General features: G+C 70.6%; 49 protein-coding genes. 37 read left to right on the top strand and 12 right to left on the bottom strand.

From position 1 onward, the window contains the following. Nucleotides 1-1173, bottom strand: a 1173-nt coding sequence (locus tag ACTOWL_RS28470; protein ID WP_441324657.1) for a calcium-binding protein, incomplete at its 3' end; no start/stop codon positions are given. 228 nt (nt 1174-1401) lie between these two features. Between ACTOWL_RS28470 and ACTOWL_RS28465 the strand changes: the two genes are divergently transcribed. From ACTOWL_RS28465 to ACTOWL_RS28455, 3 genes are all read left to right on the top strand, one after another. After that, nucleotides 1402-3165 (top strand): calcium-binding protein, encoded by a 1764-nt coding sequence (locus ACTOWL_RS28465; protein WP_441324656.1) that lies wholly within the window; start codon nt 1402-1404, stop codon nt 3163-3165. A 193-nt stretch (nt 3166-3358) separates the two neighbouring features. Then, nucleotides 3359-3595, top strand: a complete 237-nt coding sequence (locus ACTOWL_RS28460; RefSeq protein WP_441324655.1) for a ribbon-helix-helix domain-containing protein — start codon at nt 3359-3361, stop codon at nt 3593-3595. Further along, nucleotides 3595-3909: a type II toxin-antitoxin system RelE/ParE family toxin gene (locus tag ACTOWL_RS28455; protein ID WP_441324654.1), complete on the top strand. Its 315-nt coding sequence runs from the start codon at nt 3595-3597 to the stop codon at nt 3907-3909. Before ACTOWL_RS28460 ends, ACTOWL_RS28455 begins: the two co-directional genes overlap by 1 nt. Before the next feature lie 31 nt (nt 3910-3940). On the opposite strand, the gene ACTOWL_RS28450 is transcribed toward ACTOWL_RS28455, so the two are convergent. After that, complete coding sequence (locus ACTOWL_RS28450; protein WP_441324653.1) at nt 3941-5140, bottom strand: amidohydrolase family protein; 1200 nt, start codon at nt 5138-5140, stop codon at nt 3941-3943. Nucleotides 5141-5359: 219 nt separating this feature from the next. Here ACTOWL_RS28450 and ACTOWL_RS28445 point away from each other — a divergent pair, with 219 nt between their 5' ends. The 5 genes from ACTOWL_RS28445 to ACTOWL_RS28425 all read left to right on the top strand — a co-directional run bounded on the left by ACTOWL_RS28445 (nt 5360) and on the right by ACTOWL_RS28425 (nt 9253). After that, nucleotides 5360-6133, top strand: a complete 774-nt coding sequence (locus ACTOWL_RS28445; RefSeq protein ID WP_441324652.1) for a ferredoxin--NADP reductase — start codon at nt 5360-5362, stop codon at nt 6131-6133. Between the two features lie 214 nt (nt 6134-6347). Then, on the top strand, nt 6348-7469 hold the full coding sequence (gene hppD, locus ACTOWL_RS28440; protein WP_441324651.1) for a 4-hydroxyphenylpyruvate dioxygenase: 1122 nt from the start codon (nt 6348-6350) through the stop codon (nt 7467-7469). Further along, complete coding sequence (locus ACTOWL_RS28435; RefSeq protein WP_441324650.1) at nt 7466-7861, top strand: Rieske (2Fe-2S) protein; 396 nt, start codon at nt 7466-7468, stop codon at nt 7859-7861. Before hppD ends, ACTOWL_RS28435 begins: the two co-directional genes overlap by 4 nt. A gap of 37 nt (nt 7862-7898) precedes the next feature. Next, nucleotides 7899-8480, top strand: a complete 582-nt coding sequence (locus ACTOWL_RS28430; protein WP_441324649.1) for a histidine phosphatase family protein — start codon at nt 7899-7901, stop codon at nt 8478-8480. Beyond that, the gene (locus tag ACTOWL_RS28425; protein WP_441324648.1) at nt 8480-9253 is read left to right on the top strand and encodes a coniferyl-alcohol dehydrogenase; all 774 of its coding nucleotides are present in this window, start codon (nt 8480-8482) and stop codon (nt 9251-9253) included. The genes ACTOWL_RS28430 and ACTOWL_RS28425 overlap by 1 nt, the downstream gene beginning before the upstream one ends. Here ACTOWL_RS28425 and ACTOWL_RS28420 read toward each other — a convergent pair. After that, the gene (locus ACTOWL_RS28420) at nt 9250-9969 is read right to left on the bottom strand and encodes an IclR family transcriptional regulator domain-containing protein (protein ID WP_441324658.1); all 720 of its coding nucleotides are present in this window, start codon (nt 9967-9969) and stop codon (nt 9250-9252) included. The genes ACTOWL_RS28425 and ACTOWL_RS28420 overlap by 4 nt on opposite strands. A gap of 437 nt (nt 9970-10406) precedes the next feature. Between ACTOWL_RS28420 and ACTOWL_RS28415 the strand changes: the two genes are divergently transcribed. The 11 genes from ACTOWL_RS28415 (at nt 10407) to ACTOWL_RS28365 (ending at nt 20812) form a co-directional block, all read left to right on the top strand. After that, nucleotides 10407-11462: an aromatic ring-hydroxylating dioxygenase subunit alpha gene (locus ACTOWL_RS28415; protein ID WP_441324647.1), complete on the top strand. Its 1056-nt coding sequence runs from the start codon at nt 10407-10409 to the stop codon at nt 11460-11462. After that, nucleotides 11459-12232 carry a GntR family transcriptional regulator gene (locus tag ACTOWL_RS28410; RefSeq protein WP_441324646.1) on the top strand — a complete coding sequence of 258 codons (774 nt, stop codon included), beginning with the start codon at nt 11459-11461 and terminating at the stop codon, nt 12230-12232. Before ACTOWL_RS28415 ends, ACTOWL_RS28410 begins: the two co-directional genes overlap by 4 nt. Before the next feature lie 14 nt (nt 12233-12246). Continuing rightward, on the top strand, nt 12247-13218 hold the full coding sequence (locus tag ACTOWL_RS28405) for a PDR/VanB family oxidoreductase (protein ID WP_441324645.1): 972 nt from the start codon (nt 12247-12249) through the stop codon (nt 13216-13218). A gap of 46 nt (nt 13219-13264) precedes the next feature. After that, nucleotides 13265-14434: an ABC transporter substrate-binding protein gene (locus ACTOWL_RS28400; protein WP_441324644.1), complete on the top strand. Its 1170-nt coding sequence runs from the start codon at nt 13265-13267 to the stop codon at nt 14432-14434. A 4-nt stretch (nt 14435-14438) separates the two neighbouring features. Beyond that, nucleotides 14439-15299 carry a branched-chain amino acid ABC transporter permease gene (locus ACTOWL_RS28395; RefSeq protein ID WP_441324643.1) on the top strand — a complete coding sequence of 287 codons (861 nt, stop codon included), beginning with the start codon at nt 14439-14441 and terminating at the stop codon, nt 15297-15299. Further along, nucleotides 15296-16285, top strand: coding sequence for a branched-chain amino acid ABC transporter permease (locus ACTOWL_RS28390; RefSeq protein ID WP_441324642.1), 990 nt, complete (start codon nt 15296-15298; stop codon nt 16283-16285). The genes ACTOWL_RS28395 and ACTOWL_RS28390 overlap by 4 nt, the downstream gene beginning before the upstream one ends. Then, nucleotides 16282-17034, top strand: a complete 753-nt coding sequence (locus ACTOWL_RS28385; protein ID WP_441324641.1) for an ABC transporter ATP-binding protein — start codon at nt 16282-16284, stop codon at nt 17032-17034. The genes ACTOWL_RS28390 and ACTOWL_RS28385 overlap by 4 nt, the downstream gene beginning before the upstream one ends. Beyond that, nucleotides 17027-17746, top strand: coding sequence for an ABC transporter ATP-binding protein (locus ACTOWL_RS28380; protein ID WP_441324640.1), 720 nt, complete (start codon nt 17027-17029; stop codon nt 17744-17746). The genes ACTOWL_RS28385 and ACTOWL_RS28380 overlap by 8 nt, the downstream gene beginning before the upstream one ends. A gap of 16 nt (nt 17747-17762) precedes the next feature. Further along, entirely contained in the window at nt 17763-18863 is a 1101-nt protein-coding gene (locus ACTOWL_RS28375; RefSeq protein WP_441324639.1) for a 5-methyltetrahydropteroyltriglutamate--homocysteine S-methyltransferase, read from the top strand. 108 nt (nt 18864-18971) lie between these two features. After that, entirely contained in the window at nt 18972-19691 is a 720-nt protein-coding gene (locus ACTOWL_RS28370) for an SDR family NAD(P)-dependent oxidoreductase (protein ID WP_441324638.1), read from the top strand. Continuing rightward, nucleotides 19688-20812: an S-adenosylmethionine:tRNA ribosyltransferase-isomerase gene (locus ACTOWL_RS28365; protein WP_441324637.1), complete on the top strand. Its 1125-nt coding sequence runs from the start codon at nt 19688-19690 to the stop codon at nt 20810-20812. The genes ACTOWL_RS28370 and ACTOWL_RS28365 overlap by 4 nt, the downstream gene beginning before the upstream one ends. Here ACTOWL_RS28365 and ACTOWL_RS28360 read toward each other — a convergent pair. Further along, complete coding sequence (locus ACTOWL_RS28360) at nt 20710-22035, bottom strand: dihydrolipoamide acetyltransferase family protein (protein WP_441324636.1); 1326 nt, start codon at nt 22033-22035, stop codon at nt 20710-20712. The genes ACTOWL_RS28365 and ACTOWL_RS28360 overlap by 103 nt on opposite strands. Before the next feature lies 1 nt (nt 22036). Further along, entirely contained in the window at nt 22037-24127 is a 2091-nt protein-coding gene (locus tag ACTOWL_RS28355) for an alpha-ketoacid dehydrogenase subunit alpha/beta (protein ID WP_441324635.1), read from the bottom strand. Between the two features lie 158 nt (nt 24128-24285). Here ACTOWL_RS28355 and ACTOWL_RS28350 point away from each other — a divergent pair, with 158 nt between their 5' ends. Both ACTOWL_RS28350 and ACTOWL_RS28345 read left to right on the top strand, forming a co-directional pair. After that, nucleotides 24286-24759, top strand: a complete 474-nt coding sequence (locus ACTOWL_RS28350) for an Lrp/AsnC family transcriptional regulator (RefSeq protein ID WP_441324634.1) — start codon at nt 24286-24288, stop codon at nt 24757-24759. Nucleotides 24760-24827: 68 nt separating this feature from the next. Continuing rightward, the gene (locus tag ACTOWL_RS28345) at nt 24828-25439 is read left to right on the top strand and encodes a LysE family translocator (protein WP_441324633.1); all 612 of its coding nucleotides are present in this window, start codon (nt 24828-24830) and stop codon (nt 25437-25439) included. On the opposite strand, the gene ACTOWL_RS28340 is transcribed toward ACTOWL_RS28345, so the two are convergent. From ACTOWL_RS28340 to ACTOWL_RS28330, 3 genes are read right to left on the bottom strand one after another with little or no spacing between them, the layout of a single operon-like run. Next, a complete protein-coding gene (locus tag ACTOWL_RS28340; protein ID WP_441324632.1) occupies nt 25436-26173 on the bottom strand; it encodes a class II aldolase/adducin family protein in 738 nt (245 codons plus the stop codon). The two genes, ACTOWL_RS28345 and ACTOWL_RS28340, sit on opposite strands and share 4 nt — an antisense overlap. Before the next feature lie 17 nt (nt 26174-26190). After that, entirely contained in the window at nt 26191-27846 is a 1656-nt protein-coding gene (locus ACTOWL_RS28335; RefSeq protein WP_441324631.1) for a choline dehydrogenase, read from the bottom strand. A 6-nt stretch (nt 27847-27852) separates the two neighbouring features. Then, nucleotides 27853-28995 (bottom strand): aromatic ring-hydroxylating oxygenase subunit alpha, encoded by a 1143-nt coding sequence (locus ACTOWL_RS28330; RefSeq protein WP_441324630.1) that lies wholly within the window; start codon nt 28993-28995, stop codon nt 27853-27855. A gap of 146 nt (nt 28996-29141) precedes the next feature. On the opposite strand from ACTOWL_RS28330, the gene ACTOWL_RS28325 reads away from it, so the two are divergent. The 9 genes from ACTOWL_RS28325 to ACTOWL_RS28285 all read left to right on the top strand — a co-directional run bounded on the left by ACTOWL_RS28325 (nt 29142) and on the right by ACTOWL_RS28285 (nt 35975). Next, complete coding sequence (locus tag ACTOWL_RS28325) at nt 29142-30158, top strand: GlxA family transcriptional regulator (protein ID WP_441324629.1); 1017 nt, start codon at nt 29142-29144, stop codon at nt 30156-30158. An 84-nt stretch (nt 30159-30242) separates the two neighbouring features. Further along, on the top strand, nt 30243-30890 hold the full coding sequence (locus tag ACTOWL_RS28320; protein ID WP_441324628.1) for a TetR/AcrR family transcriptional regulator: 648 nt from the start codon (nt 30243-30245) through the stop codon (nt 30888-30890). A 5-nt stretch (nt 30891-30895) separates the two neighbouring features. After that, on the top strand, nt 30896-31762 hold the full coding sequence (gene paaX / locus ACTOWL_RS28315; protein WP_441324627.1) for a phenylacetic acid degradation operon negative regulatory protein PaaX: 867 nt from the start codon (nt 30896-30898) through the stop codon (nt 31760-31762). Between the two features lie 115 nt (nt 31763-31877). Continuing rightward, on the top strand, nt 31878-32861 hold the full coding sequence (gene paaA, locus ACTOWL_RS28310) for a 1,2-phenylacetyl-CoA epoxidase subunit PaaA (RefSeq protein ID WP_441324626.1): 984 nt from the start codon (nt 31878-31880) through the stop codon (nt 32859-32861). Between the two features lie 13 nt (nt 32862-32874). Then, a complete protein-coding gene (paaB, locus tag ACTOWL_RS28305) occupies nt 32875-33162 on the top strand; it encodes a 1,2-phenylacetyl-CoA epoxidase subunit PaaB (RefSeq protein WP_441324625.1) in 288 nt (95 codons plus the stop codon). Beyond that, nucleotides 33162-33938 (top strand): 1,2-phenylacetyl-CoA epoxidase subunit PaaC, encoded by a 777-nt coding sequence (gene paaC, locus ACTOWL_RS28300; RefSeq protein WP_441324624.1) that lies wholly within the window; start codon nt 33162-33164, stop codon nt 33936-33938. The genes paaB and paaC overlap by 1 nt, the downstream gene beginning before the upstream one ends. Next, nucleotides 33938-34435 carry a 1,2-phenylacetyl-CoA epoxidase subunit PaaD gene (gene paaD, locus ACTOWL_RS28295; protein ID WP_441324623.1) on the top strand — a complete coding sequence of 166 codons (498 nt, stop codon included), beginning with the start codon at nt 33938-33940 and terminating at the stop codon, nt 34433-34435. Before paaC ends, paaD begins: the two co-directional genes overlap by 1 nt. Nucleotides 34436-34451: 16 nt before the next feature. Beyond that, the gene (gene paaE / locus ACTOWL_RS28290; protein WP_441324622.1) at nt 34452-35558 is read left to right on the top strand and encodes a 1,2-phenylacetyl-CoA epoxidase subunit PaaE; all 1107 of its coding nucleotides are present in this window, start codon (nt 34452-34454) and stop codon (nt 35556-35558) included. A gap of 201 nt (nt 35559-35759) precedes the next feature. Continuing rightward, nucleotides 35760-35975: a hypothetical protein gene (locus ACTOWL_RS28285; protein ID WP_441324621.1), complete on the top strand. Its 216-nt coding sequence runs from the start codon at nt 35760-35762 to the stop codon at nt 35973-35975. A 15-nt stretch (nt 35976-35990) separates the two neighbouring features. Here ACTOWL_RS28285 and paaK read toward each other — a convergent pair whose 3' ends face one another. Genes paaK through paaG form a run of 3 tightly spaced genes read right to left on the bottom strand, consistent with a single transcriptional unit; the run spans nt 35991 to nt 38530 of the window. Continuing rightward, complete coding sequence (paaK, locus tag ACTOWL_RS28280; protein ID WP_441324620.1) at nt 35991-37292, bottom strand: phenylacetate--CoA ligase PaaK; 1302 nt, start codon at nt 37290-37292, stop codon at nt 35991-35993. Further along, nucleotides 37293-37745, bottom strand: a complete 453-nt coding sequence (gene paaI / locus ACTOWL_RS28275; RefSeq protein WP_441324619.1) for a hydroxyphenylacetyl-CoA thioesterase PaaI — start codon at nt 37743-37745, stop codon at nt 37293-37295. It abuts the gene before it with no gap. Then, nucleotides 37742-38530, bottom strand: coding sequence for a 2-(1,2-epoxy-1,2-dihydrophenyl)acetyl-CoA isomerase PaaG (gene paaG / locus ACTOWL_RS28270; protein ID WP_441324618.1), 789 nt, complete (start codon nt 38528-38530; stop codon nt 37742-37744). The genes paaI and paaG overlap by 4 nt, the downstream gene beginning before the upstream one ends. 137 nt (nt 38531-38667) lie before the next feature. Between paaG and paaZ the strand changes: the two genes are divergently transcribed. The 7 genes from paaZ to ACTOWL_RS28235 all read left to right on the top strand — a co-directional run bounded on the left by paaZ (nt 38668) and on the right by ACTOWL_RS28235 (nt 45012). Continuing rightward, nucleotides 38668-40695, top strand: a complete 2028-nt coding sequence (gene paaZ / locus ACTOWL_RS28265; protein WP_441324617.1) for a phenylacetic acid degradation bifunctional protein PaaZ — start codon at nt 38668-38670, stop codon at nt 40693-40695. A gap of 153 nt (nt 40696-40848) precedes the next feature. Continuing rightward, nucleotides 40849-40929: a pyrroloquinoline quinone precursor peptide PqqA gene (gene pqqA, locus ACTOWL_RS28260; RefSeq protein ID WP_034852526.1), complete on the top strand. Its 81-nt coding sequence runs from the start codon at nt 40849-40851 to the stop codon at nt 40927-40929. A gap of 58 nt (nt 40930-40987) precedes the next feature. Beyond that, nucleotides 40988-41905 (top strand): pyrroloquinoline quinone biosynthesis protein PqqB, encoded by a 918-nt coding sequence (pqqB, locus tag ACTOWL_RS28255; protein ID WP_441324616.1) that lies wholly within the window; start codon nt 40988-40990, stop codon nt 41903-41905. A gap of 13 nt (nt 41906-41918) precedes the next feature. Then, complete coding sequence (gene pqqC / locus ACTOWL_RS28250; protein WP_441324615.1) at nt 41919-42656, top strand: pyrroloquinoline-quinone synthase PqqC; 738 nt, start codon at nt 41919-41921, stop codon at nt 42654-42656. After that, on the top strand, nt 42653-42937 hold the full coding sequence (pqqD, locus tag ACTOWL_RS28245) for a pyrroloquinoline quinone biosynthesis peptide chaperone PqqD (RefSeq protein WP_441324614.1): 285 nt from the start codon (nt 42653-42655) through the stop codon (nt 42935-42937). The genes pqqC and pqqD overlap by 4 nt, the downstream gene beginning before the upstream one ends. Further along, on the top strand, nt 42934-44061 hold the full coding sequence (gene pqqE / locus ACTOWL_RS28240; protein ID WP_441324613.1) for a pyrroloquinoline quinone biosynthesis protein PqqE: 1128 nt from the start codon (nt 42934-42936) through the stop codon (nt 44059-44061). The genes pqqD and pqqE overlap by 4 nt, the downstream gene beginning before the upstream one ends. A gap of 330 nt (nt 44062-44391) precedes the next feature. Next, nucleotides 44392-45012, top strand: coding sequence for a glutathione S-transferase family protein (locus tag ACTOWL_RS28235; RefSeq protein ID WP_441324612.1), 621 nt, complete (start codon nt 44392-44394; stop codon nt 45010-45012). A gap of 269 nt (nt 45013-45281) precedes the next feature. Here the strand turns inward: ACTOWL_RS28235 and ACTOWL_RS28230 are convergent. Further along, a partial coding sequence (locus tag ACTOWL_RS28230) for a hypothetical protein (RefSeq protein WP_441324611.1) occupies nt 45282-45562 on the bottom strand: 281 nt, incomplete at its 5' end.

The following is a 45562-nucleotide window of genomic DNA, read 5'->3' as shown; positions in this document are numbered from 1 at the left end:
CCGCCCGCCCGCCCCGACGAGCGCATCGTTGCCGGCCCAGCCCTGCAGCACATTGGCGCCGGTGTTGCCGACGAGGCTGTCATTGCCCTGGCTGCCGGACAGGTTCTCAATCTCGGCCAGAATGTCGCCCTGGGCCTCGCCGCCGCTGCCGGTGCCGCTGACGAGGTTGACCGTGACCCCGGCCGAGCTGGTGTAGTAGCTGGCGGTGTCGGTGTCTCTGCCGCCGTCGAGACGGTCGGCTCCGGCGCCGCCGTAGAGGAGATCGTTGCCTAGATTGCCGCGAAGCGTGTCGTTTCCGCCGAGCCCGGAGAGCCTGTCATCGCCGCCCGTGTAGGGGGAGATGCCGACGCCGCCGCCGTCCAGCACATTGTCCGCGGCAGAGCCGGTGAGCACATCCGCGTAGTAGGTGCCTTCGATGTTCTCGACATCCGGCGCGACGAGATCCCCCTCCGCCTCGCCGCCGAGCCCATAGTCGCCGATCGTCACGGTCACGCCGGCGGAGCTCACCAGATAGCTGGCGGTATCGAGGCCGGCGCCGCCCAGCAGGATGTCGGCGCCGTCCCCACCACCCAACCGATCATCGCCGTCGTCGCCGCGCAGAACATCCTCGCCCTCTTCACCGAACAGGATATCGGCGCCGGCACTGCCGTAGAGCCTGTCGTCTTCGGCGCCGGCATAGACAACATCGGCGCCGGCTCCGCCATCGAGCTTGTCGTCGCCCCGGAAGCCATAAAGCACGTCGTTGCCGCCCTCGCCGGAGAGATCGTCACCCGAACCCGAGCTTGCGAAACCGGGGTCCCCCAGGAGGACGTTGTCGGCATCGGATCCGGACAGGTCGTCGCTGAACTGCGTCCCGGTGAGATTCTCGACATCCGCTCCGATCGTGTCGCCGTAGGCGGGCCCGCCGCCGGAGAGGTGCATGCCGATCGCGGCACGGACGCCTCCCTCGATAATAGGGGCATGGCTGTAGTCGACGGTATCATTGCCATCCCCGCCATACAGCTCGTTGAAGCCGTCGCGACTGAACAGGACGTCGTTGCCGGCCTCGCCGTAAAGCTTGTTGAAGCTGCCGAGCGCTGACAGCCTGTCATCGCCACCCCGGCCGTAGAGGGAGTCGCCGGCGAACGTGCTGTGCAGGGTGTTAGGGTTGTCGTCGCCGTAGATGTCGGTCATGGGAGCCGCCTCACACTGGTCGCCGACGCCTCCAGGCATCCTCGGCCGGACCCTACCCTCCGGAAGCCACGGCCACATCATCCGAACGGACTATGCGGGCGGTTCTGCCGCGGGGTCGGCAGAAGAAGATTTCACACGAGGGCCATAGACTCCATCCCGTCGAAATCTTTAAGCTTCCCGACGGAATAAGATTTCATGCGGCATAGTCCAACGCATTGGGAGGGGGAGATGACCATCCTGATCGGAACCGAGGGCGACGACCGGCTGTTCGGCGCGGACCCGGACGACAGCCTCTACGGCCTCGGCGGCGGCGACCTGCTGCGCGGCCTGGGCGACGACGATTGGCTCGAGGGCGGCGACGGCGACGACAATCTCTATGGCGGCGCCGGCGCCGACACCCTGACCGGCGGGGCGGGCATCGACATCCTGAACTACGGCGACAGCGCCGCCGGCGTCTCGGTCAACCTGACCACCGGCGCCACCCATGGCGGCGACGCCGAGGGGGACGTCCTGCTCGACAGCTTCGAGATCGTCCGCGGCAGCCTGTTCGACGACACTCTCATCGGCGATGCCGGCGGCAACGCCCTGCGCGGCCTGGCCGGCGCCGACGTCCTGCGCGGCCTGGCCGGCGACGACATCCTCAACGGCGGCGACGGCGCCGACCTGCTGGACGGCGGCGACGGCGACGACGCCCTGCGCGGCGGCCGCGGCGGCGACAGCCTGATCGGCGGCGTTGGCCACGACCGAGTCAGCTACGCCTATAGCGATGCCGGGGTGACCATCGATCTGACCGCGGGCACGGCCCATGGCGGCTTCGCCGAGGGCGACCGGTTCCTCGACCGGGTCGAGATCCTGGACGGCAGCCTGTTCGCCGACAGCCTGGCCGGCAGTGCCGAGGCCGATGCGCTGAACGGCCTGGACGGCGACGACGCCCTCGACGGCGCCGCCGGGGACGACGTGCTGGACGGCGGCGCCGGCGCCGACCAGCTCACCGGCGGGGTCGGCACCGACACGGTCGACTACGCCCGCAGCCAGGGCGGGATCGCGATCGATCTCGCGGCCGGTGCGGCCCATGGCGGCGACGCCGAGGGCGACAGCTTCGGCGACGCCGTCGAGATCCTCCGCGGCAGCCGCTTCGCCGACACCCTGGCCGGCGACGCCGCCGACAACACGTTCTTCGGGGCGGCCGGCGCCGACATCCTGGATGGGGGTGACGGCGACGACCTGCTCGATGGCGGCGCCGGGGCCGACCACCTCATCGGCGGCGCGGGCATCGACACGGTCAGCTATGCCGACAGCCCGGTCGGCCCGACCATCAACCTGACCACCGGAATCAGCACGGGCGGCGATGCCGAGGGCGACGTGCTGACCGGGATCGAGATCATCGAGGGCAGCCGGCTGCGCGGGATCAGCGTGACCGGCGACGACGGCGTCAACATCCTGCGCGGCCTGGGCGCGATCAACAGCTTCCACGGCATGGGCGGCGACGACATCGCCACCGGGGCGGACTATGCCGACTACTTCTACGGCGGGGACGGCAACGATCACCTGGACGGTGCGGCCTACCATGACGGGCTGCAGGGCGGGGCCGGCGACGACACGCTGATCGGCGGCGCCGGCAATGACGATCTCTACGGCGACGATCTCTACGACGCGACCGGGGCCGACCGCTTTGTCTACACGTCGCTGGCCGACACCACGGTCACCTCGAACGCCAATGCGCGGGAACGGATCCTCGACTTCTCCCATGCCGAGGGCGACATCGTCGATCTCGGCGCCATCGACGCCGATGGCGATGCCGCGAATGGCGACACCGCCTTCGCCATCGTCACCGGCGCCTTCACCGGCGCGGGAGCCGAGTTGCTGATCACGCCGGTCGGGACCGGGCGCAGCGCCCTGGTCCGGGCGGATGTGGACGGCGACACGCGCACGGACTTCCTGGTGCAGATCTTCGTCGATGTCCCGCTGACCGCGGCCGATTTCGTGCTGTAGCCCTACCCCTTGACCACCACCGGGACCCGGGTCGCCGGCGGGGTGTTGCGGCTGCGCTGGCTGCGCACCACGCCGTCGATCACGGTCATGCCGACGCAGGCTTCACTCGGCGCGCCCGGCTGACATCGTATTCATTTATGGTTATATTGAAGACGCACACCATGAGAGAATACGTATGTCCCGAACCACGACGATGACGGTCCGCCTCAGCGGTGCGCTGAGCGACTTCGTGGCTGCGAATGTGGGCGAAGACGGATCCTATGAGAACGTCAGCGAGTACATCCGGGACCTGATCCGTCGCGACAAGGAGCGTACGGAGAAGGAAGCGTTCGACCGGCTGAAGACCGAGCTTCGCCACGCCTTCGCGGCGCCGGAGTCTTCCTACAAGCCGCTGACCGCGGCCGAGGTCATCGCGCGCAACCGGACCTGATGGCGGCCGTCCGCGTCCAGGAGGCGGCCTCGCACCGTCTCGACGAGATTTATCGGTACACGCGAGACCGCTGGGGAACCGAACAGGCGGATCGCTACATCACCGGCTTGTTCGAAGCCTTCGATGCGATCGAGACCCATGGGGTGATGTCGAGACCGGTCCCGGCCGCATTCGGCGTCGAGGGCTACGTCTTCCGGTACGAACGGCATTTTGTCTATTGGCGAAGGCTGTCGAACGGAGACATCGGGATCGTGACGATCCTGCACGAGCGGATGCACCAGATCGACCGCTTCCGCGAGGATTTCGGGCTGTGAGACCGGCGGGACTCTAAGCTCGCTGCCCGCTCTATCCCCTCACCACCACCGGCACCCGGGTGGCCGGCGGGGTGTTGCGGCTGCGCTGGCTGCGCACCACGCCGTCGATCACGGTCATGCCGACGCCCGGCAGGTCGCCGAGCTGCACGCTCTCCAGCAGCGACGCGCCGGCGGAGTGCTGGGCGGTGTCGAGGAAGACGAAATCGGCCGACCAGCCGGGCTCGATGATGCCGGCGTCGAGCTTGCGCATCCGCGCGGTGTTGCCGGTGGCGAAGCAGAAGGCGGTCTCGGCCGCCACGTCGCCCAGAGAGGACAGCATCGCCACCATGCGCAGGATGCCGAGCGGCTGCACGCCCGAGCCGGCCGGTGCGTCGGTGCCCAGGATCACGCGCTCCAGCTGCCCCATCTCGCGCGCCGTTCGCAGGGTGAACAGGGCCGCCCGTTCATTGCCGTTGTGCACCAGCTCCAGCCCGCGCTTGCAGCCCTCGCAGATGCAGCGGATCTGGCCGTCCGGCAAGGCGGTGTGGCCGCCATTGATGTGGCCGACCACGTCGGCGTCGGTCTCCAGAACCACATCCTTGTCGATCAGGCCCGAGCCGGGGATCGACGGGCCGCCGGTGTGGATCGTGCTCTGGATGCCGTATTTGCGGGCCCATTGCACCATGCGGTTGGCGGTCGGCCCGTCCTTGACCCCGCCGAGGCCGATCTCGCCGAGCAGGGTGACGCCGGCATCGGCCAGATCCTTGAAGTCCTGCTCCTCCATCTCGTGCTCGATCACCGGCGCGCCGGCATGGACCTTCACGCCGGAGGGGCGGAAGGCGGAGAAGCTGCGCTGCGCCGTGACCGCCAGGGCCTTCAGCCCGATCACGTCGCGCGGCCGGCCGGGCAGATGCACCTCGCCGGCCGAGATCATGGTGGTGACGCCGCCATGCAGGCTGGAATCGATCCAGCCGATCTGGTTCTGCCGCGGCGTCCAGTCGCCGATCACCGGATGGACATGGCTGTCGATCAGCCCGGGCGCCAGCGTCGTGCCATGGGCGTCGATCAGGATGGTGGCGCCTTCGGTGTCGACATCCTTCTCGCGCCCGACCGCGGTGATGCGGCCGTCGACCGCGACCACGGTGTCGGCGTCGAGGATCGGCGCCTCCAGCTTGCCGCTGAGCAGCAGCCCGATGTTGCGGATCACCAGCTTGGCCGGGCCGGCCGGCTTCTGCGGCTCGTCATGCGCCATGGAGACGTTCCTTCGTCACTGCCCCGCTGCCGGGGCGCCTCGCCTGTCGCGGGCGGTTGACAGCGCAGCCGTCCGCATTTATTGTTAGTATACAAACAAATTATGCCGCAGCAAGGCCGCCTTGCAAATTTCGCCGGAAGAATCTACATGCATCGGCTCGACAGCGGCGAGGCTATTTCCCACATTCTGCGCGTACTCGCGAGCGAAGGGTGACGAGGCATGAGCAACTTCAATGAGGAGCGCGTTGTCAGCGTCCATCACTGGACCGACACGCTCTTCAGCTTCAAGACGACCCGCAACCCGACGTTCCGCTTCAAGAACGGCCAGTTCACGATGATCGGGATCCCGGTCGACGGCAAGCCGTTGCTGCGCGCCTACAGCGTCGTCAGCCCGAACTACGAGGACGGGCTCGAGTTCTTCTCGATCAAGGTGCAGAACGGGCCGCTGACCTCGCGCCTGCAGCATCTGAAGGAAGGCGACCCGGTCATCGTCGGCCGCAAGGCCACGGGCACGCTGGTGCTCGACAACCTCAAGCCCGGCCGCAACCTGTACCTGCTCGGCACCGGCACCGGCCTGGCGCCGTTCCTGTGCCTGATCCGCGACCCCGAGACCTATGAGCGGTTCGAGAAGGTCGTGCTGCTGCATGGCTGCCGCCAGGTCGCCGAGCTGGCCTATGGCGAGCTGATCACGCAGGAGCTGCCGCAGGACGAGTTCCTGGGCGAGGAGATCCGCGGCAAGCTGATCTACTACCCGACGGTCACGCGCGAGCCGTTCCGCAACCGCGGCCGGATCACCGACCTGATCGTCTCGAACAAGCTGTTCGAGGATATCGGCCTGCCGCCGCTGGCGGTCGAGCACGACCGCGTCATGCTGTGCGGCAGCCCGCTGATGCTGGCCGACCTCAAGGTGATCCTGGAGGAGAGCGGCTTCGTCGAGGGCAACCACGGCGAGCCCGGCGACTACGTCATCGAGAAGGCCTTCGTCGAGAAGTAAGCGCGGCCCACATCGCTGCGGAGAATCAAGGCCGCCGGAGCGATCCGGCGGCCTTTTTGTTGCGGGTCCGAGCAGTCGATGCTGCATTCCTGCACCCGACCGCCGATCCGCACGTGAATCACGCATAGCCGCCGTCGGACAGGCCTCGTTTCGCACGGAACGACCGTGCCCTCCCTGCTATCATCCTCCCGGACCGCCACGCCAGGAGAGCAGCATGGGCCCCTATCCGCACGACGCCCCGCCGGCCGAGATCACCGAGTCCAACCCGATGGGCACGGACGGGTTCGAGTTCGTCGAATACGCCTCGTCCGAGCCGGAGGCGCTGGGCGCCCTGTTCGAGACCATGGGCTTCGCCCCGGTGGCGCGGCACAAGTCGAAGCGGGTGACGCTGTACCGCCAGGGCGATATCAACTTCATCGTCAATGCCGAGCCGGACAGCTTCGCCAGCGACTTCGCCCGCAAGCACGGCCCCTGCGCCTGCGCCATGGCCTTCCGCGTCGCCGATGCGGCCCATGCCTTCCAGCGCGCCGTGTCGCTCGGCGCCAAGCCGGTCGAAAGCCGGGTCAATGCCGGCGAGCTGCAGATCCCGGCGATCGAGGGCATCGGCGGCTCGCTGCTGTACCTGGTCGACCGCTACGGCGCCAAGGGGTCGATCTACGACGTCGATTTTGACTGGATCGGCGCGGCCGAGCCGCACCCCGAGCCCGCCGGCCTCTATTATGTCGACCACCTGACCCACAACGTGCATCGCGGCCAGATGGATGCCTGGGTCGGCTTCTACAGCCGGCTCTTCAACTTCCGGCAGATCCGCTATTTCGACATCAGCGGCAAGCTGACCGGCCTCACCTCCCGCGCCCTGACCAGCCCGGACGGCAAGATCCGCATCCCGATCAACGAGAGCGCCGACGAGAAGAGCCAGATCGAGGAATACCTGCGTGTGTACAAGGGCGAGGGCATCCAGCACGTGGCGCTGGGCAGCCGCGACATCTACGCCTCGGTCGACCAGTTGGACAAGAACGGCCTGGCCTTCATGCCGGCCCCGCCCGACACCTATTACGAGAAGATCGACGGCCGCCTGCCGAAGCATGGCGAGCCGGTCGAGCGGCTGCGCGAGCTGGGCCTGCTGATCGACGGCGAGGGCGTGGTCGAGGGCGCCCACACCAAGGTGCTGCTGCAGATCTTCTCGAAGACCGTGATCGGCCCGATCTTCTTCGAGTTCATCCAGCGTAAGGGCGATGACGGCTTCGGCGAGGGCAATTTCCGCGCCCTGTTCGAGAGCATCGAGGAGGACCAGATCCGGCGCGGCGTATTGTCCGCCGACAGCGACGCGGCGTGACGGGCAGCCCCTTCGCGCGGGAGGAAGGGCCGGCCTGGCGCCGGCATCCGCACGCACCGGCGCCGGCGACGATGCTGGGGCGCCTCGACGAGATCGAGGATCCGGGCGTCCGAATCCTCGCCTTCGGCGCCGGCCGCCGGGTCTTCTCGATGCTGCTGGTCCGCCGCGGCGAGACGGTGCGGGCATTCCTCGACGCCTGCCCGCACGCCTTCCTGCCGCTGACCTGGCGCAGCGGCAGCGTGCTGAGCGCCGATGGCCGGCGCCTGGTCTGCTCCAACCACTTCGCCGAGTTCGACGCCGGGGACGGCAGCCCCGTCTCCGGCCCGGCCGATTGCGGGCTCGATCCGATCCCGGTGCTGCTGGAGGCCGACGGCGCGATCGTCATGGGCTAGGATCGCCTCCTGAGTCCGCGCGACCGAGAGGCCATCGATGAGCAGCCCGTTTCCCGAATTGTATCTCGTCCGACATGGCGAGACGGAGTGGAGCCGGTCCGGCAAGCACACCGGCCGGACCGACATCCCGCTGACCGAGGCGGGCGAGGCGGCGGCGCGCGGCGTCGCCGGCCGGCTGCAGGGCCTGTCCTTCGCGGCGGTCTGGTCGAGCCCGTCCCTGCGGGCCCGGACCACCTGCGCGCTCGGCGGTTTCGGGGATGGCGCCGTGGTCAAGGACGAGCTGGCGGAGTGGGATTACGGCGCCTATGAGGGCATCACCACCAAGCAGATCCTGGCCGAGCGCCCGGGCTGGCAGCTGTTCCGGGACGGCTGCCCCCAGGGCGAGGATGCGGCGCAGGTCGGCGCCCGGGCCGATGCCGTGATCGGCCAGTTCCGGCAGGGGGCCGCAACGGTCCTGGTGTTCTCGAGCTCCCACTTCCTCCGGGTCCTGGCGGCGCGCTGGCTCGGCCTGCCGCCGCAGGATGGCTCGCGCTTCGTGCTGGACACCGCCAGCCTCAGCGTCCTGGGCTATGAGCACGACCTCACCGAGCCCGTGATCCGGCGCTGGAACCAGAGGTAGTGCTGACCGGCAAGACCGTCATCGTCACCGGCGCCGCCTCCGGCATCGGCGTCGCGACCGCGCGGCTGGTGCGGGCCTGGGGCGGCCGGGTGATCGCGGTCGACCGGCACGAGCCGGCCGACCCGGTCGACAGCTACTTCGCCGCCGACCTGTCCGACCGGGCCGCGATCGATGCGCTGGTGGAGGCGCTGCCCGCCGGCGCGCATGGCCTGGCCAACATCGCCGGCCTGCCGCCGACCCGGCCGCCGGCGGAGGTGCTGAAGGTCAACCTGGTCGGGCTGAAGCACCTGACCCTGGGGCTGGTGCCGAAGCTGGCCGACGGCGCCTCGATCGTGAACCTCGCCTCGCTCGCCGGGCTGGACTGGGCCGAGGCGCTGCCGGCGGTCCGGGCCAGCGAGGATCTCGACTTCGACGGGGTCGAGGCGTTCTGCCGACGCCACGGCATCCAGGGTGCCCGCAGCTACGTCTTCTCCAAGGAGGCGCTGATCGCCTGGACCCACCGGAACCGCTGGACCTGGCGCGACCGCGGCATCCGCATGAACGCGGTCAGCCCGGGGCCGGTCGAGACCCCGATCCTGCCGGATTTCGTCGCCACGCTGGGCGCCCGGGCGGAGGCGGAGATGGCGGTGATGGACCGGCCGGGCCGGCCGCAGGACATCGCCCCGGTGGTCGGCTTCCTGCTGTCCGACGCCTCAGCCTGGATCCGCGGCGCCAACCTGCCGGTCGATGGCGGCCTCCACGCCCATGTGCTGGACCGCCGGCACAGGCTCTAGTTGCGCTGCACCGCGAGCGCGATCCCTTGCGCCGCCTCCCGCAGCGCCGGCAGGAAGCGCTCGCGCATCTCCTCCGCCCCGACCCGTCCGGCCGGGGCGCTGAGGTTGATCGCCAGGTTGCCGGCGGAGATGCCGCCCGGCACCGCGACCGCGATCGAGTTCAGCCCGGTCTCCAGCTCTTCCGACACCAGCGCATAGCCGCGGCCGCGGACCTCGGCCAGCCGCGCCGCCAGGGCTGCGCGGGTGGTCAGGGTGTGCCCGGTGAACCGCTCCAGCACCGCTGCCTCGAAATAGCGCTCGAGCTCGCGCGGATGCAGCACTGCCAGCAGTGCCTGGCCCATCGAGGTGGCATGCGCCGGCAGGCGGGTGCCGACCCCGAGGCCGACGGTCATGATCCGGTGCGCCGCCGGCGACCGGGCGACATAGGTGATCATGGTGCCGTCCAGCATGGCGGCGGAGGCCGATTCGCCCAAGGTCCGCGTCAGCCCCAGCAGCGCGTCGCGCACCCGCTCGATCTCGCCCATCCCGGACAGGAAGCTGTGGCCGAGCGACAGGATCGCCGGCGTCAGCTCGAAATGCTTGCCGTCGCTGCGGGCATAGCCGGCATCGCACAGGGTCAGCAGGAAGCGCCGCGCCGCGGCCCGGGTCATGCCGGTGCGCGATGCCGCCTCGGTGATGGTCTGCCGCCGGTGCCCCGCGCCGAAGCTGCGGATGATGTCCAGCCCCTTGCGGAACGAGACGACCTGCTCGTCGCGCAGGATTTTCCTCTCGGTTTGTTCGTTTAGCGAACAAGATTGCCGCTATGCGCACAAATTCTTGACCGCATTCGGCCTCCGGCACAAGAGATCAGTCAGACAAGAAGATCGGGAGGGTCCGGGTGACGGATAGCGTCATCATCCCAGGGCGCGGGCATCATCGCATTGGGCGGCTGGCCGCCCGGCGCATGATCCGCAACGTCCGGAGATCCGGGCCGGGAGGGGCCTTGGTCCGCGCCCCTCGGCTTGCCCCCGAACAGTCGAATTGGATACATAATTCGGACTTGGCCATTTGTTCGCAGAGCGAAAAACGGCTTTCTTCTGTCATTTCTGACTTGAGCTTCCTCTCGAAATTCGGCGTCATTGTACACAATGATGCCAGAAGGGAGGGAGCCGCCATGAGCGCCCCCAAGCCATTCCCGATGAACGCCTGGTACGCCGCGGCCTGGGATGCCGACATCCGGCACGCGCTGTTCGCGCGCACCATCTGCGGCAAGCACCTGGTCCTGTACCGCCGCAGCGACGGCGGGGTCGCCGCCCTGGAAGATGCCTGCTGGCACCGGCTGGTGCCGCTGTCGAAGGGCCGGCTGGAGGGCGACGAGGTGGTCTGCGGCTATCACGGCCTGGTCTACAACTCCCAGGGCCGCTGCACCCATATGCCGTCGCAGGAGACGATCAACCCCGCCGCCTGCGTGCGCAGCTACCCGGTGGTCGAGCGGCACCGCTTCGTCTGGGTGTGGATGGGCGACCCGGCGCTGGCCGACCCGGAGCTGGTGCCCGACCTGCATTGGAACCACGACCCGGCCTGGGCCGGCGACGGCAGCACCATTCATGTCCAATGCGACTACCGGCTGGTGGTCGACAACCTGATGGACCTGACGCACGAGACCTTCGTGCATGGCTCCAGCATCGGCAACCGGGCGGTGGCCGAGGCGCCGTTCGACGTCACCCATGGCGACCGGACCGCGACGGTGGCGCGCTGGATGCGCGACATCGATCCGCCGCCGTTCTGGGCCGCCCAGCTCGGCCGGCCCGGCAAGGTCGACCGCTGGCAGATCATCCGCTTCGAGGCGCCCTGCACCGTCGCCATCGATGTCGGCGTGGCGCTGGCCGGCAGCGGCGCGCCGGAGGGCGACCGGTCGCAGGGCGTCAACGGCTACGTCCTCAACACCATCACGCCGGAGACGGAGCGGAGCTGCCATTACTTCTGGGCCTTCGTCCGCAACTACCGGCTGCAGGAGCAGCGCCTGACCACCGAGCTGCGCGAAGGCGTGTCGCGCATCTTCCGCGAGGACGAGGAGGTGCTGGAGGCGCAGCAGCGCGCGATGGACGAGAATCCCGGCCGGGTCTTCTACAATCTCAGCATCGATGCCGGCGCCATGTGGGCCCGCCGCCTGATCGACCGCATGGTCGAGCGCGAGGCGCCGCCGCCGGCCCGGCAGGCCGCGGAATGACCGGGCGGGCGACGGAAGACGGCGAGGCCGACCGGACCGCCTCGCAGGGGGTCCGCACCCTGCTGGCGATGCGCGACCTGATCCTGAGCGGCGAGCTGGAGCCCGGCGAGCGCATCTCCGAACTGGCCATGGTCGCGCGGCTCGGTGTCTCGCGCACCCCGGTCCGGATGGCGCTGGTGCGCCTGGCCGAGGAAGGCCTGTTGGAGGCGATCGCCTCGCGCGGCTTCGCGGTCAAAGCCTTCGCCGAGAGCGAGGTGTTCGAGGCGATCGAGATCCGCGGCGCGCTCGAAGGGCTGACCGTGCGCCTGGCCGCCGAGCGCGGCGTGACGCCCGAGGATCTGGCGCCGGTCCGCGCCTGCCTCGACGCGATCGACGGGATTCTGGCCGAACCTGCCGTCTCGGTCGACGGCTTCTCGGCCTATGTCGACCTCAACGCCCGCTTCCACGCGCTGGTCACCGGCCTCGCCGGCAGCCCGCTGCTGGCCCGACAGATCGAGAAGGCGGTCGCCCTGCCCTTCGCCTCGCCCAGCGCCTTCGTCGCCGTCCAGTCGCAGCTGCCGGAGGCCCGCACGGTGCTGACCGTGGCCCAGGACCAGCATCGCTGCGTCGTCGAGGCGATCGAGGCGCGGGAGGGCGCCCGGGCCGAGGCGATCATGCGCGAGCATGCGCGCCTGGCCTCCCGCAACCTGCGCTTCGCCCTGCGCAGCCGGTCGACCTTCGCCCTGATCCCGGGCGCGGCGCTGATCCGGTCGCGCGCCGACGCCGCCTGAGCCGGGAGGAGAGGATGCGCTACGCCCAGACCTGGACCGACGCCCGGCTCCGCGCGATCCGCGACCTGACCCCGACCATCCGCCTGTTCGAGATCGTGCCGGAGACGGGCCCCCACCCCCAAGCGCCCGGCAGCCACATCAACATCGGCGTCGTCGTCGCCGGCCGGCCGGACACCCGCAGCTACTCCCTGGTCGGGCTGCCGGACCCGGAGTGTTACCGCATCGCCGTGAAGCGCCAGCCGGCCGGCCGCGGCGGCTCCGCCTATCTCTGGTCGCTCGGCGCCGGGGCGCGGCTCGCCGTCTCCGACCCGCAGGCGCTGTTCGCGGTCGATCACGGCCGCAGCGACACGCTGCTAGTCGCCGGCGGCATCGGCATCACCCCGATCCTGGGCATGGCGCTGCGCCTCGCCGCCGCGGGCGACCGGCTGCGCCTGGCCTATGCCGTGCGGTCGCGCGCCGAGGCGGCTTTCGCCGACGAGCTGGCGGCGGCGCTGGGCGACCGGCTAACCCTGCATGTCGGCGAGGCTGGCGGCCGGCTCGACCTCGGCGCCGCCTTCGCTCGGCTGCCGCCGGACGGGCAAGCGGCGATCTGCGGCCCGCTGCCGATGCTGGACGAGGCGCGGGGGCTGTGGCGCGCCGCCGGGCGCTCGCCGGCCGACCTGCGCTACGAGACCTTCGGGTCGAGCGGCCGGCACGCGCCCGAGCCCTTCACCGTGCGGCTGCCGCAGGAGGGGCGCGAGATCCTGGTGCCGGCGACCAGCACCATGCTCGACGCCCTGGCCGAGGCCGGGGTCGAGATCATCGCCGATTGTCGGCGCGGCGAATGCGGTCTGTGCGCCGTGGACGTGCTGGCGGTCGACGGCGAGATCGACCATCGCGACGTATTCTTCAGCGACGAGCAGAAGCGCCGGGGCCGCAAGATCTGCGCCTGCGTGTCGCGTGCCGTCGGCAGCATCGCCATCGACACCGCCTACCGGTCCGACTGAGACCGGCGCATCATCGACAGTAACAAGTACAACAGGGAGGACCACAATGTACCGACGCCACCTTACCACAGCGGCCCTGGCCGCCGCCCTGCTGGCGGCCCTGCCGGCCGCGGCGCAGGACACCGTCAAGATCGGCCTGATCCTGCCGATGACCGGCCCCTCCGCCTCGACCGGGCGGGAGATCGAGGCCGCGGCCAAGCTGTACCTGCAGCAGAACGGCCCCACCGTCGCCGGCAAGACGGTCGAGCTGATCGTCCGGGACGACACCGGCACCGCCGACGTCACCAAGCGCCTGGCGCAGGAGCTGGTGGTGAAGGACAAGGTGGCGGTGCTGGCCGGCTTCGGCCTGACCCCGCTGGCCCTGGCGTCGGCACCGATCGCCACCCAGGCCAAGGTGCCGCAGGTGGTCATGGCCGCCGCCACCGCGGTGATCACCGAGGCGTCGCCCTTCATCGTCCGCACCAGCTTCACCCTGCCGCAGGCGACCGTGCCGCTGGCCGACTGGGCCGCCCAGAACGGCATCAAGTCGGTGGTCACGCTGGTCAGCGACTACGCCCCCGGCCTGGACGCGCAGAAGGCCTTCGCCGAGCGCTTCGGCAAGGCCGGCGGGACGGTGGCGGAACAGCTGCAGGTGCCGCTGAAGAACCCGGATTTCGCGCCCTTCCTGCAGCGCGTGGCCGACGCCAAGCCGGATGCGGTCTTCGTCTTCGTGCCGTCGGGCTTCGGCGCCGTGTTCATGAAGCAGTTCGTCGAGCGCGGCCTCGACAAGTCCGGCATCCGGCTGATCGCGACCGGCGACCTGACCGATGACGAGCTGTTGGACAAGATCGGCGACGTGGCGCTGGGCACCATCACCACCCACCACTACTCCGCCGCCCATGACAGCCCGGAGAACAAGGCCTTCGTCCAGGCCTTCCAGGCCGCCAATGGCGGGCTGCGGCCGAACTTCATGGCGGTCGGCGGCTATGACGGCATGCATCTGATCTTCGAGGCGCTGAAGAAGACCGGCGGCGCCACCGACGGCCAGGGCCTGGTCGACGCCATGAAGGGCATGAGCTGGACCAGCGTGCGCGGCCCGGTCTCGATCGACCCGGAGACCCGCGACATCATCCAGAACATCTATGTCCGCAAGGTCGAGAAGCAGGATGGCGCGCTGTACAACGTCGAGTTCGCGACCATCGAAGCGGTGAAGGACCCGGTCAAGGCGGCGAAGTAGCGCCATGGGGACGATCCTGTTCGACGGCATCGCCTACGGCATGCTGCTGTTCGTGCTGGCCTGCGGCCTGTCGGTGACGCTGGGGCTGATGAACTTCATCAACCTGGCGCATGGCGCCTTCGCCATGCTCGGCGGCTATGTCACCGCGATCCTGATGAGCCGCTGGCAGGTGCCGTTCTTCCTGTGCCTGCCGGCGGCCTTCCTGGCCGCCGCCGCGGTCGGGCTGGTGCTGGAGCGGACTCTGGTCCGGCACCTGTACCGGCGCAGCCACCTCGACCAGGTGCTGTTCTCGATCGGGATCGTGTTCATGGCCATGGCCGCCGCCACCTACCTGATGGGGTCGGAGCAGCAGATCATCCAGCTGCCCGACTATCTGCGCGGCCGGGTCGAGGTGCTGGGCGTCGGCATCGGCATCTACCGCGCCATGATCATCGTCATCTGCGGCGTGCTGGTGCTGGCGCTGCAAGGGGTGCTGGCCTACACCCGCTTCGGCAGCCGGCTACGCGCCGCGGTCGATGATCCACGGGCGGCGCGCGGCCTGGGCATCCGGGTCGACACCGTCTTCGCCGCCACCTTCGCCGTCGGCAGCGGCCTCGCCGGGCTCGGCGGCGCGCTGGGCGCCGAGATCCTGGGCGTCGACCCGACCTTTCCGCTGAAATACATGATCTATTTCCTGATCGTGGTGACGGTCGGCGGCACCTCCAGCCTGACCGGCCCGTTCCTGGCCGCGCTGCTGCTCGGCATCGCCGACGTCGCCGGCAAGTACTATGTCCCGGCCTTCGGATCCTTCGTCATCTACACGGTGATGATCGTGGTGCTGCTGCTGCGGCCGCAGGGGCTGTTCGCCCGCGGAGGCAGCCGATGACGGCCGCCCCGCTCTCCCCGGCCGCGGCGCGCGCCCGCTGGCGGCTGCCGGAGGCGCTGTTCTGGCTGGCGGCCCTGGCCACGCTGGTCCTGCTGCCGGACCAGCATCTGATCCTGAACGAGATCGCGATCCTGGCGCTGTTCGCGCTCTCGCTCGACCTGATCCTCGGCTATGCCGGCATCGTCTCGCTCGGTCATGCCGCCTTCTTCGGCCTCGGCGCCTATGTCGCCGGCCTGCTGACCATCCATGTCGCCGGCGAGCCGCTGCTGGGCCTCGTGGCCGCCGCGGCGGTCGGGGCCGTGCTGGGCTTCGCCACCGGCTTCCTGGTGCTGCGCGGCTCCGACCTCACCCGGCTGATGGTCACGCTCGGCATCTCGCTGCTGCTGTTCGAGATCGCCAACCGGGCGGGCGGGCTGACCGGCGGGGCCGACGGGCTGAACGGCATGGTGGTCGGCCCGATCCTCGGCTGGTTCGAGTTCGACCTCTACGGCACCACCGCCTATGCCTACAGCCTGGCGGTGCTGTTCGTGCTGTTCCTGTTCGCCCGGCGGGTGGTGCATTCGCCCTTCGGCCTGTCGCTCAAGGCGATCCGCGACAACCGGCTGCGCGCCGCCGCGGTCGGCGTGCCGGTGGCGCGGCGGCTGGTCGGGATCTACACGCTGTCGGCCGCCTATGCCGCCGTCGCCGGGGCGCTGCTGGCCCAGACCACGCAGTTCGTCTCGCTCGACGTGTTCGACTTCCATCGCTCGGCCGATGTGCTGCTGGTGCTGGTGATCGGCGGCGCCGGCTATCTCTATGGCGGGCCGGTCGGCGCCGTGCTGTTCCGCTTCCTGCAGGACTGGATCTCCGGCCTGACGCCGCAATACTGGTCGTTCTGGCTCGGCGCCTTCCTGGTGCTGCTGGTGCTGGTCGGGCGCGACCGGCTGGTGCAGGGCGTGCGCCGGCCGATCGCCGCCCTCCTCTCCCGCTTCGGAGGCGGGCGATGACCGCGGCGCTGGAGACCATCGGCCTGCAGAAGCGCTTCGGCGGGCTGGTCGCCACCAACGACGTGTCGCTCAGGATCGAGGTCGGGGCGCGGCATGCGCTGATCGGCCCGAACGGCGCCGGCAAGACCACCTTCGTCAACCTGCTGACCGGCGTGCTGGCCCCGAGCGGCGGCCGGGTGCTGCTGGGCGGCGAGGACATCACCGGGCTGAAGCCGCACCTCCGGGTCCGGCGTGGCCTGGCCCGCACCTTCCAGATCAACCAGCTGTTCCCGGAGATCACGCCGCTCGACACCATCGGCCTCGCCGTGTCCGAGCGCATGGGCCGCGGCGGCGACTGGTGGCGGGTGGCCGGCGGCAAGGCCGAGGTGCTGGACGAGATCCTGGCCGTCGCCGAGCGCTTCCGCCTGACCGACGTGCTGCAGGACCGCACCGCCACTTTGGCCTATGGCAAGCAGCGCCTGCTGGAGATCGCCACCGCCTTCGCCTGCCGCCCGCGCGTGCTGCTGCTGGACGAGCCGGCTGCCGGCGTGCCGGAGGCGGAGCGGCACGAGTTGCTGGCCACCATCGCCGAGCTGCCGCCGGACGTCTCGGTGCTGCTGATCGAGCACGACATGGACCTGGTGTTCAGCTTCGCCGACCGCATCTCGGTGCTGGTCAACGGCACGCTGCTGACCGAGGGCCCGCCCGACGCCATCGCCGCCGACCCGCAGGTCCGCGCCGTCTATCTCGGGGAGGCGGTGGATGGCTGAGCTCCTTGCGCTCAAGGACCTGGTCGCCGGCTATGGCGAGGCCGTCGTCGTCTCCGGCGTGTCGCTGAGCCTGGCCGAGGGCGAGGCGCTGGCCCTGCTGGGCCGCAACGGCACCGGCAAGACCACGCTGTTGAACAGCATCATCGGCGTCACCCGCCGCTTCGGCGGCACCGTCGCCCTGGCCGGCCGCGACCTGACCCGGGCGCGGCCGGAGGACCGGGCCCTGGCCGGGATCGGCTGGGTGCCGCAGGAGCGCAACATCTTCAAGTCGCTGACGGTCGAGGAGAACATGACCGCGGTGGCCCGCCCCGGCCCCTGGACGCCGGAGCGCGCCTACGCCCTGTTCCCGCGGCTGAAGGAACGGCGCGGCAACCTGGGCAGCCAGCTGTCGGGCGGCGAGCAGCAGATGCTGGCCATCGCCCGCGCCCTGATGCTGAACCCGAAGCTGCTGCTGCTGGACGAGCCGACCGAGGGGCTGGCGCCGATCATCGTCGAGGAGCTGCTGGCGGCGCTGAAGCGCATCCTGTGCGACGAGGGCGTCGCGGCTGTCGTGGTCGAGCAGCACGCGCAGAAGATCCTGTCCGTCACCGACCAGGCGGTGATCCTGGAGCGCGGCGCCATCGTTCATGCCGCCCCCAGCGCCGCGCTGAAGGCCGACGAGGCCGCGCTGACCCGCTATCTCGGCGTGACCCGCAAGGGTTCGCACGCCTGACCGAGGAGGAACCCCGATGCCGCGCCAGACCCCGCCCTTCCGCGCCGACATGGTCGGCAGCCTGCTGCGCACCGCCCCCCTGAAGGCCGCCCGCGCCCAGCACGAGCAGGGCGCGATCACCGCCGGCGAGCTGCAGGCGATCGAGGATGCGGAGATCCGCAAGATCATCCGCCGGCAGGAGGAGATCGGCCTCGATTCCGTCACCGACGGCGAGTTCCGCCGCGCCTTCTGGCATTTCGACTTCCTCGAGCATCTCGACGGCGTCGAGGGCTACTGGGCCGACCACGGCATCCAGTTCCAGGGCGCCCAGGTGAAGCCCAAGGGCATCCGCGTGACAGGCCCGCTCGGCTTCTCCGGCCACCCGATGCTGGAGCATTTCCGCTTCCTGAAGGCGAACACCGCCCGGGTGCCGAAGATGACGATCCCGTCGCCCAGCATGCTGCACTATCGCGGCGGCCGGCAGGTGATCGACGCGACGGTGTATCCCGAGATGGAGGACTTCTACGCCGATCTCGGCCGGGCCTATGCCGGCGCGGTCGCCGCCTTCGCCGCCGAGGGCTGCCGCTACCTGCAGCTGGACGATGTCAGCTTCGCCTATCTCTGCGACCCGGAGCAGCGGCGGATGCTCGCCGAGCGCGGCGACGACCCGGTGCGGCAGCCGGCGATCTACGCCGCCATGCTGAACGCCGCCATCGCCGGCCGGCCGAAGGACATGGCCATCACCATGCATCTCTGCCGCGGCAATTTCCGCTCCACCTTCATCGCCTCGGGCGGCTACGAGCCGGTGGCGGAGCGGCTGTTCAACGAGATCGCCGCCGACGGCTATTTCATGGAATGGGACACCGAGCGCGCCGGCGGGTTCGAGCCGCTGCGCTTCCTGCCCAAGGGTAAGACCGTGGTGCTGGGCCTCGTCACCTCGAAGTCCGGCACGCTGGAGCAGAAGGACGACATCAAGCGCCGGATCGACGAGGCGGCGAGATTCGTCGACCTCGACCAGCTGTGCCTCAGCCCGCAATGCGGCTTCGCCAGCACCGAGGAGGGCAACGTCCTGGCCGAGGACGAGCAATGGGCCAAGCTGGCGATGATCGTGGAGATCGCAAGGGAGGTTTGGGGGTAGGGGGCAGGCCCGAGGCCATTAACAAAGCCCTCTCTTGCAATATCCTCTTGACCTAAAGCCGACTTGAACTTGTACCGATGGAGGCTCTCGAGGAGAGGAGCATCCATCATGCCTATCGACACCGATCTGCGGCGGCTGCGCGTGGCGGTCACTGGCGGCACCTCCGGCCTGGGGCTGGCGCTGGTGCGGCTGCTGACCGCGATGGGCGCGCGGGTCGCCTTCGTCGCCCGAAGCGCCGAGGCCGTGGGCCGCACCGCGCGGGAGACCGGCGCCCAGGGCATCGTCGGCGATATCGGGCGCAAGGAGGACATCCACCCGATCGCGCTGCAGGTCACGGCCGGGCTGGGCGGGCTCGACGTGCTGATCAACAACGCCTCCAGCCTCGGCCCGGTGCCGCTCGCCCTGCTGGCCGACACCGACTGCGAGGCGCTGGAGCAGGCTTTGGCGGTCAACCTGGTCGGGCCGTTCCGGCTGACCAAGGCGCTGTTCGGCGCCCTCGCCGCCTCGGCCCGCCAGGGGCGCGGCGCGGTCGTGATCAACATCTCCAGCGACGCGGCCGTGAGCGCCTATGCCGGCTGGGGCGCCTACGGCGCCAGCAAGGCCGGGCTGCGCCACCTGACCGCGATCTGGGCCGAGGAGGCCCGGGACGACGGCGTGCGCTTCCTGTCGATCGACCCCGGCGACATGGACACGCCGCTGCATGCCCTGGCCGTGCCCGACGCCGACCCCTCGACGCTGAAGATGCCCGAGCTCTCTGCCTCGGAGATCGTGCAGGCGGTGCTGGCCGCCCTGCCGGATCGCGCGGCCGAGCAGCGGGTGGACGCATGATCGCCGCCGACCGCCCCGACCGGCCGGCCGCCCGGCTCTGCGCCGTCGACGCCGAGGGCCGGACCCGGCATTTGCCGCGCGCGGCCCTGGCGACGCTGCTGGTCCCGGGCGACCTGGTCGTGGCCAACGACGCCGCGACGCTGCCGGCGAGCCTGCATGGCCTGCATGCCGCGACCGGACGGCCGATCGAGGTGCGGCTGGCCGGCTGGGTCGCGCCCGGCGATCCGACCCGCTTCGCCGCCATCGTCTTCGGCGCCGGCGACCACCGCCTCCGCACCGAGGACCGTCCGCCGCCGCCGCCGTTGTCGGCCGGTGACCACCTGTCGCTCGGCCCGCTGAACGCGGTGGTCGAGCGACGTCTGGGCCATCCGCGGCTGGTCCGGCTGCGCTTCCTGGGCCGCCGTGACGCCGTGCTGGCCGGGCTGGCGCGGCACGGAAGGCCGATTCAATACGCCCATGTGCCGCAGCCGCTGGCGCTGTGGGATGTCTGGACCCGCATCGCCGCCGACCCCGTGGCATTCGAGCCGCCCTCGGCCGGCTTCGCGCTGGACTGGGCGCTGCTCGCCGCCTGGCGGAGGCATGGCGTCGGCTTTGCCACGCTGACCCATGCCGCCGGCATCTCCTCGACCGGCGATCCGGCGCTCGACCGCCGCCTGCCCTTCGACGAGCCCTACCGGATCCCACAGCGGACCGCCGCGGCGATCGCCCGGGCGAAGACGGAGGGCCGCCGCGTCGTCGCCATCGGCACCACCGTGGTCCGCGCCCTGGAAGCCGCGGCGGAGGCCGACGGCACGGTCCGGGCCGGCGACGGCATCGCCACCAACCGCATCGGGCCCGGAACCCGGCTGCGCGCCGTCGGCGCCCTCCTCACCGGCATGCACCAGCCGGGCGAAAGCCATTTCGAGCTGCTGCGCGCCTTCGCCCCGGACGGGGTGCTGGACGGCCTGCCGGCCGCCCTCGCCGCCGAAGGCTATCGCGGCCACGAATTCGGCGACGTGATGCTGCTGGAGCGGGCAACCTACTCCGCCGGCCAGGCCTCGATCGTCTCGACGAAGCGGGTCAGCCAGGCGTTGGTCTGGGCGCCGTCCAGGGCGCGGTGGTCGATGGTCAGCGAGACATAGGCCATCGGCCGGATCAGCATCGCGTCGGCGCCGCCGGCCTGGCGCACCACCACCCGCTTCTCGACCTTGCCGACGCCGAGGATCGCGACCTGCGGCTGGTTGATGATGATCGGCGCGGCGAAGAGCGAACCGGAGACGCCGTGGTTCGAGATGGTGAAGGTGCCGCCCTGGACATCGGCCGGCGCCAGCCTGCCGGCGCGGGCCAGGGCCGTCGCCTCCTGCAGCCGCGCGGCGATGCCGAGCAGCGACAGCGACTGCGCCCGGTGCACCACCGGCACCACCAGGCCTTTGTCCCCCAGGGCGGTGCCGATGCCGATGCCGACATCGTCGAACACCTCCAGCGCGTCGTCGTGCCAGCGGCTGTTGACCGTGGGCACGGCCTTCATCGCGGCGACGCAGGCCTGGACCAGATAGGCGGTGACGGTCAGGGCCACACCCTGGCGCTCGAACGCCGCCTTGTGCGCCTGGCGATGCGCCAGCACGGCGCCGAAATCGGCCTCGAACACCGCGGTGACATGCGGCGCCGTGGCGACGGACTGCGCCATGTGCTCGGCGATGCGCCGGCGCATGGAATCGTGCGGGATGCGATGGGAGCGGAGGCCGGGGCCCGCGGCCGGCTTCGCCTCGGCGGGTCGGTCCTGGCGGCGGGCGACCTCCTGTTCGACATCCTGGCGGGTCAGCCGCCCGTCCTTGCCGCTGCCGGTGAGCCCGGCCGGATCGAGCCCGGTCTCGACCAGCAGCTTGCGGACCGAAGGCGACAGGCGGAGGGCGGGATCGAAGTCGGCGATGGACCGCCCTTCCGGCAGGGCATTCGCGTCGCCTCTCCCGCTTGCGGGAGAGGTCGGAGTCGCGCCAGCGGCTCCGGGTGAGGGCTCTTTGTCGAGGCCGGTGCCAGCCCTCACCCGGTCTCGCTCCGCGAGCCCGACCTCTCCCGCCACGCGGGAGAGGCGACGCACGGTTTCGTCTTGGCTGCCCTCGATCCGCCCCAGCACCGCGCCCGGCGCCGCGTCCTGGTCGGTCGCGATCAGGATCTCGACCAGCGTGCCCGAGGCCGGGGCCGGGATCTCGACCGTGACCTTGTCGGTCTCCAGCTCGACCAGCGGGTCACCCTCGCGCACCGCGTCGCCGACCCCGGCGAGCCAGCTTCGCACCGCCGCCTTGGTGCCCTCCTGCTGCACCGGCGCCAGCACGTCGACCGCCGCCGCCTCGATGATGTCGGCCATGTCAGAACCCGGTCAGCGCGAGGATCTTGTCGCGGATGCGGTCGACCGACGGCACCGCGGCTTCCAGCAGCACCGGATTGTGCGGGCTGGGGATGTCCGGCATGGTCAGCCGCGCCACCGGGGCGTCGAGGTCCATGAACGCCTCGTCCGCCACCACCGCCGCGATCTCCGCCCCGAAGCCGCCGGTGCGCAGATCCTCATGCACGATCAGGCAGCGCCGGGTGCGGGCCACCGAGGCCAGCACGGCCGCGCTGTCCCACGGCATCAGCGTGCGCAGGTCGATCACCTCGACCGACCGGCCGCTGGCCCGCGCCGCCGCCTCCGCCCGCTCGACCATCGCGCCCCAGGTGACGATGGTCAGGTCGGTGCCCGCCATCGTGGTCCGGGCCCGGCCGAAGGGCAGCACATAATCGTCGCCGGGATAGGGCCGGCGGGCCCAGGCGGCGTCGAGCATGGCGCGGTGCTCCAGGAACATCACCGGGTCGTCGCCGCGCAGCGCCGCGCGCAGCAGGCCGACCGCGTCCTCGGCATTGGACGGCACCGCCACCTTCCAACCCGGCGCGTGCACGAACTGCACCTCGTTGGTCTGGCTGTGCCAGGGGTCGCCGCATTTGAGGAAGCCGACCGGCATGCGCAGCACCATCGGCGCGGCGAAGCGGTTGTTGGTGCGCCAGCGCATTGTGCCGCAATCGTTGATCTGCTCCGCCGCCGGGTCGGCGTACTTCCGGAACTGGATCTCCGGCACCGGCAGCAGCCCGGCCAGCGCCATGCCGACGGCGCGGCCGACGATGCCCTCCTCCGACAGGCTGGTGTCCATCACCCGGTCCGCGCCGAACTTCTCCTGCAGCCCCAGCGTCACGGCATGGACGCCGCCCTTCGGCCCGATGTCCTCGCCCAGCATCACCATGCGCGGATTGACCGACAGCTCATGGTCCAGGGTGCGGCGGATGGCGGTGACCATGTTGATCCGCGGCCCCTCCGGCTGCGGCGTGTCGCTGCCGGCGGCGGGAACGATGCCTTCACTGCGCGGGCCGCCCATCACCTGCGGCTCGCCCTCGAAGAAGACGTGGCGCGTCACCGTCGCGGCGTCGGGGGCGGGGCGCGCCTCGGCCCGGACCCGCGCCGCCTCGACCTGCGCCCCGGCCTCGGCGGCGAGCGCGTCCCACGCCGCCGCCTCCATCACCGCCGGGACCAGGAACTGCTTCAGCTTGGGCAGCGGGTCGCGGGCCCATTCCGCCGCCACGGTCTCGGCCGGCTTGTAGGCCTGGGTGTCCTGGAAGCTGTGGCCCTCCAGCCGCGGCACGTTGAGCCGCAGCAGGCACGGGCCCTTGCGGTCGCGGACATGGGCGACGGCGGCATCGGCCAGCCGCGCCGCCTCGGCCGGGTCGGTGCCGTCGCCGGCCAGGATGTGCAGGCCACGGAAGCTGGCGAGGTTGGCGGCGATGTCGCCGCCCGGGGTCTGGAATCGCGACGGCACCGAGATGCCGTAGCCATTGTCCTCGATATAGAACAGCACCGGCAGGCGCTGGGTGGTGGCGATGGTCAGCGCCGACCAGAAGCCGTTGGTGGCGACCGAGGCGTCGCCGCCCAGCACCACGGCGATGGCGCGGTCGCAGGCGGGGTCGTGCAGCACGGTGCGGCCGTATTCCAGCGCCTGGGCCCAGCCGGCGGCCGGGGTGTACTGAGTGCCGACGCCGCCGCACATCGGCAGGGCCGAGGGGCCGGCCGGGTTCGGGAAGTTGAACACCACGCCGATGTCGCGGCCGGCGGAATAGCCCCCGTCGCGCGCCATGGACGACCCGAGCGCGTCGACCAGATCGACGCCGAGGGTCAGCAGGATCGGGCGGGAACGGTAATAGCCGCAGACCGCGTCGCGCGGGTCGGTCAGCCGCGTGCCCAGCAGGATCTGCGCCAGGTCATGGCCGCGGGCGGAAAACTGGTAGAGCACCTTCTTCTGCGGCGCCAGCACCGTCTCCTCCAACGCGTCGAGGGCGCGCGAGAGGTGCAGCAGATGGGCGACGCGGCGCCAGTCGAAACCGGGATCGGGCGCATTCGCCAGGAGGCGGGGCTGCTGGTAGGCGAGAGCGGTCACCGGGTCGTCCTTCTGCTGGGCATTCCGACCGGACGCGCAGAGCGCGCATCTCCAGGAAAAGGATGCGACGGATTCGGGGAAAAGTTTTGCCGAACTCGGCGCCAAACCGCCCGACATCAGGTATGATTTGCCCGGATCATGCAGATCGAGGAGGTTTCATGCCTGCGGATGCCGAAAACCTGGACCGGTTCGAGCGCGCCATCCTGGCGGCGCTGCAGCGCAACGCCCGGCAGAGCGTGCAGGAGCTGGCCGATGCGGTCGGCCTGTCGACCTCGCCGACCTGGCGGCGGCTGAAGGCGCTGGAGGAGCGCGGCGTGATCAAGGACTACGTCGCCCGGGTCGACCCCGCCCGGCTGGGCTACGGCGAGACCGCCTTCGCCCATGTCACCCTGGCCAAGCACAATGGCGATGAGATCGAGGCGTTCGAGAAGAAGATCGCCGAGCGGCCGGAGGTGCTGGAGTTCTATTCGATGACCGGCTCGGCCGACTACATCCTGCGGATCGTCACCCGCAGCCCGCTGGACTACGAGAAGTTCCTGAAGGAGGTGGTGTTCACCAGCCCGGCGGTGCAGCACATCAGCTCGAACTTCGCCCTACGCGAGATCAAGAACAGCGTGGCGATCCCGGTGTAGCCCCGCCCTTGCCCGCCCGGCCATGGCGAGGCATCGTGGCGGCCGCAGCCTTGGGGAGGATCGCGGCCGTGAGCATCGAGTTCCTGATCACCTCGTTCATCATCGTCGCCTCGCCCGGCACCGGCGCGCTGTTCACCATCGCCGCCGGGCTGACCCGCGGGTCGCGCGCCAGCGTGATTGCCGCCTTCGGCTGCACGCTCGGCATCGTGCCGCACATGGCGGCGGCGATCCTGGGACTGGCGGCGCTGCTGCACACCAGCGCCCTGGCCTTCGAGATCTTCAAATATCTCGGCGTCGCCTATCTGCTGTGGATGGCCTTCAACACGCTGCGCGAGCACGGCGCGCTGACGGTCGAGAAGCAGGTCGGCGGCCGGTCGGCGCTGCAGGTCACGGTGACCGCGATCCTGATCAACATCCTGAACCCGAAGCTGTCGATCTTCTTCGTCGCCTTCCTGCCGCAGTTCGTCAGCGCCGGCGAAGCCCAGCCGATGGCCCGGATGCTGGAGCTGAGCGGCGTGTTCATGCTGATGACCTTCGCGGTCTTCGCCGTCTACGGCCTGTTCGCCGCGGCGATGCGCGACCATGTGATCTCGCGGCCGCGGGTGATGACTTGGATGCGCCGCAGCTTCGCCGCCGCCTTCGTCGCCCTCGGCGCCAAGCTGGCCCTGGCCGAGCGCTAATCCCGGTAGCCCGGCTCCTCGGCGTCGAGGATCGCCTTGACGTTGTCCAGGTGGTCAGCGGCGAAGCGGCCATAGCCGCGCCATTGCTGCTCGGTCAGCCGCGCCACCTCGTCCGGCATCACCCGCAGCGTCCGGCCGGCGGCATAGCAGGTCAGCAGCGTCTCGGCCGCGCGCTCGAAATAATACAGCTCGTCGAAAGCGTCGGCGACGGTCGGGCCGATCACCAGCACGCCGTGATTGGCCATCAGCAGCACCGTCTCGCCCTCGGTCATCAGCGCCGCCTGGCGGTCGCCCTCTTCATCCGACAGGGCCATGCCGGCGAAGCCGTCGTCGATCGCCACCCGGCCGAAGAAGCGGGCGGTGTTCATGTCGATCGGCGGCATCGTGCTGTCCGCCAGGCAGGCCAGGGCGGTGGCGTATTTCGAGTGCAGATGCATGACGCAGCGGGCCTGCGGCAGCCGCGCATGCAGCCGGGCGTGCAGGTACCAGGCGGTCGGGTCCGGCGCGTCGGGCCGGTCCAACGTCGCCGGGTCATGGGCGTCGAGCAGCAGCAGGCTGCCGGCGGTGACGCGCGAGAAGTGCAGCCGGCACGGGTTGATCAGGAAGCGCGACCCGTCGACCGCCACGCTCATGTGGTTGGCGATCGATTCATGCATGTCGAGCCGCGCGAACCAGCGGAACACCGCCGCCAGGTCGATGCGGGCCGAGCGGTGGTCGTCGAGAGATGCGGTCATGGCCGGTTCCTTCCTGCTCAGCGCTGGGCGGTTTCCCACTGGGGGTGGATCCAGACCGGATGGTCCTCGCGCGGCGGGGCCGGCCGGCCGCGGATCAGGTCGCTGACCCTTTCCGCGATCATGATGGTGGGGGCGTTGGTGTTGCCGCTGACGATCGCCGGCATCACCGAGGCGTCGACCACCCGCAGACCCCCGACGCCGTGGACGCGGCACTCGCCGTCGACCACCGCCGTGGCGCCGTGCCCCATCCGGCAGGTGCCGACCGGGTGGTAGCAGGTCTCGATCCCCTGGCGCAGATACCCGTCGATCTCTTCGTCGGTCCGTACATCCGGGCCGGGATAGATCTCCTCGCCGCGATAGGCGGCCAGCGCCGGCTGGGCCAGGATCTCGCGGGTCAGCCGCACCGATTCGCGCAGGTCGATGCGGTCTTGCGGATCCTGCAGGTAGTTGAAGCGGATCGCCGGCGGCTCGGCCGGGTCGGCGGAGCGCAGCTTGACATGGCCCAGGCTGCGCGGCCGCATCAGGTCGATATGGACCTGGAAGGAATGGCCGCCGACATCCTCGACCGTGCCGGGCTTGATCGCGATCGGCATGAAGGTCAGCTGCAAATCGGGATGCTCGATGCCCGGCCGGCTGCGGATGAAGCCGCCGGCCTCGAAATGGTTGGACGCGGCCGGGCCGGTCTTGCCGGCGAACCAGCGCAGCCCGGTGGCCAGCTTGCGCAGGCCGCGATTGACCCCGTATAGCGACGCCGGCGTGCGGCAGCGGTGCTGGATGACGATGTCCGGATGGTCGTTCAGGTTGGCGCCGACCCCGGGCAGGTCGACCAGCGGCTTGATGCCCAGCGCCGCCAGGTCGTGGGCCGGGCCGATGCCGGACAACTGCAGCACCTGCGGCGAGTTGATCGCTCCGCCCGACAGGATCACCTCGGCCTCGGCCCGGGCGGTCTCCACGTGCCCGCGCCGAGCGAATTCGACGCCGACCGCCCGGCCACGATCGAGCACGATGCGGCGGACCAGCGCGCCGGTCACGACGGTGAGGTTCGGGCGGCCCAGCGCCGGCCGCAGATAGGCGCGCGCCGCGCTCCAGCGCCGGCCGCCGCCGGTGGTGCGGTCGATCCGGCCGAAGCCTTCCTGCCGCGCCCCGTTCACGTCGGTGGTCAGGCCGTAGCCGGCCTCCTGCCCCGCCCGGACGAAAGCCTCGGCCAGCGGCGTCGCCGCGATGTCGGGCGCGAACACCCACAGCGGCCCGTCGCCCCCGTGATACGGGTCGGCGCCCAGGCTGTGCCGCTCCGCCCGCTTGAAATAGGACAGCACATCGGCGTAGCCCCAGCCCTGCAGCCCGGCCTGGGCCCAGGAATCATAGTCGCGGGCATGGCCGCGGATATAGACCATGCCGTTGATCGAGGACGACCCGCCCAGCACCCGGCCGCGCGGATGCGACAGGCGGCGGCCGTCGAGATGCGGCTCCGGCTCCGACACATAGGCCCAGTTGAACCGGTCGGAGGAGAGCAGCCGCCCGACCGCCGCGGGCATGTGGATCTGCCAGCTGCGATCGGCCGGCCCGGCCTCCAGCAGCAGCACCCGCACCGCCGGGTCCTCGGTCAGCCGCGCCGCCAGCACGCAGCCGGCGGAGCCGGCGCCGACGATGATGTAGTCGAAGCGATCGGGCATCGCCGCTCAGGCCGCTTCGGGGCGGATCGCCCGGTGGCACAGCTGGTGGAAGTGCCGGACCAGATGCTCGCTGCGGTTGTCCGGCGTCTCGCCGATCAGGTAGCGGCCGCGGGTGAAGCCCATCGACCGCAAGCCCTTCTGGTTCGAGATGTTGAGCTGGATGTCCTCCGGCCCCAGATCCTCGTTCATCCAGCGGATGCAGGCGCGGGTCACCTCCGGCACCGGCCGTCCCTCAGGGCCGTAGTAGCCGAAGCGCAGCACCGAGGTCTCCGGCCCGGTCGGGATCATGATGAAGGTGCCGACCACGTCGGAATAGGGGAAGGCGTAGATCGTCGCGTTCGGGAACAGGCCGAGGTTGAAGAACCAGTCGGTCTGCCAGGTCGCGCCCTCCAGCTTCACGCCATAGGCCTGGGTGGTGCCCGGCTTCGGCGGCCCGATATAGGTCCACCAGTCGCCGCGCGGCGTCAGCGCGTAGCCGTCGAAGTCGATCAGCTGCGTCAGCTCGCGGTGCACCGGGCCGGAAAAGCTGAAATGGTAGCCCTCGATCGAGTTCTCCTGGATCACCTTCCAGTTGGCGGCGACCGGCACGTCGACCTCCTCGACCAGCACCAGCCGGTCGAGGTCGGGCAGGAAGCGCCGCATCTCGGCCTCGGCGCCGGGGGCCATGTCGGCGACCGGCCGGGCCGCGGGGTCGAGATTGACGAAGACGAAGGACCCGAAGACCTCGACCCGCACCGGCTTCAGCCCGTGCTCGGCCTTGTCGAAATGGGTCAGGCACTCGGTGCGCGGCGCGCCGCGCAGGCTGCCGTCCAGCCCGTAGGTCCAGGCGTGGTAGCCGCAGGTGATCGCCCGGGCCTTGCTGCGCCGGGTCTCGACCAGGCGGTTGCCGCGGTGCTGGCAGACATTGTGGAAGGCACGGATCTGCCCGTCCGCCCCCTTCATCACCAGGACGCTCTGGTCGAGCAGCGTCTCCACGACGATGTCGCCCGTCTCGCGGAAATCGTTGAGATGGCCGACCAGGTGCCAGGACTTCAGGAAGATCCCCTCCCGCTCCGCCTCATACACCGCCGGGTCGTAGAAGAACGGGGCCGGAAGGGAATAGCCGGCCTCCTGGTCGGCCGTGGTCCAGGCCGGAACCGCGATGGTCATCGTTTTATCTCCCCGTTTTCGGGCCCTGAACGGTCGGACCCGCTGGCTGGCGTTGGCCGAACAGTGGGGGAGGTTCCGGACCGCCACCTGTCATCATCCGTCATGGCGATGTCGATTTTTCACCGGCCGCTGCCGGCGGCGATGGCATGCTGGGGCGGTTCGACCACGGGACATACATGCGCAAGCTGGCCTTCCTGGTGCTGCCCGAGTTCTCGGCGCTGGGCCTCGCCGCGGCGATCGAGCCGCTGTTCGTCGCCAACTGGCTGGCGCAGCAGCGGCTGTTCGCCTGGACCGTGGTGTCCGCCGACGGGGGCGCAGTCCGCGCCAGCAACGGCACGGTCACGCCGGTCGACGGCAGCCTGGCGGCGGCGGAGGGCAGCGGCACCGTCTTCGTCCTGGCCAGCTTCGATTCCGCCGCCGTCGCCGGGCAGCGGCCCGTGCTGCCCTGGCTGCGGCGGCTGGCCCGCTTCGGCGTCGAGCTCGGCGGCATCGAGACCGGCAGCCTGGCCCTGGCCGAGGCCGGCCTGCTGGACGGCCACACCGCCGCGGTCCATTGGGACAACCTGACCGGGTTCCAGGAGCGCTATCCGGCGGTGCGCGCGGTGCCGCAGCTCTATGCCGTGTCGGGCGGCCGGATCACCTGCGCCGGCGCCTCCGCCATCCTCGACATGATGGCCGGCTGGATCGGGCGGCACGCCGATCCCGGCCTGGCCGGGGAGGTCGCGGAGCACCTGCTGCTCGGCCGGGTGCGGCCACCGGAGACCGGGCAGCGGGAGGCCGACGGCGACGCGCAGCCGGCCGTCGACCCTGTGGTGGCGCAGGCGCTGGAGATCATGCGCGACACCATCGACGAGCCGCTGCCCTGTGCCGCCATCGCCGACCGGGTCGGCCTGTCGCTGCGCCAGCTCGAGCGCCGCTTCAAGCAGGCGCTCGGCCGGTCGGTCCGGGGCCAGTACCTGCTGCTGCGCATGGCCAAGGCGCACCAGCTGCTGCAGCAGACGGGGCTGAGCGTCACCGAGGTCGCCTTCTCCTGCGGCTTTCCCTCGCTCGAATACTTCTCGCGGCGCTACCGGGCCCAGTTCGGCTGCCGGCCCAGCGCCGACCGGCGGCAGTCGACCACTGCCCCGGTGCTGCGGCAGAAGCTGGCCCGCGCAATTCATTGATCGAGCGTTCAGAGAATTCTTGATCTGCGGCCGCGACGCGCCGAGTCTGGCGGCAATTGGCATTCCCTGAACGGACCGGAGGCCATGGCCCGTACCCGTGCCCCTGACTACGACGAGAAGCGGCAGGCGATCCTGCACCGGACGGCGGAGCTGTTCGCCCGGCACGGCTTCACCGGCGCCTCGATCACCATGATCGCCGAGGCCTGCGGCATCTCGAAGGCGCTGCTGTACCACTATTACCGCGACAAGGACGCGGTGCTGTTCGACATCCTGGCCGACCATCTGTCGCTGCTGGTCACGGCGGTGGAGGCGGCAGCGGCCGCCCCGGCCAGTGCGCGCGAGCGGCTGCATGCGATCGTCGCCGCGCTGCTCGATTCCTATCGCGATGCCGATGCCGAGCACCAGGTGCAGATCACCAGCCTGAAGCTGCTGCCGCCGGAGCGGCAGGAGCAGCTCAAGGAGATGGAGCGGACGCTGGTGCGGATCTTCGCCGAGGCGCTGGCGGCGGCGGTGCCGCAAGCCGCCGCCGACCGCAGCCTGCTGATGCCGCTGACCATGTCGCTGTTCGGCATGCTGAACTGGCACTACCTCTGGTTCCGCGAGGGCAAGGGGCTGAGCCGGCCCGACTATGCCCGCCTGGCGACCGAGCTGATCCTGTCCGGCGCCGCGAACGCGGTGGCGGCGGTGCAGCCGGCCGGCGGCAAGACCCGCCGGCGGATGGAAACCGCCTGACCCTCATGCCCCGGACCGCCCTGCGCCGGATCCTGGAAGGCCTGAAGGCCGAGCCGTCGCGCACCTGGTCGATCATCATCACCGTCTATGGCGACGCGATCGTGCCGCGCGGCGGGTCGCTGTGGCTCGGCACCCTGTCCGCCTTCCTGCATGCGATCGACATCGGCGACGGGGTGGTGCGCACGGCGATGTCGCGGCTGGCCGCCGATGGCTGGCTGGAGCGCAGCCGGGTCGGCCGCAACAGCTTCTACCGCCTGACGGAGCGCGGGCGGGAGACGTTCCGGACCGCCACCGAGCACATCTACAACGCCCATCCGCCGCCGCCCGGCAGCGGCTTCGAACTGGTGCTGCTGGGCAATGGCGGCGACCGGGAGGCAGCTCGGTCGGCCCTGCAGGCGGCCGGCTTCGGCAGCGCCACGCCCGGCGTCTGGGTGGCGCCGGCCGGAACCGCGATCCCGCCGGCGGCGGCGGAAGCGATGCGGCTGGACGCCTCGGCCGATGCCGAGACAAGGCGCCAGCTGGCGGCATTGAGCTGGCCCTTGGACCAGACCGCGTCCGCCTATCGCCACTTCCTCGAGGCGTTCGAACCGCTGCGGCAAGGACTGGCGGCGGACGGCGCGCTGTCGGACCAGGACAGCTTCGTCGCCCGCATCCTGCTGATTCACGCCTGGCGCCGCATCGTCCTGCGTGACCCGGTGCTGCCGGCCGACCTGCTGCCGCCGGACTGGCCCGGCACCGCCGCCCGCGCCCTCAGCGCCGAGCTCTACCACCGCCTGCTGCCGGCCTCCGAGCGCTGGCTCGACGCCAACGGCCAGGCCGAATCCGGCCCCCTCCCCCCGCCCGGCCCGGAGCTGCAGGCCCGGTTCCGGTAGACCCGACGGAGGGCGCCGCGCCGACAGGCACTCTTCAATATGTTACGAAAAATATTGACGATCGATTTTTCTGTGACATATACTCCGATCAAGATCAGGGAGGACGCTGGACGCCATGTACACGCAAGCCCTCAACGCCACCGATCAGACCGCCCGTCCTGTCGAGGACGCTGCGCTCGCCGCCCGCTTCCAGGAGCGGATCGATGCCGAGGACCGGATCGAGCCGAACGACTGGATGCCCGAGGCCTATCGTAAGACCCTGACGCGCCAGATCTCCCAGCACGCCCATTCCGAGATCGTCGGCATGCTGCCGGAAGGCAACTGGATCACCCGCGCCCCGTCGCTGCGGCGCAAGGCGGCGCTGCTGGCCAAGGTCCAGGACGAGTGCGGCCACGGCCTCTACCTCTACGCCGCCGCCGAGACGCTGGGCACGGCGCGGGAGGAGCTGGTCGACCAGATGCTGTCCGGCCGCGCCAAGTACTCCTCGATCTTCAACTACCCGACCATGACCTGGGCCGATATCGGCGCCATCGGCTGGCTGGTCGACGGCGCCGCGATCATGAACCAGATCCCGCTGTGCCGCTGCTCCTACGGGCCTTACGCCCGCGCCATGATCCGGGTGTGCAAGGAGGAATCCTTCCACCAGCGCCAGGGCTACGAGATCATGGTCACGCTGGCCCGCGGCACGCCGGAGCAGAAGGCGATGGCGCAGGACGCGCTGGACCGCTGGTGGTGGCCCTGCCTGATGATGTTCGGCCCGCCGGATTCGGACAGCCAGCACAGCGACACCTCGACCAAATGGAAGATCAAGCGCTTCTCGAATGACGAGCTGCGCCAGAAATTCGTCGACGCCACCGTGCCGCAGGCGCAGTTCATCGGCCTGACCATGCCCGACCCCGACCTCAGGCTGAACGCCGAGACCGGGCATTGGCACTACGGCACCATCGACTGGGACGAGTTCAAGCAGGTGCTGGCCGGCAACGGCCCCTGCAACCGCGACCGGATGGCGGCGCGCCGCAAGGCGCATGACGACGGCGCCTGGGTGCGCGAGGCCGCCCTGGCCCATGCCGAGAAGCGCCGCACCCGCGCCGCCGCCTGACGGAGAAGACGCCATGGCCACGCAGAATTTTCCCCTCTGGGAAGTCTTCATCCGCAGCCGCAACGGGCTGGCGCACAAGCATGTCGGGTCGCTGCACGCGGCCGACTCCACCATGGCGCTGCAGGCGGCGCGCGACCTCTACACCCGCCGCGGCGAGGGGTTGTCGATCTGGGTGGTGCCGTCCAACGCCATCACCGCCTCCGACCCCGCCGACAAGGGCATGATGTTCGAGCCGTCGGCCAGCAAGATCTACCGCCACCCGACCTTCTACGACGTGCCCGACGAGATCGGGCATATGTGATGGCCGCGGCCATGATCACCGTCGCCGAGACGCCGCTGGTCCGCTACGCCCTGGCGCGGGCCGACGACGCCCTGATCCTGGGCCACCGCCTGTCGGAATGGTGCGGCCACGCGCCGATGATGGAAGAGGACATGGCCCTGGCCAATATCGGGCTCGACCTGATCGGCCAGGCCCGCGCCATCTATGGCTATGCCGCCGAGGTCGAGGCCGCAGGCAACGACGAGGACCGCTACGCCTATCTGCGCGACGTGCGGCAGTACCGCAACCTGCTGCTGGTCGAGCAGCCGAACGGCGACTTCGCCCGCACCATCCTCCGCCAGTTCCTGTACTCCGCCTTTGCCGATCCCTATTGGCGGGCGATGATGGGCTCGGCCGACCCGACCCTGGCGGCGATCGCCGCGAAGTCGGAGAAGGAGAGCGCCTACCATCTGCGCCACAGCGCGGAATGGGTGATCCGCCTCGGCGACGGCACCGCCGAGAGCCACGCCCGGGCCCAAGGTGCGGTGGAGGAGTTGTGGCCCTACACCGGCGAGCTGTTCGTGCCGGACGAGGGTGAGCGCGGGCTGATCGCCCAGGGCGTCGCGGTCGATCCCGAGGGCCTGCGAGAGACCTGGTCCGCGACCGTGGCCGCAGTGCTGGCCGAGGCGACCCTGGCGATGCCCCCCGCAGGCTGGTCCCAGCGCGGCGGCCGCGACGGCAGGCACAGCGAGCATCTCGGCCATCTGCTGAGTGAGTTGCAGGTCCTGCAGCGCACCTATCCGGGGGCGAAGTGGTGATGCGCGCCCCCAGCGCCGACGCCCTGCGCCAGCGCGCCTGGGAGGCCGCGGCTGCCGTGGTCGACCCGGAGCTGCCGGTGCTGACCATCGCCGATCTCGGCGTGCTGCGCGACGTGACGGTGCGGGACGGTCAGGTCGAGGTGGCGATCACCCCGACCTATTCCGGCTGCCCGGCGATGAACGTCATCGCGCTGGAGATCGGCCTGGCGCTGGAGCGGGCGGGCATCGGCGGCGCGCAGGTGCGCACCGTGCTGTCGCCGGCCTGGACCACGACCTGGATGACGCCGGAAGGCCGCCGCAAGCTGGCCGCCTATGGCGTCGCGCCGCCGCAGGACGGCGCCGGCCGGCGCGCACTGTTCGGGGCGGAGACGGTGCCCTGCCCGCATTGCGGCTCGGCCCGCACCGAGCGCCTGGCGGAGTTCGGCTCGACCTCCTGCAAGGCGCTGTGGCGCTGCACCGACTGCCGCGAGCCCTTCGACTATTTCAAATGTCACTGACGGCCGGGAGCCGCTGATGTCCGCCGCCGCGCCGCGCTTCCACCGCCTGACCATCCGCGACCTCAAGCGCGAGACGGCCGACGCGGTCTCGATCGCCTTCGACGTGCCGGGCGAATTCGACGCCGACTACCGCTTCGCGCCCGGCCAGTACCTGACCCTGCGCGCCACCATCGACGGCGAGGATTTGCGCCGGTCCTACTCGATCTGCTCCGGCCCCGATGACGGCGAGTTGCGGATCGCGGTGAAGCGGGTCGAGGGTGGCGTCTTCTCCGACTGGGTCAACCGCACGCTGACGGCCGGCGACGCGATCGAGGTGATGACCCCGACCGGCCGCTTCGGCGTGCCGCAGGCGCCGGCGCGGAGCCCGGACCAGACCCCGGGGCAAGGGCGGATCCATGTCGGCTTCGCCGCCGGCTCGGGCATCACCCCGGTGCTGTCGCTGCTGCGCGGCGTGCTGGCGCGCGAGCCGGAGAGCCGCTTCTTCCTGTTCTACGGCAACCGCACCACCGGCGAGATCCTGTTCCGCGAGGCACTGGAGGAGTTGAAGGACCGCTTCCTCGGCCGGCTCTCGGTGTTCCATGTGCTGTCGCAGGAGGAGCAGGACCTGCCGATCCTCAGCGGCCGGCTGGATGGCGAGAAGGTGCGGCGGGTGCTGCGGCTGGTGGTGCCGGCCGAGGCGGTCGACGAGGTCTATCTCTGCGGCCCCGAGGAGATGAGCCGGGAGATCGCGGCGACGCTGGAGGAGCTGGGCGTCGCCCCGGAGAAGGTGCATGTCGAGCTGTTCGTCTCCGCCCTCGGCGGCCGGCCGCGGCCGAAGCCGGTGGCGCCACCCCCGGACGCGCCGAGCCGCACCGCGGTGCTGACCGTCGACGGCAAGCGCCGCGAGGTGCCGGTGGCGGATGGCGAGAGCATCCTGGACGCGGCCCTGCGCGCCGGCATGGACCTGCCCTATGCCTGCAAGGGCGGCATGTGCTCGACCTGCCGGGCCAAGCTGGTCGAGGGCGAGGCGGCCATGGACCTGAACTACTCGCTGGAGCCCTGGGAGCTCAACGCCGGCTTCATCCTGACCTGCCAGTCCCACCCCAAGACCGACCGCGTGGTGGTCGATTACGACCAGATGTGAGGTCGACCTGCCCACGGGTTGTTCGCGTTGCCTCTCCCGCTTGCGGGAGAGGTCGGAGACGCGAAGCGGCTCCGGGTGAGGGCTCTTTGTCGAGGCCTGGGCCAGCCCTCACCCGGTCGTCCTGCGGACGCCCGACCTCTCCCGCCAGGCGGGAGAGGCAACGCGGAACCGTCACCTCGATCGCTCAAGGTGGTCGTGGACATGGCCATTGTCCTGCCGTGGGCTGATACTGAGAAGATGACAAGGTCAGAACAGCCAAATCCCAGGCACCGTCTTGAGATCGCCGCGAAGCGCGTCGCAATCGGCAAAGGCATCGCATCCGCCGATGCCGGCAGGGTTGTCCCCTATGAAGATGTCCGGCGTTGGCTGCTGTCCTGGGGCACCAAGGACGAATTGCCACCGCCTGAATGTCCTTAGTCTCTGGTTAGGCTCCTACCCCTTCGGCCGCTTGTCGATCACCCGCCTGGCCTTGCCGGCGGAGCGTTCGATCGTGCCGGGGGGCTGGATCACCACCCGGGCCGAGATCCCGACCGTGTCCTTGATCCGCGCCGTCAGCCGCTCGGCATGGACCACGAGGCCGGCGCCGTCCCAGACCTCCGGCCGCGCCTCGGCCAGCACCGTCATCTCGTCCATCCGCCCGGGTCGGCTGAGCTCGATGACGAAATGGCCGCCGCACCAGTCGCAGGCCAGCAGCGCTTCCTCGATCTGGGTCGGGAAGACGTTGACGCCGCGCAGGATGATCATGTCGTCGGACCGGCCGGTCACCTTCTCCATCCGCCGCATGCCGGGCCGAGCCGAGCCGGGCAAGAGGCGGGTCAGGTCACGGGTGCGGTAGCGGATGACCGGGAACGCCTCCTTGGTCAGGGAGGTGAAGACCAGCTCGCCGATCTCGCCGTCCGGCAGCACCGCGCCGGTCACGGGGTCGATCACCTCCGGCAGGAAATGGTCCTCCCAGATGTGCAGCCCGTCCTTGGTCTCGACGCATTCCTGGGCGACGCCGGGGCCGATCACCTCGGACAGGCCGTAGATGTCGGTGGCGTCGAGGGCGAAGTCCTGCTCGATCTCCTGCCGCATCGCATTGGTCCAGGGCTCCGCCCCGAAGATGCCGAAGCGCAGCGAGCTGTCGCGCGGATCGAGGCCCTGGGCCCGGAACCCGTCCAGCAGCGCCAGCATGTAGCTGGGCGTCACCATGATGACGTCGGGCCGGAAGTCGGTGATCAGCTGCACCTGGCGCTCGGTCATGCCGCCCGACATCGGCACCACGGTGCAGCCCAGCCGCTCCGCCCCGTAATGGGCACCGAGGCCGCCGGTGAACAGGCCGTAGCCATAGGCGACATGCACCATCATGCCGGGCCGGCCTCCGGCGGCGCGGATCGACCGCGCCATCACCGAGGCCCACATGTCGAGATCGGCCTGGGTGTACCCGACCACGATCGGCTTGCCGGTGGTGCCGGAGGAGCCGTGGATGCGGGCGATGCGCTCGCGCGGCACCGCGAACAGGCCGAAGGGGTAGGTGTCGCGCAAATCCTGCTTGGTGGTGAAGGGGAACTTCGCCAGGTCCGGCAGGTCGCGGAAATCCGAGGGGTGCACCCCGGCGGCGTCGAAGGCCCGCCGGTGGTGCGGGACGTTGTCATAGGCGTGGCGCAGCGACCAGGCCAAGCGCTCGCGCTGCAGCGCCATGATCTCGTCGCGTGAGGCCCGCTCGGCCGCGTCCAGCCCTTCGATCAGCGCCATCTAATCCTCCGCCGGCCGATCGATGAACGAGCCGCCGACCGTGCGGGAATGGCCGCGGAACTCGGCGATCACCGTCTCGCCGACCGCGACGCTGACGTCGTAAAGGCCCGAGCGGCCGGAGCGCGACACCTCCCGCGCCGTCGCCACCAGCCGGTCGCCGAGCGCGCCGGGCCGCAGGAAGGTGATGCTGCAATGCGCCGCCACCGTGCGCTCGCCGCCGGAGTTGCAGGCGAAGGCGAAGGCCGAATCCGCCAGGGTGAAGATGAAGCCGCCATGGGCGGTGCCGTGGCCGTTGGTCATGTCCGGCCGGATGGTCATGGCCAGCCGCGCCCGGCCTGGCCCGACCTCCAGGATCTCCATGCCCAGTGCCCGGCTGGCGCCGTCGTCGCGCCACATCGTCTCGGCCGCGGCCTGGGCGACCGCCTCGGCCTCCGCTCCCGTGGTCGCCTTCATTCCGCCTGCCCCGTGAACTTCGCCGGCCGCTTCTCGATGAAGGCGCGCACGCCCTCGGCATAGTCCGGCATGCGCCCGGCCCGGCGCTGCAGGTCGCGTTCGAGGTCGAGCTGGGCGTCCAGGCTGTTGCCGGCCGAGGCGTCGAGCGCCTGCTTGATCAGCGCCAGACCCTGGGTCGGCTGGGTGGCGAGATGGGCGGTCAGCGCCTCGGCCTCCTGGCGCAGCGCCGCGTCGTCCACCGCCTTCCAGATCAGGCCCCATTCCTCGGCCTTGTCCGCCGGCAGCGGCTCGGCCAGCAGCGCCAAGCCGCGGGCGCGGGCGGCGCCGACCAGCCGCGGCAGCGTATAGGTGCCGCCTGAATCGGGCACCAGGCCGACCTTGGCGAAGGACTGGATGAACTTGGCCGAGCGGGCGGCCAGCACGATATCGCAGGCCAGGGCGATGTTGGCCCCGGCGCCGGCGGCGACGCCGTTGACGGCGCAGACCACCGGCTTCGGCAGCGCCCGCAGGCGGCGGATCAGCGGGTTGTATAGCCCGTCCAGCGTGGCGCCGAGATCGGGCGCCTGGCCGCTGGTGGCGCGGTCGTTGAGGTCCTGGCCGGCGCAGAAGCCGCGCCCAGCCCCGGTCAGCAGCACCGCCCGGCAGCTCGCATCGCCCTCGACCCCGGCCAGGGCCTCGGCCAAAGTACGGTGCATCTCCTCGTTGAAGGAATTCAGCCGGTCCGGACGGTTGAGCGTCAGGACGCTCCAGCCGTCGCGGCGATCGACCAGAACCGTTGGCTCCACGGGGGCATCCTCCTCTGGGCGGGCCGGCTGCGCCGAGCTTCTTGAATTGAACGATCGATCGGTTAATTATTAGACGAGGAGCCTGGCCTGTCAATCGCCAACACGGCGGTCGCGGACCCGGCCATCGGGAGGATACCATGACCGCCATCCTGCAGAGCTACGCCGAGGACCGCTGGGTCGCCGCGACCGACGGTCTGGCCGACATCGCCAGCGCCATCGACGGCCGGGTGGTGGCCCGGCTGTCGAGCCGCGGCCTGGACTTCGCGGCGATGGTCCGCCATGCCCGCGAGGTCGGCGGCCCGGCGCTGCGCCGGCGGACCTTCCACCAGCGCGCCGACCTGCTGAAGGCGCTGGCCGTGTATCTGTCGGAGCGCAAGGAGCCGCTTTACGCCCTCGCCGCCGACACCGGGGCGACCCGGCGCGACAACCTGATCGACATCGATGGCGGCCTGGGCACGATCTTCGCCTACGCCTCGCGCGGGCGCCGCGAGCTGCCGAGCGAGCGCTTCCTGCTGGAGGACGGGGTCGAGCGGCTGTCCAAGGGCGGCAGCTTCATCGGCGTGCATGTGCTGACGCCGCTGACCGGCGTCGCCGTCCACATCAACGCCTTCAACTTCCCGTGCTGGGGCCTGCTGGAGAAGCTGGCACCGGCGCTCCTGGCCGGGGTGCCGGTGATCACCAAGCCGGCCTCGGCCACCGCCTATGTCGCCGAGGCGCTGGTCAAGCTGATCACCGAGTCCGGCATCCTGCCGGCGGGCGCCCTGCAATTCGTGGCCGGCGGCACCGGCGACCTGCTGGACCATCTGACCGGCCAGGACCTGGTCGCCTTCACCGGCTCGATCGAGACCTCGGAGAAGCTGCGCAACCACCCGGCGATCTCGCGCAACGCGGTGCGCTTCGTGGCCGAGCGGGATTCGCTGAACGCCGCGGTGCTGGGCCCGGACGCGACGCCGGGCACGCCGGAATTCGACCTGTTCGTCAAGGAGGTGGTGCGCGAGATGACGGCGAAGGCCGGGCAGAAATGCACCGCCATCCGCCGCATCCTGGTGCCTCGCGCGCTGGAGCGCGACGTGATCGCCGCCCTGGCGCAGAAGCTGACCGGCCTGGCCATCGGCGACCCGCGGCAGGAGGCCACGCGGATGGGCCCGCTGGTCAGCATCGCCCAGCGCGACGATGTCCGCGCCCGCATCGCGGATCTGTCGACGGAGGCGGAGGTGGTGGTCGGCGACCCGGCCAATGACGGCGCCCCCGGCGGCGCCTTCCTGGCGCCGGTGCTGCTGCGCTGCACCGACCCGGCCCGGGCCCGCAAGGTGCACAGTGTCGAGGCCTTCGGGCCGGTGGCGACGGTGATCGCCTATGACGATTTGGACCAGGCTGTCGAGCTGGTGCGCCGCGGCGAGGGCAGCCTGGTGGCCTCGGTCTTCACCCATGACGATGCGGTGGCCGACGCGCTGGTCTTCGGCCTGGCGCCGTTCCACGGCCGCATCCTGGTGGTCGACCGCGACTGCGCCGGGGAGTCGACCGGCCATGGCTCGCCTTTGCCCGGGCTGGTGCATGGCGGCCCCGGCCGCGCCGGCGGCGGCGAGGAGCTGGGCGGCATCCGCGGCGTACATCACTACCTGCAGCGCACCGCCCTGCAGGGATCGCCCGCCCGCCTGTCGGCCCTGACCCGCACCTGGCTGCAGGGCGCCCCGGCGCCGGTGCCGGCCATCCACCCGTTCCGCCGCAACTACGAGGAGCTGGCGGTCGGCGAGACGGTGGAGACCGCCGCGCGCACCATCACGCTGGCGGATATCGAGCATTTCGCCGAATTCACCGGCGACGCCTTCTATGCCCATATGGACGAGGCGGCGGCCAAGGCGAACCCGTTCTTCCCCGGCCGGGTGGCGCATGGCTATCTGATCCTGTCCTTCGCCGCCGGCCTGTTCGTCGACCCGGCGCCCGGGCCGCTGCTGGCCAATTACGGCCTCGACAACCTGCGCTTCCTGAAGCCGGTGTCGCCCGGGGATTCGATCCGGGTGCGGCTGACGGTCAAGCGCAAGACCGCCGCCCGCATGCCGGAATACGGCGAGGTGCGCTGGGACGTCGAGGTGTTCAACCAGGCCGACGAGACGGTGGCGCGCTATGATCTGCTGACGATGAGCGCTCGCCCGGCGGCGGCGTGAGCGGCCGCTGCGACAAGAAACGCCTGGAATGGCTCTAAAGTAGTATTCCCCTGACGCGTGGAAGGCGCATCATGCTCTCGATGTCCCGGTCCGGAACCAATCACCGGGTCGTGGCGTCACCCCAAGAGAGCTCACCTTGACCGGAGAAGCCTCATGAAGCGTTGGAAGACACCGAAGATTCGCGAAATCTCCGTGGGCTGCGAGATCAACGCCTACGCCTGCGCGACCGTGTAACGGACACCCTCCGCCAAGCGGCGGATCCGGCGAGGCTGCGGAAAGCGGGGCTGAGACCATGCGCATCGTCGTCCTCGGTTCCGCCGCCGGCGGAGGTTTTCCGCAATGGAACTGCAACGCGCCCACCAGCCGGGGGGTGCGGACAAAGACGTTGAGCGCCAAGCCGCGCACCCAGGCCTCCCTCGCCGTCAATGCGGACGGCGAGCGCTGGTTGTTGCTGAACGCCTCGCCGGACTTCCGGCAGCAGGTAGCGGCCAACCCGGCGCTGTGGCCGCAGGACGGGCTGCGGCATTCGCCGATCGCGGCGGTGCTGCTGACCAGCGGCGAGATCGACCATGTCGCCGGGCTGCTGTCGATGCGCGAATCCCAGCCCTTCGCCCTGTGGGCGGCGCCGCCGGTGCTGGCCGCGCTGGCCGCCAACCCGATCTTCGACGCGCTGAGCGCCCGCTGCGTCGACCGCCACGCGGTGGTGCCGAACGGGCCGTTTCCGATCGCCGGCCATGGCGGGGGCCTGGGCCTGACCGTCACCGCCTTTCCGGTGCCCGGCAAGGTGCCGCTGTACCTGGAGGGCCAGGCCGGCGGCGACCTGTCCGGCGCGCCGGACGAGACGCTGGGGCTGGAGATTTCCGGCAACGGGGTGCGCTTCCACTACATCCCCGGTTGCGCCGCGATGACGCCGGCGCTGCGGGCCCGGCTGCAGGGGTCGCCGCTGGTGTTCTTCGACGGCACGCTGTGGCGCGACGACGAGCTGATCACCACCGGCGTCGGCAGCAAGACCGGCCGGCGCATGGGCCATATGAGCATCGACGGGCCGGACGGCACCATCGCCGCCTTCGCCGATCTCGGCGCCCGGCGCCGGATCCTGATCCATGTCAACACCACCAACCCGGTCCTCGACGAGGACTCGCCCGAACGCGCCGCCCTGGCCGAATCCGGCTGGGAGGTGGCGGAGGACGGCATGGAGATCGCGCTGTGAGGACGACGAGCCGATGGCTGACCTGATGACCCCCGACCAGCTCGAAGCGGCGCTGCGCGCGATCGGGCGCGAGCGCTACCATGACCGCCACCCCTTCCACGCCCTGCTGCATGGCGGCCGGCTGGACCGCGGCCAGGTGCAGGCCTGGGCGCTGAACCGCTACTACTACCAGAGCCGCATCCCGCTGAAGGATTCGGCCCTGATGTCGCGGGCCGAGGACCCGGCGCTGCGCCGCGCCTGGCGGCAGCGGGTGGTCGACCATGACGGCGAGCGGGACGGCGAAGGCGGCATCGCCCGCTGGCTGCATCTGACCGACGCGCTGGGCCTGGACCGGGCCGCGGTGATCGACGGCCGCGGCATCCTGCCGGCCACCCGCTTCGCGGTCGACGCCTATGTCCGCTTCGTGCGCGACCGCACCCTGCTGGAGGCCGTCGCCTCGTCGCTGACCGAGCTGTTCGCGCCGGGCATCATCGGCAACCGGGTCGCCGGCATGCTGGCGAATTACGACTTCGTGTCGCGCGAGGCCCTGGCCTATTTCGACAAGCGCCTGTCGCAGGCGCCGCGCGACGCCGATTTCGCCCTCGACTACGTCAAGCGCGAGGCGCGGCGGCCGGACCAGCAGCAGGACGTGATGAACGCCCTGCTGTTCAAATGCGACGTGCTGTGGGCCCAGCTGGACGCGCTGCACCACGCCTATGTCGAGCCCGGCAACATCCCGCCCGGCGCCTTCGTGCCCGAGGGGCGGCGGTGAGCGCAGCCCCCGACTCCGCGCCCTCGCGCCCGCGGCTCGCGCCCGGGTCGCGGATGCGCTGGGACGAGGCGCGGCAGAGCTGGGTGGTGCTGGCGCCGGAACGGGTGATCCTGCTGGACGAGACCGCGCATGAGATCGTCCGGCGCTGCGACGGCACCGCCACGATCGCCGAGATCGTCGCCGACCTGGCCCGCAGCTTCGAGGCCGATCCCGGCGAGGTCGAGGGCGACGTGGTGCAGCTGATCGACGACCTGACAGCCAAGCGGATCCTGGCGCCATGAACCAGATCGCGCCCCGCCTCGAACCACCCCTTGCTGCTTTGCTGGAGCTGACCCATCGCTGCCCGCTGCAATGCCCCTACTGCTCCAACCCGCTGGAGATGGACCGGGCCCGCGACGAGCTGTCGACCGAGGAGTGGCTGCGGGTGATCCGCGAGGCGGCGGATCTCGGCATCCTGCAGGTCCATTTCTCCGGCGGCGAGCCGACCGTCCGGCGCGACCTCGCCGAGCTGATCCGCGGCGCCCGCGAGGCCGGGCTGTACAGCAACCTGATCACCTCCGGCGTCGCCATCGACCGCGACCGCTTCCACGGCCTGGTCGAGGCTGGGCTGGACCACGCCCAGCTGAGCATCCAGGACACCGATGTGCAGTCGGCCGAGCGCATCGGCCACTACCTCGGGGCGCAGCCGAAGAAGCTGGCCTTCGCCGGCTGGGTGCGGGAGGAGGGCCTGCCGCTGACCCTGAACGCCGTGGTGCACCGGCAGAATCTCGACCGGCTGGGCGAGATGATCGAGTTGGCGGTCGACCTCGGCGCCGCCCGGATCGAGGTCGCGCATGTCCAGTATTACGGCTGGGCCCTGCACAACCGCGACGCGCTGATGCCGAGCCGCGAGCAGCTCGATGCCGCCAGCGCCGTGGTCGAGGCGGCGCGGCAGCGGCTGCGCGGCGCCCTGGTGATCGATTATGTCGTGCCGGACTACTACGCCCGCCGGCCCAAGGCCTGCATGGGCGGCTGGGGCCGGCGCTTCCTGAACATCACGCCCGCTGGCCGCGTGCTGCCCTGCCATGCGGCCGAGACCATCCCCGGCCTCGGCTTCGAATCGGTGCGCGACAAGCCGCTGGCCCGGATCTGGGCGGCGTCGGACGCGTTCCAGCGCTTCCGCGGCACCGCCTGGATGCCGGAGCCGTGCCGCAGCTGCGACCAGCGCGAGGTCGACTGGGGCGGCTGCCGCTGCCAGGCCCTGGCCCTGACCGGCCGGGCCGACGCCACCGACCCGGCCTGCGTGCTGTCGCCGTTCCACGACGCCATGCTGGGCCTGGCCGAAACCGCCGCGCACAGCGAGGCGCCGCCGGATTTCGTCTACCGCCGCATGCGGGGGCCTGTGGAGCCGGTCCGGCAGGAGTAACGGCGGGTCCGTTGTCCAGCGTCCCACTCTCTTCAGACGATGAATTTTTTGCTCTCCCCTCCCCTTGCGGGAGGGGGCCAGGGGGAGGGGTTTGGTCCCGCCAGGGCCGATGTCAAACGTCTCCAGAGACGTAAATCGGTCTGGATAGTTGCCGCCGGCTCTCTTCGATCGACAGCCCCCTCCCCCTACCCCCTCCCGCGGGGGGAGGGGGAGGATGAAAAGGCAGAAACCGGCACTCGAAAAAGCCTTCAGCGGCTGTCGATTCCGCCCTCTCCCGCGCGACTATGGCTGCGAGGTGATCGACTCGCGACCCGCTCAGGAGGCAGCGCCGTGAAGCTCTATTATTCCCCGAACCTCAACCCGCGCGTCGCCGTGGCGGTGGCGAAGCATCTCGGCTCGCCGGTCGAGTTCGTCCGCGCCAGCCCGATGGACCCGCGCTATCGCGAGCAGTTCCGGCCGCTGAACCCGAACACCCGGGTGCCGATCCTGACCGAGGAGGGCCGCGCCCCGCTGTGGGAGACGGATGCGATCGCCTATCGCCTGTCGACCCTGGCCGGGGGCGAGTTCTGGCCGACCGATGAGCGCATGGTCGAGATGCTGCGCTGGGTCAGCTGGGGCACCCACCACTTCACCCGGGCCGCGGACGTGTTCTATTTCGAGAACCTGATCCGGCCCCGGTTCATGTCCCGGCCGGCCAACCAGACGGCCCTGGACAACGCGGCCGAGGACCTAGCGGTCTGCGGCCCGATCCTCGACACCATCCTGGCCGGCCGCACCTGGCTGGTCGGCGACCGTCTGACCTATGCCGATTTCCGGGTGGCGACCGGCCTGCCCTTCGCCGAGGCCGCCGCCATCCCGGTCACCCAGTACCCCAACATCATGCGCTGGCACGACCGGCTGAACCGGATCGACGCCTGGCGCGACCCCTTTGCGGGGCTGGCGGTGGAGTGAGGGGCGCATCGGCGCCTCCGCTCCTTCGGGCGACGCTTTTTGTCCTCCCCCTCCCCTTGCGGGAGGGGGCCAGGGGGAGGGGTTTGGCGCGGCTGGAGCCGGCGATCGTCATCCAGAGTTCAGCCGGCTTCGGGAGTGGGCCGGACCACGCGCGCGGACGCGCGCAGACCCCTCCCCCAACCCCCTCCCGCAAGGGGAGGGGGAGTGTGGAAGGCTGTGCAAGCGGGCTTCGTTGGGTTCGCGGCAGCGAACCCAACCTTGCTACGGCGTCACCCCGTGTCCGGCGGCGCGGGCGGGTCCACCGGCGGCAGGTCCCGCCTAGCCAGGAACTCGTCCGACTCCGCGACCCAGCGCTCCGCCTGCTCCGGCGGCAGGCCGAATCTCGGGCATAGCCGGGCCACGGCCTCCACCGCCGGACAGCTCTCGGCGATCTCCATCTCCTCCGGCCCGTCCATCTGCACGGCCATCTCGCAGAAGCGGCGGTCGTTTTCCTCTTCGTCCTGGCTCTCGGCCTCGATCGCGGCGCCCAACGCCATGATCACCCGCAGCC

Source organism: Inquilinus sp. CA228 (assembly GCF_052078665.1).
GTDB lineage: Bacteria > Pseudomonadota > Alphaproteobacteria > DSM-16000 > Inquilinaceae > Inquilinus.
This window is presented reverse-complemented; position numbering and strand designations above follow the sequence as displayed.

Excerpts from the sequence above, each read along its gene's own strand:
- ACTOWL_RS28465 (WP_441324656.1), top strand. The coding sequence starts at position 1,402 with ATGACCATCCTGATCGGAACCGAGGGCGACGACCGGCTGTTCGGCGCG.
- ACTOWL_RS28460 (WP_441324655.1), top strand. The coding sequence starts at position 3,359 with ATGACGGTCCGCCTCAGCGGTGCGCTGAGCGACTTCGTGGCTGCGAAT.
- ACTOWL_RS28455 (WP_441324654.1), top strand. The coding sequence starts at position 3,595 with ATGGCGGCCGTCCGCGTCCAGGAGGCGGCCTCGCACCGTCTCGACGAG.
- ACTOWL_RS28450 (WP_441324653.1), bottom strand. The coding sequence starts at position 5,140 with ATGGCGCATGACGAGCCGCAGAAGCCGGCCGGCCCGGCCAAGCTGGTG.
- ACTOWL_RS28445 (WP_441324652.1), top strand. The coding sequence starts at position 5,360 with ATGAGCAACTTCAATGAGGAGCGCGTTGTCAGCGTCCATCACTGGACC.
- hppD (WP_441324651.1), top strand. The coding sequence starts at position 6,348 with ATGGGCCCCTATCCGCACGACGCCCCGCCGGCCGAGATCACCGAGTCC.
- ACTOWL_RS28430 (WP_441324649.1), top strand. The coding sequence starts at position 7,899 with ATGAGCAGCCCGTTTCCCGAATTGTATCTCGTCCGACATGGCGAGACG.
- ACTOWL_RS28415 (WP_441324647.1), top strand. The coding sequence starts at position 10,407 with ATGAGCGCCCCCAAGCCATTCCCGATGAACGCCTGGTACGCCGCGGCC.
- ACTOWL_RS28410 (WP_441324646.1), top strand. The coding sequence starts at position 11,459 with ATGACCGGGCGGGCGACGGAAGACGGCGAGGCCGACCGGACCGCCTCG.
- ACTOWL_RS28405 (WP_441324645.1), top strand. The coding sequence starts at position 12,247 with ATGCGCTACGCCCAGACCTGGACCGACGCCCGGCTCCGCGCGATCCGC.
- ACTOWL_RS28400 (WP_441324644.1), top strand. The coding sequence starts at position 13,265 with ATGTACCGACGCCACCTTACCACAGCGGCCCTGGCCGCCGCCCTGCTG.
- ACTOWL_RS28395 (WP_441324643.1), top strand. The coding sequence starts at position 14,439 with ATGGGGACGATCCTGTTCGACGGCATCGCCTACGGCATGCTGCTGTTC.
- ACTOWL_RS28390 (WP_441324642.1), top strand. The coding sequence starts at position 15,296 with ATGACGGCCGCCCCGCTCTCCCCGGCCGCGGCGCGCGCCCGCTGGCGG.
- ACTOWL_RS28385 (WP_441324641.1), top strand. The coding sequence starts at position 16,282 with ATGACCGCGGCGCTGGAGACCATCGGCCTGCAGAAGCGCTTCGGCGGG.
- ACTOWL_RS28380 (WP_441324640.1), top strand. The coding sequence starts at position 17,027 with ATGGCTGAGCTCCTTGCGCTCAAGGACCTGGTCGCCGGCTATGGCGAG.
- ACTOWL_RS28375 (WP_441324639.1), top strand. The coding sequence starts at position 17,763 with ATGCCGCGCCAGACCCCGCCCTTCCGCGCCGACATGGTCGGCAGCCTG.
- ACTOWL_RS28370 (WP_441324638.1), top strand. The coding sequence starts at position 18,972 with ATGCCTATCGACACCGATCTGCGGCGGCTGCGCGTGGCGGTCACTGGC.
- ACTOWL_RS28365 (WP_441324637.1), top strand. The coding sequence starts at position 19,688 with ATGATCGCCGCCGACCGCCCCGACCGGCCGGCCGCCCGGCTCTGCGCC.
- ACTOWL_RS28360 (WP_441324636.1), bottom strand. The coding sequence starts at position 22,035 with ATGGCCGACATCATCGAGGCGGCGGCGGTCGACGTGCTGGCGCCGGTG.
- ACTOWL_RS28350 (WP_441324634.1), top strand. The coding sequence starts at position 24,286 with ATGCCTGCGGATGCCGAAAACCTGGACCGGTTCGAGCGCGCCATCCTG.
- ACTOWL_RS28340 (WP_441324632.1), bottom strand. The coding sequence starts at position 26,173 with ATGACCGCATCTCTCGACGACCACCGCTCGGCCCGCATCGACCTGGCG.
- ACTOWL_RS28335 (WP_441324631.1), bottom strand. The coding sequence starts at position 27,846 with ATGCCCGATCGCTTCGACTACATCATCGTCGGCGCCGGCTCCGCCGGC.
- ACTOWL_RS28330 (WP_441324630.1), bottom strand. The coding sequence starts at position 28,995 with ATGACCATCGCGGTTCCGGCCTGGACCACGGCCGACCAGGAGGCCGGC.
- ACTOWL_RS28325 (WP_441324629.1), top strand. The coding sequence starts at position 29,142 with ATGCTGGGGCGGTTCGACCACGGGACATACATGCGCAAGCTGGCCTTC.
- ACTOWL_RS28320 (WP_441324628.1), top strand. The coding sequence starts at position 30,243 with ATGGCCCGTACCCGTGCCCCTGACTACGACGAGAAGCGGCAGGCGATC.
- paaX (WP_441324627.1), top strand. The coding sequence starts at position 30,896 with ATGCCCCGGACCGCCCTGCGCCGGATCCTGGAAGGCCTGAAGGCCGAG.
- paaA (WP_441324626.1), top strand. The coding sequence starts at position 31,878 with ATGTACACGCAAGCCCTCAACGCCACCGATCAGACCGCCCGTCCTGTC.
- paaB (WP_441324625.1), top strand. The coding sequence starts at position 32,875 with ATGGCCACGCAGAATTTTCCCCTCTGGGAAGTCTTCATCCGCAGCCGC.
- paaC (WP_441324624.1), top strand. The coding sequence starts at position 33,162 with ATGGCCGCGGCCATGATCACCGTCGCCGAGACGCCGCTGGTCCGCTAC.
- paaD (WP_441324623.1), top strand. The coding sequence starts at position 33,938 with ATGCGCGCCCCCAGCGCCGACGCCCTGCGCCAGCGCGCCTGGGAGGCC.
- paaE (WP_441324622.1), top strand. The coding sequence starts at position 34,452 with ATGTCCGCCGCCGCGCCGCGCTTCCACCGCCTGACCATCCGCGACCTC.
- ACTOWL_RS28285 (WP_441324621.1), top strand. The coding sequence starts at position 35,760 with ATGGCCATTGTCCTGCCGTGGGCTGATACTGAGAAGATGACAAGGTCA.
- paaK (WP_441324620.1), bottom strand. The coding sequence starts at position 37,292 with ATGGCGCTGATCGAAGGGCTGGACGCGGCCGAGCGGGCCTCACGCGAC.
- paaI (WP_441324619.1), bottom strand. The coding sequence starts at position 37,745 with ATGAAGGCGACCACGGGAGCGGAGGCCGAGGCGGTCGCCCAGGCCGCG.
- paaZ (WP_441324617.1), top strand. The coding sequence starts at position 38,668 with ATGACCGCCATCCTGCAGAGCTACGCCGAGGACCGCTGGGTCGCCGCG.
- pqqA (WP_034852526.1), top strand. The coding sequence starts at position 40,849 with ATGAAGCGTTGGAAGACACCGAAGATTCGCGAAATCTCCGTGGGCTGC.
- pqqB (WP_441324616.1), top strand. The coding sequence starts at position 40,988 with ATGCGCATCGTCGTCCTCGGTTCCGCCGCCGGCGGAGGTTTTCCGCAA.
- pqqC (WP_441324615.1), top strand. The coding sequence starts at position 41,919 with ATGGCTGACCTGATGACCCCCGACCAGCTCGAAGCGGCGCTGCGCGCG.
- pqqE (WP_441324613.1), top strand. The coding sequence starts at position 42,934 with ATGAACCAGATCGCGCCCCGCCTCGAACCACCCCTTGCTGCTTTGCTG.